The organism is Salinivirga sp., assembly GCF_055145285.1.
On sequence record NZ_JBSRDC010000056.1, the window covers coordinates 1 to 41,957 of the forward strand.

At 40.6% G+C, this 41,957-nt stretch carries 35 protein-coding genes; 14 read left to right on the forward strand and 21 right to left on the reverse strand.

Going from position 1 to position 41,957, the window contains the following annotated elements:
- Positions 1–286: 286 nt before the first annotated feature.
- The 5 genes from dinB to ACTB0Y_RS10860 all read left to right on the forward strand — a co-directional run bounded on the left by dinB (position 287) and on the right by ACTB0Y_RS10860 (position 8,349).
- A complete protein-coding gene (dinB, locus tag ACTB0Y_RS10840; protein WP_463206874.1) occupies positions 287–1,354 on the forward strand; it encodes a DNA polymerase IV in 1,068 nt (355 codons plus the stop codon).
- Between the two features lie 114 nt (positions 1,355–1,468).
- Entirely contained in the window at positions 1,469–1,981 is a 513-nt protein-coding gene (locus ACTB0Y_RS10845; protein ID WP_463206840.1) for a hypothetical protein, read from the forward strand.
- 128 nt (positions 1,982–2,109) lie between these two features.
- A complete protein-coding gene (locus ACTB0Y_RS10850; protein ID WP_463206841.1) occupies positions 2,110–3,891 on the forward strand; it encodes a serine hydrolase in 1,782 nt (593 codons plus the stop codon).
- 201 nt (positions 3,892–4,092) lie between these two features.
- Positions 4,093–5,040 (forward strand): fibrobacter succinogenes major paralogous domain-containing protein, encoded by a 948-nt coding sequence (locus tag ACTB0Y_RS10855; RefSeq protein ID WP_463206842.1) that lies wholly within the window; start codon positions 4,093–4,095, stop codon positions 5,038–5,040.
- A gap of 411 nt (positions 5,041–5,451) precedes the next feature.
- On the forward strand, positions 5,452–8,349 hold the full coding sequence (locus ACTB0Y_RS10860) for a CHAT domain-containing protein (protein ID WP_463206843.1): 2,898 nt from the start codon (positions 5,452–5,454) through the stop codon (positions 8,347–8,349).
- A 293-nt stretch (positions 8,350–8,642) separates the two neighbouring features.
- Here ACTB0Y_RS10860 and ACTB0Y_RS10865 read toward each other — a convergent pair whose 3' ends face one another.
- From ACTB0Y_RS10865 to ACTB0Y_RS10880, 4 genes are all read right to left on the reverse strand, one after another.
- Positions 8,643–10,559 (reverse strand): hypothetical protein, encoded by a 1,917-nt coding sequence (locus ACTB0Y_RS10865; protein WP_463206844.1) that lies wholly within the window; start codon positions 10,557–10,559, stop codon positions 8,643–8,645.
- A 236-nt stretch (positions 10,560–10,795) separates the two neighbouring features.
- Positions 10,796–11,539 (reverse strand): PKD domain-containing protein, encoded by a 744-nt coding sequence (locus ACTB0Y_RS10870; RefSeq protein WP_463206845.1) that lies wholly within the window; start codon positions 11,537–11,539, stop codon positions 10,796–10,798.
- A 188-nt stretch (positions 11,540–11,727) separates the two neighbouring features.
- The gene (locus ACTB0Y_RS10875; protein ID WP_463206846.1) at positions 11,728–12,543 is read right to left on the reverse strand and encodes a hypothetical protein; all 816 of its coding nucleotides are present in this window, start codon (positions 12,541–12,543) and stop codon (positions 11,728–11,730) included.
- 33 nt (positions 12,544–12,576) lie between these two features.
- Positions 12,577–13,308, reverse strand: coding sequence for a hypothetical protein (locus ACTB0Y_RS10880; RefSeq protein WP_463206847.1), 732 nt, complete (start codon positions 13,306–13,308; stop codon positions 12,577–12,579).
- A 358-nt stretch (positions 13,309–13,666) separates the two neighbouring features.
- On the opposite strand from ACTB0Y_RS10880, the gene ACTB0Y_RS10885 reads away from it, so the two are divergent.
- The 4 genes from ACTB0Y_RS10885 to ACTB0Y_RS10900 are packed head-to-tail and all read left to right on the forward strand — an operon-like array spanning position 13,667 to position 15,694.
- Positions 13,667–13,948: a DUF2089 family protein gene (locus ACTB0Y_RS10885; protein ID WP_463206848.1), complete on the forward strand. Its 282-nt coding sequence runs from the start codon at positions 13,667–13,669 to the stop codon at positions 13,946–13,948.
- On the forward strand, positions 13,945–14,541 hold the full coding sequence (locus ACTB0Y_RS10890) for a YIP1 family protein (protein WP_463206849.1): 597 nt from the start codon (positions 13,945–13,947) through the stop codon (positions 14,539–14,541). The genes ACTB0Y_RS10885 and ACTB0Y_RS10890 overlap by 4 nt, the downstream gene beginning before the upstream one ends.
- Before the next feature lie 2 nt (positions 14,542–14,543).
- Positions 14,544–15,497, forward strand: coding sequence for an alpha/beta hydrolase (locus ACTB0Y_RS10895; RefSeq protein ID WP_463206850.1), 954 nt, complete (start codon positions 14,544–14,546; stop codon positions 15,495–15,497).
- The gene (locus ACTB0Y_RS10900; protein WP_463206851.1) at positions 15,494–15,694 is read left to right on the forward strand and encodes a hypothetical protein; all 201 of its coding nucleotides are present in this window, start codon (positions 15,494–15,496) and stop codon (positions 15,692–15,694) included. Before ACTB0Y_RS10895 ends, ACTB0Y_RS10900 begins: the two co-directional genes overlap by 4 nt.
- A 93-nt stretch (positions 15,695–15,787) precedes the next feature.
- On the opposite strand, the gene ACTB0Y_RS10905 is transcribed toward ACTB0Y_RS10900, so the two are convergent.
- The 7 genes from ACTB0Y_RS10905 to ACTB0Y_RS10935 all read right to left on the reverse strand — a co-directional run bounded on the left by ACTB0Y_RS10905 (position 15,788) and on the right by ACTB0Y_RS10935 (position 22,568).
- On the reverse strand, positions 15,788–16,369 hold the full coding sequence (locus tag ACTB0Y_RS10905) for an AAA family ATPase (protein WP_463206852.1): 582 nt from the start codon (positions 16,367–16,369) through the stop codon (positions 15,788–15,790).
- On the reverse strand, positions 16,359–17,000 hold the full coding sequence (pnuC, locus tag ACTB0Y_RS10910; protein WP_463206853.1) for a nicotinamide riboside transporter PnuC: 642 nt from the start codon (positions 16,998–17,000) through the stop codon (positions 16,359–16,361). Before pnuC ends, ACTB0Y_RS10905 begins: the two co-directional genes overlap by 11 nt.
- A 42-nt stretch (positions 17,001–17,042) precedes the next feature.
- Positions 17,043–18,644, reverse strand: a complete 1,602-nt coding sequence (locus tag ACTB0Y_RS10915) for a S41 family peptidase (RefSeq protein ID WP_463206854.1) — start codon at positions 18,642–18,644, stop codon at positions 17,043–17,045.
- A gap of 413 nt (positions 18,645–19,057) precedes the next feature.
- Positions 19,058–20,077, reverse strand: a complete 1,020-nt coding sequence (locus tag ACTB0Y_RS10920; protein WP_463206855.1) for an ABC transporter ATP-binding protein — start codon at positions 20,075–20,077, stop codon at positions 19,058–19,060.
- Complete coding sequence (locus ACTB0Y_RS10925) at positions 20,077–21,099, reverse strand: iron chelate uptake ABC transporter family permease subunit (RefSeq protein ID WP_463206856.1); 1,023 nt, start codon at positions 21,097–21,099, stop codon at positions 20,077–20,079. The genes ACTB0Y_RS10920 and ACTB0Y_RS10925 overlap by 1 nt, the downstream gene beginning before the upstream one ends.
- Positions 21,100–21,101: 2 nt before the next feature.
- Positions 21,102–22,223: an ABC transporter substrate-binding protein gene (locus ACTB0Y_RS10930; protein ID WP_463206857.1), complete on the reverse strand. Its 1,122-nt coding sequence runs from the start codon at positions 22,221–22,223 to the stop codon at positions 21,102–21,104.
- A 102-nt stretch (positions 22,224–22,325) separates the two neighbouring features.
- Positions 22,326–22,568, reverse strand: a complete 243-nt coding sequence (locus ACTB0Y_RS10935; protein ID WP_463206858.1) for a hypothetical protein — start codon at positions 22,566–22,568, stop codon at positions 22,326–22,328.
- Positions 22,569–22,877: 309 nt separating this feature from the next.
- Here ACTB0Y_RS10935 and ACTB0Y_RS10940 point away from each other — a divergent pair, with 309 nt between their 5' ends.
- The gene (locus tag ACTB0Y_RS10940) at positions 22,878–23,342 is read left to right on the forward strand and encodes a DUF4168 domain-containing protein (RefSeq protein ID WP_463206859.1); all 465 of its coding nucleotides are present in this window, start codon (positions 22,878–22,880) and stop codon (positions 23,340–23,342) included.
- A gap of 264 nt (positions 23,343–23,606) precedes the next feature.
- The gene (locus tag ACTB0Y_RS10945; protein WP_463206860.1) at positions 23,607–26,819 is read left to right on the forward strand and encodes a S41 family peptidase; all 3,213 of its coding nucleotides are present in this window, start codon (positions 23,607–23,609) and stop codon (positions 26,817–26,819) included.
- Positions 26,820–26,931: 112 nt separating this feature from the next.
- On the opposite strand, the gene ACTB0Y_RS10950 is transcribed toward ACTB0Y_RS10945, so the two are convergent.
- Complete coding sequence (locus tag ACTB0Y_RS10950; RefSeq protein WP_463206861.1) at positions 26,932–27,651, reverse strand: LytR/AlgR family response regulator transcription factor; 720 nt, start codon at positions 27,649–27,651, stop codon at positions 26,932–26,934.
- Positions 27,644–28,711: a sensor histidine kinase gene (locus ACTB0Y_RS10955; RefSeq protein WP_463206862.1), complete on the reverse strand. Its 1,068-nt coding sequence runs from the start codon at positions 28,709–28,711 to the stop codon at positions 27,644–27,646. Before ACTB0Y_RS10955 ends, ACTB0Y_RS10950 begins: the two co-directional genes overlap by 8 nt.
- Before the next feature lie 211 nt (positions 28,712–28,922).
- Between ACTB0Y_RS10955 and ACTB0Y_RS10960 the strand changes: the two genes are divergently transcribed.
- A complete protein-coding gene (locus tag ACTB0Y_RS10960; protein WP_463206863.1) occupies positions 28,923–29,309 on the forward strand; it encodes a hypothetical protein in 387 nt (128 codons plus the stop codon).
- A 692-nt stretch (positions 29,310–30,001) separates the two neighbouring features.
- Here ACTB0Y_RS10960 and mazG read toward each other — a convergent pair.
- From mazG to ACTB0Y_RS10975, 3 genes are read right to left on the reverse strand one after another with little or no spacing between them, the layout of a single operon-like run.
- Positions 30,002–30,805 carry a nucleoside triphosphate pyrophosphohydrolase gene (gene mazG / locus ACTB0Y_RS10965; RefSeq protein ID WP_463206864.1) on the reverse strand — a complete coding sequence of 268 codons (804 nt, stop codon included), beginning with the start codon at positions 30,803–30,805 and terminating at the stop codon, positions 30,002–30,004.
- A complete protein-coding gene (locus ACTB0Y_RS10970; RefSeq protein ID WP_463206865.1) occupies positions 30,805–31,131 on the reverse strand; it encodes a putative quinol monooxygenase in 327 nt (108 codons plus the stop codon). The genes mazG and ACTB0Y_RS10970 overlap by 1 nt, the downstream gene beginning before the upstream one ends.
- Complete coding sequence (locus tag ACTB0Y_RS10975) at positions 31,128–31,901, reverse strand: SAM hydrolase/SAM-dependent halogenase family protein (RefSeq protein ID WP_463206866.1); 774 nt, start codon at positions 31,899–31,901, stop codon at positions 31,128–31,130. Before ACTB0Y_RS10975 ends, ACTB0Y_RS10970 begins: the two co-directional genes overlap by 4 nt.
- Before the next feature lie 121 nt (positions 31,902–32,022).
- Between ACTB0Y_RS10975 and ACTB0Y_RS10980 the strand changes: the two genes are divergently transcribed.
- A complete protein-coding gene (locus tag ACTB0Y_RS10980) occupies positions 32,023–33,042 on the forward strand; it encodes a PhoH family protein (RefSeq protein ID WP_463206867.1) in 1,020 nt (339 codons plus the stop codon).
- A 247-nt stretch (positions 33,043–33,289) separates the two neighbouring features.
- Positions 33,290–34,234: a phosphoribosylaminoimidazolesuccinocarboxamide synthase gene (locus ACTB0Y_RS10985; RefSeq protein ID WP_463206868.1), complete on the forward strand. Its 945-nt coding sequence runs from the start codon at positions 33,290–33,292 to the stop codon at positions 34,232–34,234.
- Between the two features lie 513 nt (positions 34,235–34,747).
- On the opposite strand, the gene ACTB0Y_RS10990 is transcribed toward ACTB0Y_RS10985, so the two are convergent.
- From ACTB0Y_RS10990 to ACTB0Y_RS11010, 5 genes are all read right to left on the reverse strand, one after another.
- Entirely contained in the window at positions 34,748–36,385 is a 1,638-nt protein-coding gene (locus tag ACTB0Y_RS10990) for a dipeptidase (protein ID WP_463206869.1), read from the reverse strand.
- Positions 36,386–36,540: 155 nt separating this feature from the next.
- On the reverse strand, positions 36,541–37,935 hold the full coding sequence (locus ACTB0Y_RS10995; protein ID WP_463206870.1) for an aminopeptidase P family protein: 1,395 nt from the start codon (positions 37,933–37,935) through the stop codon (positions 36,541–36,543).
- A gap of 51 nt (positions 37,936–37,986) precedes the next feature.
- Complete coding sequence (gene hypD / locus ACTB0Y_RS11000) at positions 37,987–40,338, reverse strand: trans-4-hydroxy-L-proline dehydratase (RefSeq protein ID WP_463206871.1); 2,352 nt, start codon at positions 40,336–40,338, stop codon at positions 37,987–37,989.
- Between the two features lie 105 nt (positions 40,339–40,443).
- A complete protein-coding gene (locus ACTB0Y_RS11005) occupies positions 40,444–41,238 on the reverse strand; it encodes a glycyl-radical enzyme activating protein (RefSeq protein WP_463206872.1) in 795 nt (264 codons plus the stop codon).
- Between the two features lie 530 nt (positions 41,239–41,768).
- Positions 41,769–41,957 (reverse strand): hypothetical protein (locus ACTB0Y_RS11010; protein ID WP_463206873.1); only part of this gene is annotated, 189 nt, incomplete at its 5' end.

Sequence of the window (41,957 nt, forward strand, 5' to 3'; positions counted from 1 at the left end):
TATTCAGCTGATTAAGAATATGGTCGAAAAATGTGCTCTTTATAATTGCTTGGTTATGTGTGTTTAAGAAATCCAATATTTTTTCTACTTTCCTGATTTTTAGACCAAAATTTTCAAGTTGGGTTAATAGAATATGTCCTGGCTTTGGAATATCTCTCTGAAGAAACCTGTTCTTCGCTATCACGAATTTGCAATGCGTAACTTGTTGTTTATAATACAGTTTATTTACATCTTTTTGTAATTTGGCATCTGTTTCTTGATAATAAAACCTTATCCCTAACTTTGCATAGCAATGCGAAAGATTATTCACGTGGATATGGATTCCTTCTTTGCTTCGATAGAGCAAAGAGATTTTCCAAAGTACCGGGGCAAGCCGCTGGTGGTGGGCGGGAATTCTCCGCGTGCCGTGGTGGCTGCTGCCAGCTACGAAGCGCGCAAATATGGTATACATTCGGCCATGCCCATGGCTCGTGCTAAGCAACAGTGTCCGCATTTAATCATTACACCTCACCGTTTTAACGTGTATCAGGAGGTTTCGACCCGCATTCAGCATATTTTTCATGAATATACCGACCTGGTGGAACCTTTATCGCTCGATGAGGCTTATTTAGATGTTACAGAACCTAAAAAAGGATCACCTTCGGCATCTTTGATTGCCAAAGAGATTAAAAAGGAGATATGGAAGCGTGAAAACCTGATTGCCTCGGCCGGGGTGTCGTACAATAAATTTCTGGCCAAGATTGCATCCGATATGGATAAGCCGGATGGTTTTTACCTGATCAAACCCGAGGATGCTGAGCAGTTTTTGGAAGAACTGGATATTGGGTTGTTTTTTGGTGTAGGCAAAAAAACAGAAGAGAAAATGCACCGCCTGAGTATTTACAAAGGAAAAGACCTGAAACGATTTTCTCAACAAGCGTTGATCGGTCATTTTGGTAAGGTTGGGCGGTACTATTACGATGTGGTCAGGGGCATTGATGAGCGGCCGGTAGTTACATCGCGCGACCGGAAATCCATAGGAGCAGAGCGCACCTATCAGACCGATATTTATAACATACACGAAGTAAAAGAAAAGCTTTCAGACGTAATTGAAATTATGTGGGAGCGGAGCGAGGCCAAAGATAAGCTCGGCAAAACCGTTACATTGAAAGTGCGTTATTCCGATTTTATTACCATTACCAAAAGTCATACCCAGGGTCAACCTTATACCAAAACAGAAGCCGCAAAAACATTGATGGAATTGCTGCCCACTGAAGAAATTCAGACAAAAGGTGTGCGCTTACTGGGCGCCACTATGACCAATTTCTACTTAGAAGACGACAAATTGCCAAAACAGCTGAAAATAGATTTTTAAAGGTCAATTTTTTTAATTTTGATACTTAATTTTTAAAATGTTCGTTTGGCATATTTTGACAACCGTTCTATTTAATGAATTTACTTATACCCAATTATCCATAACCTGAAAACAATGAAAAAGTTACTGCTATCCCTGCTTTTGTTGGCGATTCTGCAATCCGGTTATTCGCAAGTAGTTTATCAACGAAAAGCAGAATCCGGGTTTCTGTTTTATCAATATGAAACCATACAGGTTGACCCGGGCCCGGACTGGAAGGGATATCCACTAAATAATGAAGAAAACGGAGTTGATGTAAACCTGGTGTATGGAATAAGTATTAAAAACCAATTTGTACCCGCCCTGGGTGTGGGTTATTCAAATTTTGAAGGAATAAATGGCGTTTCAATATTTGCCGATTTCGATTATTTGCCCTTCCAAACAAGACTAACACCATTGATTAATTTAAAACTCGGATATAATCATATCTGGAATCAATATGAGAATGGGAACGGCAGTGCTCTTGGAGAGTTGAACGCCGGGGTTTGCTGGCGCATTGATAACCAAACGGGTATCAGCCTACGCGCCGGATTATTGTTAATGCAACAAGCCCTGTTTATACCGGTTCGGGTTAGATTTAGGTTTTAAGTTTTTTTAAATAATTACAATTTAGGACATTCGTCAAATGTAGCTGTTGGTTTTAAGTAATAGTTTGTATATCATTGATCAAGGTAGAGAAATAAGATTTAAAATTTATGCCATAAAAACTGAACAATATGACCTTTAAGAAATCTATATTTGCGATATTCGTATGGTTTATCATGTTTTTCTGCATAGAACCAAAAGCGGCTAGTAGCCAACAGAATCAATCATCAGAAAATGCAATGATTCAAAATATTAAAGCTCTCGTAAAAAAAGAGATGGCCAAAAACAAAGCCGTCGGGCTTTCTGTGGCAATTGTTGACTCGAAAGGTGCTATGCTTTCCGAAGGATTTGGAAAAGCAGATAAAGCAAATGCTATCCCCGCAGATAGCACTACACTATTCCCCATTGCATCTATCACCAAGACTTTTACAGGGGTTGCCGTTATGCAATTGGTAGAGCAAGGCTTGGTCGACCTTGATAAACCTGTTTCATACTATATCCCGGCACTTTCACTACCCAATGGAGCGGAAGATACTATTACCGTGAGAATGCTGTTAACGCATCACTCCGGTCTTCATGGGGATGTGCTCTACAACTGGTATTTGCCTGAAGTATCCAGTGATCCGCTGATTTATGAGCAGATTGTGGATCTGATTAACCAGGTGGGTACCGTCTTTACGCCCGGTAAAATGCATTCCTATTGCAATGCAGGATATTCCTTACTGGGTGTTCTAATTCATGAGGTAAGCGGTATGGGTTATGTTGAATACATTCGTACTCAAATTTTCGAACCTCTTGGCATGAATCAAAGCATTGTGTTTGCCGGCGAACAAACAAACCAGTTAATTGCCAAAGGCTATGACGGTAAGAGGGTCACTAACATGCCAATGAAGATGGGCATTCCTGCAGGAGGCATTGCCCTGTCGGCTGTCGATGCTGCAAAATACCTCTCTGGGCTAATCGAATCATACCACCAGGGCAATGACTTGCTCAGGTCCCAAACCATGAAGCACATGATGAGACAGCAAAATGGTCACAATCCTTTGGATAAAGGTTTTGCTATGGGATTGACCTGGTTTTTACAACACCCGATTAACCGTGTAACAAAATATGCTGCCCACCGCGGTGAATTGCCCCCTTATCATGCTATGATGGTTGTGTTACCCGAGCAAAAGCTGGGTGTTTTGATCGGTGTGAACACCAACAAAGCCGCAACCCTGCCCGATGAGTTGGCACACAAAATAATCATTAATTTGTATGAACATTACACAGGACAGCAGATGCCTGCAATTAAGCAGAAAAAGCAAGTTTCACTTAGTAAGGCACATCTGAAGCAATACGAAGGTGTTTATCCGAATGTATATTTTGGTCCGATGCAGGTTAAGCTCAAAGGAAACAGACTTAAAGTTATATCTCCTGCAATGCCCACCCCGTTGGTTTTAATTCCGCATGCCGATACCACATTTTCGGTAAAAGCGAGTTTGTTAGGAATCAAATTTTCAGTGAAGCAGCTTGATGCATTAAAGGTCGATTTCAGGGCTCATGAGGGGGAGCAATATATGTGCTTCAATATTCAGAATCGTATGCTGAATCCCAACCTAAAGATCGAACATTTTGAAATACCCAGGGTATATGCAGAGTATGATGGTAAGTATAAGGTTGTCAATATGGATAATTCAGGCAGAGTAGTAAACAAGGTTGAAATCAATATTAAAGGCAACGGAAAATTTAGCACTTTTAAGTACACATTCTTAGGCAGGCACAAGTTTAATATGGTTATTGAACCCATTGACAAGCGAAACGCCCGATTCGCTGGTGTGGGTTATTTCATGGGAGATAAAATCCGATGGGATCAGCAAGGAGCGAAAGTTTTTATGTATTGGTCAGGGCTGAAGCTGGAAAAAATTAATTAGTCTGCCTGTTTCTTTTTATCAAGGTCTTAAAAGGTGAATCACGAGCCGACTACTTGTCTTTATACGTGTTTTGCTTTCTTCTTTCAGAAAATAATTATAAAAGTTTTTCAAAAAGTTATGTCTGCGCAACTAACCATTAAAGCAAGGCCGGAAAGCCGGCCTGGAAAATTTAATTTTTTAATTGGAAAAAACAGATTAACTATGAAAAATGTAATGAAATTTATGGCTGCTTTGGCAGTACTTTCGATGGTTTTTGTGAGTTGCGATGATGATGAAGATGAAATGGCAGCACCAGAATTGGGCGATGCACAGGCTAAGTATGTGCGTGAAGCCTCCGTTTTTATGGAAGCTGAACTGGTAAGTGAAGGTGACGAATATGTTTCCGAAAAAGGTGTTGTATGGGGAACCGCCTCTGAGCCAACAATTGATGACAATGTGGTAGAAACAGAAGATTCTGAAGATCTTTACACTGTAGAAATCGAGGGGCTTACAGCGGGGACAACCTATTATGCCCGTGCTTATGCATTGAGCGATATCGGTACATCATACGGAACAGAAGTTAGTTTTACTACTACTTCACCGGTTACAGATATTGATGAAAATATGTATGCTACCATTAAAATCGGTGATCAGGTTTGGATGGGAGAAAACCTTCGTACTACTACTTACAGCGATGGTACTGCAATTCCAAATGTAACAGACCCTGATGTTTGGTCAGACCTTACAACGCCTGCATATGCATGGAGGGAAAATGATGCTTCTTACATAGAAAAAGGAGCTTATTACAACTATTATACCGTAGAAACAGGTAACCTTTGCCCTGATGGATGGCATGTACCTAATGAAGCAGAGTGGCAAACAATGCTTGATTTTGTTGGTGAGGAGCCCGGACGTAAACTTAAATCTTATGGAGAACAGATGTATACCGATTACAACGAAACCGGATTTTCTGCAAATATGGAAGGTTACAGAGCCAGCGGTAATGGTGTGTTTGCCCGTTTTGGTGAATGGACGTGGTTTTGGATTGGCGAACAGGCTTCCTCAGAAATTTATGTAAACGCCAAAAAATTCGAGGATGATAGCCATTTTGTTCAGGATGACGATAATAGTGTTCAAATGGGATTCTCTGTGCGTTGTATGCAAGATTAACACTTAACTTTTATATAAAAAAGAGGCGAAACAATGGTACCAGATTGTTTCGCCTTTTTTTCTTCAAATTTCGGAAAGTACTGGTTTTTTAATAAAACCTTTAAAGTTTTATGCGTATTTTTACCTGTTTTCAGATAAAATATACACAAGCTGATAATTGTTTAAGCATAGATTAATTCTTTATTAATTGGTAGAATTTTTGTGTGTAAGTTGAAGTTATTGAGATTAATAGACTGTGTTTTTACCTGTTTTTTGTTAAGTTATAAGTGCTGGCTTATGACTTTTTTCTTTTGTCATAAGATGTTTTTAGATCCATAATTATGATTATTTTCAACTCCCAAATTCATGGATGTTTTTGAACATACCACTAATGATTTTTGAAATAAACCAAACTGAAAGAAAGATTTTATTATGTTGAACCGTTTTCCTGGAAAAGCTTTGCTTAGAGGCCTGTCGTTTTTCGTTTTTTTCTTGTCTTTTACATCAATTTATGCACAATACAGACCTTTTTATATGGAAGAAAGAAGGTTGGAAAAATACCCTGCCTATGAAAAATTCAGGCAGGCTATACGGCTTTATAATAACGAGAGCGATTTTGAAAAAGTGATTAAAATGCTTGATAGTGCTGCCAATGCAAGTTTGCAGGCGGGGCAAAACGAACAATATCTGTTTTTTAGGAATGAGATGGCCAATTTACATAAACACCAGAGTCATTTTTTAAAAGCCTACGAAGTTTTAGAAAAGAGTATGGATACTTTTCGGTCGAATACTGATACTGTGCACATAGAATATTTTGTATCGCAGCGATTGTTGGGTACCACATTGAATAGTATCAGGGATTTGCCGGGAAAATCAGATTTTAAAGGCCGTGCTCAACTTGAGTTGTTTCAGTCGATGTTTAATTTACTCGAAGCTCTGAATGAGGGAGGTGAGCCCATGCGCAATACGCTGGTCGATTATGGATTGCAACTTTTCAGGCAGGGGAAGCAACAAAAAGCCATTGAAACGCTTTACAAAGCCAGAACTCTGGCACTGGAAGCCAATGACCTTTCCAGCCTTGCTGTGGCCGATTATAGCGTTATATCCAAAATGCAGTCTTCTTTTGATTTATTGAACACGCAAAACGAGGTACTAAAGAACGATATTGAATTATTCGAAGCCAAACAGGCCTCTATTCCCGTACTCCTGTACAATACATATTTTTTAAATAAAGTGAGTCAAAATTATTATGAGCATTTTAATAATTTGGACCAGGCTGTTGAGTACGCGCGGCGCGCAGCCAAATTGTTAGATACCCTGAAATATCCTGCTCATAATATTAAGGCGGCTACCCACGGCAACCTGGCAAAGTATTATTCCGAAATGGGTGATACCATGAAGATGTGGTCTCACGTAAAAAAGGCCCGCCAACTTGTTGCTACACAACCTATGTCGGCCTATAACCGTGCTTTTGGGTATGTGCTTATTAGCGAAGCTGTGCAACCCTATGCGCTGGATACGGCCATGGCTTACCTGCAAACGCTGGACACTTTGCCCGGCAAACAGTTTTTTGAGCATAAAATTACGGAAATAAAAGCTTATGCGCATTTGGAACAAGGACAAATGGCCGATGCCAGAGAATTGATACTATCTGTTTTCGAGGAATTTGAAGATGTTAACGGTCATAAGGTTCCGCGCATCTCTGAATCGAAGGAGCTTGTTGACCAGTATTATTTCATGAATATTTTGCAGGATGTTTATATGGCAACGGAAAAACAGGAACAGGCAAAATACAATGATGTTATTGTGAATCTGATTGATCAGCAAAATACCATCTTTAAGAAAATTATGACTGAAGATATTTACGGTTTTGAGGTTACCGAATTGGCTTCATTATACAATAATTTTCTGAAAGAAGCACTGCCTTACATGTTCCAATTAAAGGATAAAAAATATTTAACCGGGACCATGAATCTGGCGCTTACTTCCAAAGCTATACACATGAATGCTTTGATGGCAAAGAATAAGTATCAGGCTATGCTTGAAAACGATACTACCTTATTTTCGCGTATTTTGAACAGTTCCAGACAGGTGCAGGATTCACGTAACAAGATCGCATCAGCCAATACCAAAGATGAAAACAAACTTCATGAGCTGCAGATGGAGCTGAATAGTAACCTGATAGATAATCTGATGCTACGATACGAAATCGATGAAGATTATAGAAATCAGGAAATGGAGGCTTTTCAGCAAAAAATTGAAGTTGTATCTATCACCGATGTGCAAAGCCAGTTGCTTGAAGACGAAGCACTGATTGAATATTACATTTTGGATGATTTCTGGGCACAACTGCTCGTTTTGCCCGATACTGTGATGCGTTTCTACCACAAAGGAGAAGCACTTTATGATAAAATTGAAGCCGAGCGTTATGCTGTGCTTACCGGACGCAAAACAACCGGCATCGGTGAAACCTTGTTTAAAGATTTGATGCCACACCTCGACAAAATTAAGAAGTTGGTGATTGTGCCCGACGCTAACTTAAATTATATCCCTTTTGAGTCGTTTGAAGTCAATGGCAGAATGGTGATAGAAGATTATGCTGTGTCTTATTCATATTCAACTGCCTTGTGGCACAACTTGCGTAAGGAAAATAAATTTTCCCAACCCAAAAGTTTGCTGGCTATAGCACCACTTTTTGATGAGTACAATAACAAAAATGATAACCTGATGGTATCCAGTTATCGTGGCGAAGGTGGAGTAGAAGCCTTACCACACACACTCGAGGAAGTCAGAGGCATCAAGGGAAAGGTGACTGGTGGCCTTATTAATGCGAAACAACTCATCGGCAAAAAAGCAACTTCTGACATTGTGAAAGAAACCTTACCTGATTACGATATTCTGCATTTTGCTACACACGGCATCGTTAATGCCAACTATCCTGAGCGTTCAGGTTTATTTTTGTATCGTGATAGCACATCGGAAACAAACAATAGCAACATAGAGCTTTTAACCTTGGGTGAATTGTTTAATATGCAGTTAAATGCCGATTTGATGGTACTCAGCGCCTGTAACACCGGCCGTGGCGACTACCTGGAAGGTGAGGGCGTAATGGCGCTGCCACGGGGAGGAATTCTTGCCGGAGTACCACGTGTAATAGCATCGCTTTGGAAGGTTCATGATGAACGCACCAAAGATATTATGCTTTCATTTTACAATTATTTGTTGGAAGGTCACACCTATAGAGAAGCTCTTCGCCTGGCAAAGTTAGATGCTATACAATCGGGCTTTTTGGTTAAAAACTGGGCCGGCTTTGTTTTAATTGGTGCCTGAATTATTAATTACTGGATTGTGAAATAGTACAATTGTTGAATTGTATTATTGGTGAGCAACTAAAAGTGTTTATTCCATTTATATGTGTAAACATTTTTCAACTGCGCAGGTGATTAAATACCTGAATTATCGAAGCTACAATTTGTTTTATCTAAGGTTGATGTAATTGGTTATTACCTGGAGAATGTCTTTTCCAAACCAGCTTCCTGTTTCTGTGTTTTCTGTTGCGTTACAAAAGAAAAAGGGAAGAGCACTCATGCTCCTCCCTAAAACAAACTAACTCATCATGAAAATTAGTACATGAGTTCTCTTTCAACGGCTACGCTTCCGATTTTTTTGGTAGTCCAGCAACCATTGTCATTTTTTGCTTTTACTTCTGTTTGTGATTCCACGTTAACTGTGTTGTTATCTGTATCATTAGATATAAGAGTTACATCTAATGGTTTATCCATGAATTTTTTCATAGCAGCAGACATGAACCCGCCAAATCCAAGCTCTCTGTCACGTTTTATGGTTGTTATTTCTTTGTCTATGCTCTCCAGTTCTGAATAATCTTTAAATACTGCCTTGGTTTCCGTATTTTCAGCCATCAAAGCTTCATCTTTATTAACCTCAACAAGGCCAATATTCAGATAAACCCATTTGTCCTGAATCGCCGAGTTCATAATTTTAACATTACCATTGTAATCATACATGATTGAGGTAGAGGCTTTGGAGCGTGCTTTGGGTTTGGCTTTCATTTTACCAAGGTTGATTGATTGTGGTAATCCAATGAATGATTTTTTACCTGTACGAAGTATGAAATCATATTTTGTAGGAGGAAGCATTATTCCGCTCAAATTTTGTTTTGCAGTGAGCGATTCGTCAGGTGTAACTACTGTTACTTTAAATGATTTTGACCTTTGAATGAATGCAAACGGATTCTTTTTGATTTCGTAATTGGCAACAACTTCACCATTTTGTTTGATGGTACCTTTTATATTACTTGGTTTTTCTTCAAAACCATAGGTTACAATTTCTGCAGGTGCTTCAAGGTTCAGTGCGTTCGATAAATGAATGTTTACAGCTGCTTCACGTACTGCGCGTGCCAGTTTCATCATGTTTTTAGGCTCGGTTACCATTTTTACAAACTTCTGATCAAAAGCTTTAAGCCCATTATAGTAGGCATTCATGTCAGCCTTGAGGTTATGAAAAATATCTTGCGTAACATGCACAATACCGGATCTTTTACGACCAATGACCTCGCCTTTACCATTCTTTACAGGTTTCCAGTCAATTGCGGTAGCATCCATACCTTTCTCCGCATAATTATTTGCTTTGCTCACATTGCCTAATAAATAGTTGGCTGCAGCAAGATTGTAATACAGTGCGAATACACTATTATCGTTTACAACGGCGTCTTTTCCGGGTTGGTATTTTTTGAGTAAATCTTCCCAAATGGCTATACATTCATTTACACCTTTCTCGAATTCTGCTTCACCTTGTTTAGTTCTGAATTTTTTAGCCAGCTCAATAAATTTCTCCTGTGCCTCGCTTTGTTTATCATCATCAGCGCCCTTCAGCTTCCTGATAGTATAAACCTGAATAGGTACAAATTTATGTTCTAACGCATATTTACGTTCTATTTTATCTGTGGCCCAGCCCTGAGCGATTCTTAAACGGTCTTTATAAAGGTCTTCTCTGGACTGAAGTGGCCCTGCTGTAGAACTTCCTTCTCCGGCTACCCAGAAAGGTCCTTTTTCTTCGATTAATTTTTTACCGGGCATGCTGTAAAGTTTGTATTCAACTTTTACTTCGCTTTCGGCTCCGTCGTAAAATTTAATTGGCTCAGCAGGTGTTTTGAGCATTTTTTTATCATAAAAAAATACTTCGAGTAATAAATCTCCACTTGCAGGGAAAATATTGGGTATTAATTCATACGTGCGTTCAGGTGATTCTTTATCAGCAACCATTCCTGTGTTATCTTCGAGCGAAACGCCAAATTTGGCTGCTGCTGCTGATGCTTTTTTTGCTACGTCTGCTACTTTTTCTCCTGCTCGCGCTTTCTGAGTGGTTTTAACGGTTAATGTTCTGAATTGGTTTTCAGCCGTAGGAAGTTGTACAAAACGAATACCGACATCTTCCGATTTAAATGGTGCTCTTAATTGTGCGGTAGCCGGAATTGTGAAGGCTACTGCTAAAAGTAATAGTAAATAGTTTTTAATTTTCATAATATAAAATTTTAAAGTTGAATTTGTTTGTAGTCTATTGGTTGCCGGCTGTCTTTAGTTTTGAAATAAAAATTTTGCTTTTTTGACAAAGTATTGGAATTGGAGCGGGTAGATGTGTGGCTAAATTATTGGGGGGCTTGTGTTAAAGAAAACACTCCGATACTTATTAAAGTCAATCGGAGCGTTTTTATTTTGCGTTCTGTTTTTTCAGAACTGATCTTTTAGACTTAAATGGTTTATTCCAACCAGTCAATATCGAGGTAATACGGAGCTTCACTATTTTCTCCAGGGTAGTATTCCATGTAAGGGCCTGCACTGTTTGCAGGAATTACATCGCTTGTGTGCACGGTTACACTGTAAATTACGCGATCTGAGTCAGGGTTTACGGTGTTGCTGCCATCCCATTCCATCAATTCAAAGGTAATTGAACCTGAGGTAAGCGGGAGTTCGTAATCTCCAACAGTAACAGAGATACTGGCATCATCGCTGGTAATTTCGTCCCATGATTGATATTCGCTCTGTCCGGTATAATCGAAGATGTTGCCCTGGCTGTCTCTTACGTTGAGATAGGCCGACATGGGTAATGTTTCTCCTGACCAGGCTTCGTCATACAAACGGAATTCGCCGGCTGCCCATTTGGTGATGTTGCCGTAAAGTTCTACAAACCGGCTTGATGTGTATGTATTGCCATCGCCGTCAGTAACTTCAAGCTCTACTGTGTAGAATCCTGATTCAGTGTAGGTGTGTACGGGATTTTCTTCTGAAGAAGTTTCTCCATCGTCAAAGTCCCATGAAAAGGATTCTAATGAACTGCCATTGGCATCACTGGTGTTGTAAAACGATACATCAACCGGTACTTTAAAATGGTTGTTTTCGACTTCAAAATCTACTTCGGGTTCATTGTTTTCATCTTTTGAACATGAGCTTAATGCTATGCCCATACCGATTAAAATTGATGTAAACAGATAAAATTTCTTCATGCTTCTCAATGTTTAGGTTTAAAAGTTTGTGCTTTTAGCCTTATGAGTTGCATTATTGTCTGTTTTTTGAAAAGCTTAGGTGTGAATTTTTTTATGGAATCTTAATGTTTAGTGCATGCCGGGGAGAATTAATATTTTGGTTGCAGTATTCTGCAGCATGAGCCAAAAGGGCACTTAAAAGGGCGGAGCTATTTTACTATTATTTTTCCGACAAATAACAGGTCGAAATCTTCACCAATGAGCTTCCAGTAATATAAGCCTGGATTAAGTTTGGGGAGTTCGTAATGGTTTTCTGTGGTTATTTTTCGTCTCACTTCCTCGCCCTCATTATTAAAGAGTTCTACGTAGAGTGTTTTGCGTTCCGGGTTTTTCCATTTCAGCACAGTGCCTTTCTGGTATTGTAGTTCGGGTTGAGTGATGATTGTAATTGCCTCGCCCCGATATCCGCCTTGCATGTTTTTATACATTCTTTCGAGTTTGGGGTTGGGTTCATAGTAGGCAAGAAGTTTGTTGTCAGGTGCTTTTTTTACCTTTTTCTTTGTTGTAGGTGTTTCTGTGTTTGCTATAGCCTTGTCCTCATTTTCTTCCACCTTTTGAGCCTCTTTTGTCCCGGACGTGCTGTCTGTTAATACTTGTTCATTGGATTTTGCCAGCTTCTGGTTTTTGTTTATTTGCTGTATCTCATTACTGTCATTCCAGGGAATGTTCAATACCAGTGCAAAAGCTATGACTGCTGCAGCGGCGGCTATTCCAAAAATAACTTTTGTGTCGGTGCCTCTCAATGTTTTGGGCACTTGCGGTGTATCCTGATTTCTAAATGGAATACTGATATCTTCTGAGTCTGAAGATATCTCTGCTACATTGATTACTTCTTCGGCGCATTGATCACATTCGCGCAAGTGGTTACGCCAATCTTCCGGAAGCTGCACGTAAGAGCTGCTGTTAATAGCCTCTGCGCATCTTGCAATTTGTTCCGGAGTTAAATGTTGTGTTTTGTATTGCATGATCAATGTAATCTTTTAAGGTTAAATAAGATGTTACGCTGAGCCATATTGCATTTCAAGCATCAATCCAATTGTCTCTTTATTGTGAAAACTCTTGTTTCTGCCATTCAATCTACAAAGTAATATGTCTATTTGTTTGTTCATCCACATTCTTACAGCATCACCACCCACTTCTTTTCCTTCTACCAGTAATACCAACTGTGCCAGCTTGTCGTTAACCTCTGCCTTGGACAATTTGCTGCGTTGTTCAATTAGCTTTTTTGCTTTTGCCGTTTTTTTGCCGGCATAATTACTAATTTCATCGTCTCCCAACGGAATGTCATAATAATATTTTAAAAATAATAAAACTTTTGCACTTGTCCCATTAAATAACATTAGCGTGGCTCTGAAGCGTTTGAGCTCCTCTTTTACCAGTGTGTGCCTTGCTGCATCGAAACTTACAGTAGCATCTTCTTGTAATCTTTCGTCTTCATTTTCGTTAATTGAATACCAATGCTTTTGCTCCTGTCGAATTACTTCTGCACACATTCGATTTATTACAGCTATGTAATAAGTCGTGATTTTTGCTTTACCCTGAAATGCGCTATCTATTTTGTCTTGTTTTATGAGGAATTTTTCCATTATTGATGTTTCCACATCAGATTGTTCTCTTCTTGGAATTACCCCTCTCGCAATATAGCGCGCAACTACTTTTGTAACTAACACATTCAACGTGTTAAAAAACTCGTCCGTTACTGTTGTATTTAATTGGTTGCTGTATTGCATCTGTTTTGAAAAATTTATTCACAAAAATAATAAAATGTTGCAGCCGTAAAGTCTCCGAACGTTGTTAATCGTAAGGTTTATCATAATTATTTTAGAACAAAAATGATGCGAATATATGTATATGTGAATTTCATTTTTATGCAAATATCAACTTTTTGTTCATGCTGGCTAATGAATTGTATTTTAGTCTAATTATTCGCTCATTGAGTTGTTTGATTATATGCTCCAATTTCCCTGGTGAATAATAAAGCTTTAATGTTATTTTTTAAATAAAATTAAACTATTGTTTAATAAAGTTAAAAATTATATTTGTTTTATTAAATATTATTTATAATATTGTATTTATAAATGAGAGGTTATGGGTAAAAAACTCCCGGTATTATGCCCGAGTTGCGAATCGGAATTAAAAGTACAAAGTCTGCACTGCGATGCTTGTGAGACAAACATTAATGGATTGTATAATTTGCCTTTACTTCTTAAATTAGAGCAAAAGCAGCAGGAGTTTATAATAGAATTTGTACAGAGTAGCGGCAGTTTAAAGATTATGGCTCAAAAATTAAAGTTGAGTTATCCTACTGTGCGGAATATGCTCGATGAGTTAATTGAGAAAATTGATAATTTACAAAATGAGATGTCATGATAAACAAGAGCTTCAATCCATTCAGGTACATTGCAGGTGGTAATGCTTTGCTTATTGGTATTGTTGTTATTGCGGTTACTTCAATATTAGGATTCTACAGTCACACCCACTTCCCTGATGTTATATCCGTAAAAATGAGTCCTGATTTCCCGTTCTGGTATTTTATTATTCAAAGTTTGCTAAACTGGATTGTGGTTTCGGTCATAATGTACCTAATTTCCATAATTTTTTCGAGCTCCAGGGTTAGACTGGTCGATGTATTTGGTACTCAGGCACTGGCCAGGTTCCCGTATTTGTTGTCGGCATTGGTGGGATTCTCAGATTCTGTAAACCGTTTCGGCGAGTTTATTTTATATCAGCTAACCAACCAGGGGAACCCGGTAGATATAAGTTCAACATCCATGATAGTAGCTATTACGCTAATTATATTTGTATTGTTGCTAACAGTTTGGCTTATTGTGTTAATGTACAACGCCTTTAAAGTTTCAGCCAATTTGAAGGAACCCAAATCCATATTCCTCTTTATCGGTGGTCTGATAGCTGCAATTATAATATCTGCATATTTGAATATTCAATTAATTAAATTGATATAAAAATGAGAAAAGCCATAATTATAACCTTAGTCGTGTTGATTTCTTCTTTTGTAATGGCTCAAAAGCCACTATTTAAAGTTGATACGCTCTCCATTGAACTTTCAGACCTGTCTTTACATGCAGTATTGACAAAACCCTCCAATATTGATAATCCGCCAGTTGCATTGATTATAGCTGGTTCAGGGCCAACAGACCTCAACGGGAACCAGCCAATGATGCAAAATAACAGTTTGAAATACCTGTCCGATGCTCTTGTTGAAAACCAAATAGCCACTTTGAGATTTGATAAAAGAGGGATTGGTAAGAGTGTTTATCCCGCATTCAGCGAAGCTGACTTAACTATTGATCGGTATGCCAAAGATGTTAGGTCAATTATTGAATACCTAAAGGAAAAGCAATTTGCTAACATTTATGTGATTGGACACAGTGAGGGTTCATTAATTGGACTTATAGCACTGCAAGACATTAGTGTTGAGGGTTTTGTTTCAGTTGCCGGTGCAGGTAATTCTGCCGATGTTATTTTAAAAAAGCAATTAAAACCAAAATTATCAGCTGAATATTTTGAGTCTGTAGAAATTATTCTTGATAGTTTAAAAAACGGACATGTGGTAAAGAATGTTCCTCCCCAACTCAACGCGCTTTTTAGGGCTTCTGTACAACCATATTTAATCAGTTGGTTTAAGTATAACCCGGCAGAATTAATAAAAAAAATTAATGCACCTGTTTTGGTGGTGCAGGGAACCAAAGATATTCAGGTTGATGATGAGGAAGCTCAATTACTGGCCGGGGCTTGTAATAACTGCAGCCTTGCTGAAATTGAAAACATGAACCATATCTTAAAAACTATTGAGGGTGGCATGCAGGAAAATATTCAGTCTTACTCAAAGCCTTCTCTTGAAATAAATAAGGTGCTTGTTGATACAATAACCGCTTTTATTAAAAACTATTCCAAATGAAAAACAAGATAGACCGTGAAATAAACAACCCGGATAATTACAAATTTGGTATTTTTTATTACAACCCTAAAGATAAAAGAGTTGTTGTGCAGAAGCTGGATCGCTACCGGGGCTGGACACTAAATTTCGGGAATATTTACACTTATTTCTTGATTATTGCTATTGTGGGAGTTTTTGTGTTAGTGAGTCTGTTGTGAGGTTAAATGTTTGAATCCCCATGATTCAACAAAAAAAAACTAACTCCCAATTTAAATGGTGTAAAAAAACTTACTGACCAATTCAGACGCTGGTTATTTAAACAACTCATTCAGTCTTTGATCTGTTTTTACAGTATTTATGGCATCGGGTAAATCTGTAAGGGTTGTCACGGCTTTTACGGCGTTTACCAGCCGTTCGGAGCCTGTTCCCTTGATAACCTGATAGGGTTTATGAAGTTTTTCTATTTCATCCTGGTACCGGAGGTAAAGCACTTCGCGCATTTTGCCGCCATTTTCACGAACAGGGTCTGGAATCCAGGGCAAATCGGGGTAGCAAAGCAAGAAAGCATCAAAATCCATTTGCTGCAGCCACTTATTCATGTTTTCAGGGACCTTACCGAATGCTACCTCGAACCAAATTTTAGTAATAACCATTTCTGTGTCGAAAAATACAGGGTAAGAGGCATCTTTCCGTGTCGCATAGGCTTCTACGAGCCATTGGGCAATGTGCTCAACGTCGGTGTAGTTGTATGGCCGGTCAAGTTTTTCAATGTATTGGCGGGCATATTCCGGAATCCATTCACCATGGTAATATTCGGCCAGTTTTTTGGCCAAAATGGTTTTTCCGGTTGATTCCGGACCTACTATTGCTATGCGTGTGCCTTTATGCTTCATGCTTCAGATGATGTCTTTGTAGTTTAAACCCGGTTAAAATTTGCTTCACGGGTCGTTTTTTATAATCACGCCGCCATTCTATGTAGCCTACAACGGCCATTGTTGTATAAACAAAAAACAGTGCTGAAGTGGCATAAAGCGATTTTTCAATATATAAAATCAGCGATACCAAATCTATGATAACCCAGAATATCCAGTGTTCTTTAATTTTTCGGGCAAGCATCCATGTGGCCACCAAACTGCCGGCAGTAGTAAACCCATCGCCAATAGGTACATCCGAGTCTGTCTGATACATCAGAAATGCACTCATCCCGATCCATAATAAAATCCATGCACCCAGTAACCAACTCATGAGCATTCTTCCGCTGCTTGAGACAGGTAGTTCTTTTGTTATTTTACCACCTTTTTTCCAGTGTAACCATCCATAAATACTAATCACTACATAATAAACCTGCAGCGACATGTCGGCATAGAATTTACTGTTCAGAAATACATAAATGTACAATGCACTGGTCACTAAACCGAACATCCATAGCCATATGTTTTGCCGTATCGATAGTACAAGGTAAATAACACCAAGGACTGCTGCGGTTAATTCTACCCAATTTTTGGAAAGCCATTCCAGAATCATCTCTTGCTCTTTTTTTACACCTTAGCGGGTGTATTTCGTTCGCTACTGGTTTTTCTTGAGTATTTTATTGTATTTCTCATCATTGGAGATAATCTCCACGGCTTTTATATAAATTGGGTCTAATGGATTAATTAATTCAAAATATTCATGATATCCATACAATGTGCGGGCCACCAGCGCTCTTAATTGTTGTCTTATGGCTGGTTCTGAGCGTTCCATTTCTTCCCCGGTAGGTTCTGTGTTTTTTTCTTTGCCGTAAGCTATAAGGCCGTCGAATAGTTCTTCTGGCATTTTGTATTTGGCTTTGAATGCCTCAAAGTCCGGGTATTTTTTCAGTAACTTTTTACGGTCGCGGTTAATTTCTGTCAGTACATATTGATTAAAAATACCTTTTCGCATAAGATCGCGATAATAATCGCTGTAATGTGATGTATCAATAGATACGAATATATCGGGCATGATACCACCACCTCCAAATACCGTACGTTGTTTTCTGAGGGTTTTGTATTGAAGTGAATCCGGGAAATCAATACTGTCTTTGTGCATAAATTCGCCACCTTCGTACCGTTTTAATAAGTCACGGTGATAATCTTTTACACCATTGTCGTAGGGTTTTTGTATTACCCGTCCGGTGGGCGTATGGTACCGGGCTATGGTGAGCCTCATGGCAGATCCGTCGGGCAGCCCGAAGGGTTTTTGTACGAGCCCTTTTCCAAATGAGCGGCGGCCTACAATAATACCGCGATCCCAGTCTTGTACAGCACCACTTACAATTTCACTGGCTGAAGCTGATCCTTCATCGATCATAATGACCACTTTGCCTTCTTTAAATTCTCCACTGCTGGTTGCGCTGTAGTCTTCTCGGTCCACGTTAAGCCCTTCAGTGTATACAATCAGATCATCATCCTTAAGGAACTCATCTGCCAGGTCAATGGCTGTTTTTAGGTAACCTCCACCATTCCTCGTTAAATCAAGTACGATGTTTTTTATTTTATTTTTCCCCAGCTCGTTTAAGTATTCCCGATACTCATCCATGGTGGTGGCTGAGAAACGGTTGAGTTTTATATAAACAGTTTCGTCATCAATCTTATAGGCTGCATCCAATGAGTTGATCGGTATTTTACCACGGGTAATGGTAAAGTCGAGCGGGTTTTTAACGCCCCTGCGTTTGATCGTTACCTCTACTTTTGTGCCACGTTTGCCGCGCAAAAGATCGAAAACATCAGAGTTTGATAGGCCTGTTCCTGCAATGGTTTCTCCATCAACTTCGATGATCTGATCGCCGGCCATGAGCCCTACCTTTTCTGAAGGGCCTCCCGTTATGGTGGCTACTACCAGTAACGTGTCGCGTAATATATTAAACTGGATGCCGATACCATCGAAACTGCCTTCAAGTGGTTCGTTCATCTTTTTCAGATCCTCTTTTGAAATATAAATCGAGTGTGGGTCAAGATCTTCTAACATTTTTATGATGGCAGTTTCGGCCAGGTTGCTTCGGTTTACCGAGTCCACGTAGTATTTATCAATGATGTTGAATGAACGGGCAAATTTGTATATTTCATCGTCAAAAAGCTGTGCTTTTACAGGGTTTAACGACGATAGTAAAAATACTAATGCTATTATTACAGAAATTTTTATTCTCATAGCGAGCTTTTTTTTGTTATAAAGTGGGGCATGTCTAATGCGTCACAACAAAATTAATATTATCTGTTGAAACCTGGCAGGAAAGCAGACACAAATTGTGCCGAGGTTGATGAATTTTGGTTACAAGTTTTAGGTCAGCGGTTTCAGGTTCCTAATTTCGATTGTGCTTTTTTGGAACAGATTGATTTAGGCTAAAACCTGGGCAATGACATTTCGACGAGCTTACTTCGACAAACTCAGCACAGGCAATCCAGCGCATATTCGATAAGACTGAAACCCTCACGAACTGAGCATTGGCAGGACTCCTTCAGAACCTGTTCCGGGCACCAGGAAGCGCAAGTGAGGTGCAAGATGGCAAGCGAACCATTTTTTTAAAGCTTTGGTCCGGTTGAACCTTAAAAATTAATTCGCTCTTATTGGGCCAGACCCAAACTATACAAAAACCTGATAAGCTCTTCTAAGGCCTGGAAACGTTGTGTTTTCTGTTCATAAGCAACAATCCAGTTTATTTCTCCATTGTGCTCTTCAATGGTTACCTCAGGAAGGTCTTTTTGATGTGCTACTTTAATGTGCAATCTATCCAAAGCACGTTGGGTCCATTTATACAGGGCACCCTCACCCTGGAGGTTGACTGCAAAATTGTGTTGGCGTTGTATCCTGAATTCATTTTCGTCAGGATCGAAAAATACCTCGCTGTGTCGGAACAGCTCGTTGATGGTGTTTTTGAGTACCAGCTCTTCGGGTAATCCCTGTATGATTTTTTTATGATCGATAAACCACAGCAAATCTGCTGTGCCCAGCACTATTTGTAGGTCGTGTGAGGAAAACATAATGATTTTTTGCCTTTCGTGTGCCAGCCTGCCCAGCAAATGCAGCACCTCGAATTTATTGCGCACATCGAGAAATGCCGTAGGTTCATCAAGCAGAATAATGTCCGTATCCTGCGCGAGACTTCGGGCAATGAGCACACGTTGCTTTTCACCGTCGGATATTTCACCCACAAAAGCATCACGTAGGTGAAATATGCCGGTATCGTGCATGGCTTTGCGTATTTGTTCACGGTCATATTCATGCAACCGCCCTACAATGTTGGTGTATGGATAGCGGCCATAGCTTACAACCTGATGTACGCGCATCATGGCGTGCATATCGTAATGCGTTCCAACAAAACTGAGTTTGCGTGCCAGCTCAGGACGGCTATATTGCAGCAAAGGTTTGCCCTGAATTTCAATATCACCCTGCAGCGGTGGTTGCAAACCTGCAAGGGTTTTCAATAAAGTACTTTTTCCGGTTCCATTGGCTCCCACAAGCGCAATAAGGCTTCCGCGCGGAGCTTCGAGCCCGATGTTGGGAATTATTGTGCGCTGATGGCGTCCGGTATTGTAGCCCACCGACAAGTTGTTGAGTTTGATATGTATTTCGCTTCCTACCATCAGAATACCTGGCTTAAATGTCGGTTACGGAATATAATCCAGACTACTATTGGTATGCCCAAAAGCGCCGTAATGCTATTGATGGGTAATATGCGGTCGGAACCGGGTAGGTGCGCTACTATGTCGCTCATGAGCATTATGGCTGCTCCGGCCAGCAAAGTGCCGGGAATGAGGATAAAATGGTTGGTGGTTTTAAATACCAGCCTCACTACATGAGGTACGGCAATACCTATAAAACCAATTGGGCCGCAAAATGCTGTAACTGCTCCTGCCAGCAAACTTGTGGCAAGGAATATGAATAAACGGAAGATAAAAATATTAACGCCCGTGGTTTGCGCATAGTGTTCTCCGAGCAGCATGATGTTAAGTCCTTTGCCATTGAGTAAGGCTATAAGCACTCCGGCAGCGGTGGCGAGCCATAAAATCTGTAACTGATTGCCTGTTACACTCCCCAGGTTCCCCATGGTCCAAATCACGTATGATTTGAGCGCTCCTTCAGGGGAGAAGTACTGGAGTATGCTTACCAATGCTGAAACTGAACTGCTAAAAAGTATGCCCAGGATCAGAATGGTCATGATGTCTTTTACACGGGTAGAAACCAATAGCAGTAGTAATAAAAGTAGTCCACTACCAAATAAGGCGGCTGATACCACTGTCCAGTTCGATAAAACAGCGAAGCGGCTAAACCAGCCGAAAGTCTGAAATCCGATAATGACCAGCGCCACACCCAGACTTGCACCACTGCTAATACCCAGTACGAAAGGACCGGCCAGTGGATTGCGGAATACCGTTTGCATGATTAATCCGCTTACAGACAGGGCCATTCCGGCTGCTACGGCCGTCAATGCTCTCGGGAACCGGAAACTATAAAGAATGGTGTGTAAAAACTCATTCTGATTATTATCTTTTAAGAGATCTATAAAATCGCTTATTGGAATAATGACCGAGCCCAATAGCAGGTCTGCTATAAAAAGGGAGAGGGCAATAACCAATAAGATGGCGATTTTATGGAGTTGACGCATAATTAATTGAGTTTGCGATAATAATAAAACGGTTCAGCGGTCGCCTTGTTCGGGTGGAATATTTGAATCAGATCTTTAAGAATCAAATGCGGGTTAACCACACCTGACTCCATATAATCCGATCCTCCGGCTGGCAGGCTGCGGCGGTTATTATTATAGATTTTTCCTTTTTCAAAAGCCTTAAAAAGTGTTAGCCGTTCATCTTTACCCTCAATGTCATCCAGTGAGCGAGCCGAACCCGGGTGTATCCAGTAATCTGCCTGTCCTGCCCGTTCATAAACAATTTCACTGTCGTACTGGTAGTTGATAGAACCCGTATCATTGAAAAATATGTATTTTCCGCCGGCATCATTAATAAGCTTAGCTGTATACGTTTTTCCGCCGGGAGTATGCCAGGTATCGCTCCATGGTAAACCGGTGAATACCGTTGGTTGTTTTTTAAGTGTGTCGGTCAATTTGGTTAGTTGCTCGTAGGCGCTTGAAATCGAGTCAAAATAGTTGTTGGCCCTTTCCGTTTTATTGAAGATGGCACCAAATACTCTGATCCACTCTGCTTTGCCCAACGGGTGTTGTTCCATGTATTCGCCTATAATTACGGGAACAATTCCTGCACGAAGCAGCCTTTTGCGCAAAGGCTCTATCTCATTACTGATTCCGTAAAGTAATACAATTTCTACCTTAAGTTGTAATAACTTTTCAATATTAAGGTTGGTGTCAAAGCCAACCTCTTTAATGCCTTTGGCGCTGTCAATACGATGAAATTCAGAACTGTAAACATATTGCTTATCCGATACCGCCGCAATGCTTTCCAACTCGTCAATTACCTCAAGGAATGCAATATGCGTGGTAGAAATGGCTGCTACTCTTTGTGGGGCTTTCAGTATTACCTGTACATTTTTATCCAATTTGAGGTCGCTATTTTCAGTAATGGCATATCTGTATTGTATATTCTGCGCATCTATCCAGGGATTATTAATCTGTAAAAGTGTGTAGCCATCTTTTTGTGTCAGTGAAAAATGCCTGGCATACTCATTAGTATTTGGTGTAACCGGTGTTTCTTGTGCCTGTCTCCCGCACGATGCGAATAAAAAAAATAGATTAATGATTATCAGAATAATGCGCATGGTCAATTTGTTTGTCAATATTTATGGTGTTTTCAGCACACTTTACAAATGTTGAGATGTGATTATTAATCGGGGAGAAGGACAGCTTTTATTGCCTGTAATTCACCGAATTATTTTTTTATTATCTGGTTCAGTTGTTGTTGACTTGCTTATTGCTAATTCTTGTTTCAGCAGGTTATTTTGTTTTTCCAGTTTTTGGGCATAAACCATGGCAAAAATACCTGGTATAACCAATCCGGCAATAAAAATATATGATCCTGCCGTGTATTCCATAATTTTTAAAGTTGCTCCGCCTAAAACCATCAAGGACCCAAACATATAAATGTAGTTTAACGTCTTTCTCATAGTGGCAAATTGAGTTTAATGTGTTGTTTTTTCGATGATTGTTTTAAAAATACAAAACTAAGAATTTTTAAATAGTGCATCGGGGTTTGACCTCATTTTTTAGCGTGGAAGCGACACTAATAAAATAATTTGCCTATCGTTTGGTCTTCTATATTTTTAATTGTTTTTTTCGAACTTAAAAATAAATCTAACTTTTGTGCGTATCTCACTCAACAAGTTGGTTTTATTCATAAAATGGAGTTACAAAATATGATGTAACTTTTCGAGGTAGCGTTTTCAATTATAAAAATTAAAAATAGAGAGGTATTTATGACGATTTTAAAGAAATTGACAATTTTATTGGTACTGGCGATGGCTACTATAGGTTTAACAGCCCAGAATGCAGCGGACGCTAAAAAACCAAACGATGAAGAACTGAAAACTTTTGTAATTATTGTACAACAACTACAGTCTATCGATCAGCAAGCACAACAGGATATGGTAAAAGCCATACAGTCGGAAGAGCTTGATGTGAAGCGTTTTGTAGCTATTCAGCGTGCTGAAGCCGATGCAAAGCAAGATGCCCAGGCTGGCGAAAAAGAAATGCAAAAATACAATGCGGCCAATAAGAAGGTTGCTAAAATCAGGACTGATGCTCAAAATAAAATCCAAAAACATATCGAGTCATCAGATTTAACCTTTGAACGTTACCAAAGTATTTCAAAACAAGTGCAAAACGACCCAAATTTGACTCAAAAGGTGAAGCAAATGATGCAAGCATCAATGGGACAATAAGCATTGCTTTTGTTACTAATATTTTCATACAGGGAGACTGGTTTTGAGTATAACCAGTCTCCTTTTTTTATGGTCGGCTGTCATATGTATTGTTTTATCCAATGCTAAGAAACCATGTATCACCGCGATGATTTGTGCAGTAGAAGTTTGGTCATTTGTAAAAAAAAAGACTAACATTGTAACGTTGACGCATTTTGAGCGTCCTATACTTATACTGTTAACAAAAATAACCTAATCATGCTCAAAAAATCCTTTTTATTTTGTGTGATACTGTCAGGACTATTCCTGCAAATGGTATCAGGGCAAATCAATGCCCGGATGTTTCGTTTTCCGGATGTTTCTCAGAACCAAATTGTATTTACCTACGGCGGCGATTTGTGGGTAGTCGATAAAGATGGTGGCACAGCCAATCGACTAAGTTCGCCTGCTGGTACCGAGAATATGGCCCGGTTTTCTCCCGATGGTAAGCAAATAGCTTTTACGGGTAATTATGGTGGAAACCGCGACGTGTATGTTATTCCTGCTGCCGGAGGTATCCCTGAACGGGTTACATGGCATGGCGGAAGTGAACTTATGTTGGATTGGCACCCGTCAGGAAATAAACTGCTTTTTTCATCAGGCCGTAAAAGCGGGCGTCAACGCTATCGTCAGCTTTATACCGTAGCTTTGGACGGCGGACTGCCCGAAAAAGTGGCTATCAGCTATGGTGATCTGGCTTCCTTTTCACCGGATGGAAAAAAAATTGCTTTTAATTTTAACAGCCGGATTTATCGTACCTGGAAGCGTTACCGCGGTGGCATGGCTCCTGACATTCATGTTTTTGATACTGAGGCACAAGAGTCATGGAACATAACCAACAGCGATGCCAACGAAGAGTTTCCCATGTGGGTGGACGAAAGTATTTATTACTTATCTGACCGGGGAGAAGCCAGGCGTTTTAATATCTGGGTTTACAATACTTCAGACAAGCAGCACCGGCAATTGACAAAGTTTAAAAATTTTGATGTGCATTTTCCTTCAGCCGGACCATCTGATATTGTATTTGAGGCTGGTGGCAAGCTGTATTTGATGAATTTATCAACCCAGCAATATGAAGAAGTTGAAGTGAATGTGGTCACCGACCAAACTACACTTTTACCCAAACAGGAAAATCCCAAAAAACAAATTCAGTGGGCCCATGTATCTCCTGCAGGAAAACGTATTGTTGCCGAGGCCAGGGGAGAAATATTCAGTATCCCGGCTGAGAAAGGAGTAACACGCAATTTGACACAAACCAGCGGAGTGGCAGAGCGCTATCCTGTATGGTCGCCCGATGGCAAAAATGTTGCATGGTGGAGCGACAAGTCAGATGAATATCAGCTCTGTATGCATAATCTTGAAACAGGTAAAACAAATTCATTAACCGATTTTAAAAAAGGTTATCGTTACCCCGTTTATTGGTCGCCCGACAGTAAAAAATTGGCCTATGTCAATCAATTGATGGAACTTTTTATATATGATGTAGATGAAAATGAAACAAAAAAGATTGATACCGGTAATGGAACCAACCATCATGGTTTGTTGAATTTTAGTTTCGATTGGTCAGCAGATAGTAAATGGCTTACCTGGTCGCGTGCTGTTAATCAAAACAACAGCGTGATTTTTATTTATGATGTAAAAGGCGACGAAAAACATCAGGTTACAAGTGATTTTTACACCAATTACCATCCGGCATTCGATCCGGAAGGAAAATATTTGTATTGCCTAACCAACCGCGAGATGAGCCCTGTATACAGCGACTTCGACGGTACTTTTGTCTATCCCAATTCAACTAAGGTAGCTGCTATTCCATTGACATGGAAAATTGAATCGCCACTCAAGGCCAAAAACGATGAGGTGTCTATCGAAGAAGAGGAAGATGGGGAGGAAGCCAATGACAAAAAGAAGAAAAAGGATAAGGCGGATACAAAATCAGTGGAGATTGATTTTGAAGGCTTTGAGCGTAGAATGGTACTGCTGCCTGTCGATGCCGGGCGTTATAGTGATTTGGCCGCAGTGAAAGGGAAAATTGTGTTTATGCACTATCCCAACGCCGGATCAGATGACAAAAAGAGTGCTGTGCAGTTTTATGACGTCGAAGAGCGGGAAGTTAAAACCATTGTGGAAGGTGTGCAGTCGTTTGATCTAACGGCCAATCAGAAGAAAATGATGGTGATGGCTGGCCAAAAGATTGCTGTGTTGGATATTGCTCCGGAACAGAAGATGGATGAACCGGCTGATTTGAGTAATATGAAAATGACGGTTGATCCCCGGGCAGAATGGCGCCAAATGTTCTGGGATGCCTGGCGGCTCGAACGCGACTTCTTTTACGATACCAATATGCATGGCGTTGATTGGAAGGCCATTGGCAATCGCTATGCAAAGCTTATTGATCAAGCTGTGACACGCTCAGATGTAAATTACGTTTTGGGCGAGTTGATTGGAGAAATGAATGCCTCCCATGCTTATGTGGGTGGAGGCGACAGAGAGCATAGCGAGCATAAACGCATAGGATATCTTGGTGTTGACTGGACACTGGATAACGGCGCTTATAAAATTGAGCGTATAATCCGGGGAGCACCCTGGGATGCTGAAGTTCGTTCACCTTTGGATGAACCCGGTATAGATGTAAAAGAAGGTGAATTTATTTTGGCCGTTAACGGAGTAGCTCTTGATACAGATAAGCAACCTTATGCTGCATTTGAAGATTTGGCGGGTGAAACAGTAGAACTTACCGTGAATGATAAGCCTACAACTGAAGGGGCACGCAAGGTGGTTGTTAAAACACTTAAATCAGAGTCACGTTTGCGTCATCTGGCCTGGATAGAGCAAAACCGCAAACAAGTGGATGAAGCAACAAATGGACGTGCGGGCTATATCTATGTTCGCTCAACCGGAATTGATGGCCAAAACGAGTTGGTACGCCAGTTCGCAGCACAATACCATAAAGATGCACTTGTGATTGATGAGCGTTTTAACAGTGGAGGCCAAATTCCCGACCGCTTTATTGAATTACTCGATCGCGAACCATTGGCCTATTGGGCTGTTCGTGGAAAGAAAGACTGGCAGTGGCCACGAGTTGCGAATTTTGGTCCTAAAGTAATGCTCATAAATGGCTGGAGTGGCTCCGGTGGCGATGCATTCCCGGATTATTTCCGAAAAGCCGGTTTGGGTAAACTTGTGGGAACACGTACCTGGGGTGGCCTTATTGGCATTTCCGGCGCTCCCGGCCTTATTGATGGCGGCGTGGTTACAGTACCAACTTTCCGCATGTACAACCCTGATGGTACATGGTTTAAAGAAGGCCATGGTGTAGACCCGGATGTGAAAGTTCCTGAAAACCCTGCTGAACTGGCCAAAGGCAAAGATGCTCAACTCGAAAAAGCCATTGATGTTATTTTGGAGGAGCTTAAGCAATACGAACCTGTAAAAGGACACGAACCCTACGAAACCAGATAGGCCGACCTGGAGAAAATAACAATTGCATGCCGGTTTGCTAATGTAAACCGGCATGTTATTTTACTATCAAAATGTTATATTACGATTGCCTGCCTGTAAAAAAAATACAGTGCTATGGGTTCTCCTTCAATACACTTATTGCCTTTTCACGGAAATTTCTGCCAATATTTAACTGATGCTCACCAATTTCCACATATGCTGTTGTAAAGGCCTTTACTTTTTTGATGTTTATGATGTAGCTCCGGTGTATTCGCAGAAAGGTTGTTTCCGGTAAAACGTTTTCAAAATCGCTGAGTTTTTCGTAGCAAACATAAGAATGGTCTTGTGTTTGGATTTTTACGTAGTTGTCAAGGCTTTCGATAAATAAAATTTCATCATATGCCAGTTTGTAGTTCTTTTTATTCGACTTTATAATGATATGTGTTTGCTCATCTGTTTTATGGTCAGTAGTTTTGGTTGCGCTGCTTTGAAGACTCAGGAATTTATTAATGGCCTTCATAAAACGGTCAAAAGCAATGGGTTTGAGCAAGTAGTCGATGGCATCGAGGTCAAAAGCATCTATAGCAAATTCGCGGTAAGCCGTTGTGAATATAACTGCCGGCGGATGGTGTAGCGATTTGAGAAAATTAATCCCGGAAATTCCCGGCATATTGATATCCAAAAACAATAAATCTATTTCTTTCGCATTTAATACTTCTATAGCTCCGGTGGCTTTTGTGAACTTTCCGCATATCTCAAATTGATCGAATACCTCCAAATGCTCTTCAATAATGTCAATGGCTATGGGTTCATCGTCAATGATCAGACATTGATATTTAGGTCGGTTATTCATTGGTTAAAGTGATTTTCAGGTCTACAATAAAAGTTTCACCGTTGTCCTGGATTTGCAAGTTGTGTTTTTCGGGAAAAAGAACGGCAAGTCGCTCGCTGGTGTTTTTCAATCCAATTCCATTACTTTCTGAGTTCAGGTATTTGTCTGTTTTGGTTTGGTGATAATTGTTTTTGGTCCTAAACATAAGTTCGTCGCCTTCCAGATCAAGGCCCAGGGTAACGCCGGAGCTGCTGTGCTTGAATGCGTTTTCTACCAGTGGAAATAAAAGCAATGGCGGTATTTTGTATCCTTCGAGATTTTTTGGGTAATCAAATTGCACAGTAAAAGATTCATCATGTCTGAGTTTTTCCAGGGCAATATAGTTTTCTATGAAGGTTATCTCACTTTTTAAATCTACAGACTCGTGTTCTCCCTTGTAAAGCATGTAATCCAACAAGTCAGATAGTTTAAGAATTGAAGTTCGTGCCTCTTTTGTATCCCTTTTTATGAGTCCATAAAGATTATTGAGCATGTTGAACAAAAAATGTGGATGAATTTGTCCCTGTAGTAACTTCATTTGGGCATCTTTAAGCTTTGATTCTGCGAGTAACCGCTGTTTTTCAATTTCGTTTTTTTCGTTCATTCGGCGATACGATTCGCGTATAAAGTGAATTACCACGGCTGTAAAAACAATAATGTAATTACCGGCGAGTAGTATCAGAATATCCTGACCGGTAGGAATCAAAAGTTCCGGAAGCGTATAAGCACTGTAGATCAGTATGCCAAAAGATGCGAAAAAATTGATCCACATGGTAAATATGAATCCTCCAAATACGAGATAAATAAAAGTCCAGATTTTGTTTTTGAACAGAAACCGGGGAATCAGAATGTAATTAATAAGCCAGGTGAGAAAATAGCTCACCACTATCATCGATGCCACCAATACAAGTCGTATTTGAAGATCGAATTTTGGGTTAATGAACACAAAAAGCAGAATGAGCGCTGCCAGTATCCAATATAGAATATGCCAGAGCCATCTGCGTTTTCCTGTAAATGTTTTGTGAAAGGTATCTATCTTCATATAATCAAAGATAGGTTTTTTGTAAAGCTTGATCGGTTAAAATGAGATATTTTATGCAAACGACAAGTAATCAGTTCTGAATGGCTGTTTTGTATTTTGGAATGGAATAATTGTTTCTGAAAGCGTAAAATCGTACCTTGACATAAAAAGTTTTCAGATCCATTACCAATGATGTAAAATTGATCCTGTAAACCCATTAAAACTATTTATTATGTTCAAACATTGGATCGAAGGTGGACCATTTTTTATGTCGCTTGTTTACATTATGTGGATCATTGTAATTGTATTCGTTGTAAAATCAGTTATTAACTATTTTTCGCCAAAAGCAACAGAGAAGTTTTTGCTCCGGCAAAGTTCGTGGATTTTATTTTTCGGAAGTCTGGCTTTTTTGACCGGTATTTTTGCTCAAATGGTTGGTTTTTATGAAGCTATGCATGTTTTACAGGAAGCAGGTGATGTGTCACCAAAACTAATTGCCGGAGGTTTTAAGGTTTCATTACTGGCACCTTTGTATGGCTTCTTATTGCTGCTGCTTTCAGCCCTGTATTGGTTCCTGTATCGAAAAATTGTACAGAAGAAATTTACTAAAATGCATTAACACTCTTGCACCGTGAATTGAATAGGCAGGAACATCTTTACAGACGTTTCTGCTTTTTTTATATTTTTCCTGTTTTGTGCACCACATCGACGCCCTAAAAATGCACCACTGATTATCAGTCTATTGTGAGTTTTGCATTAATATTTTGGGTGTCCCGTCCTATTTTGCTCAATAGAATTAAACTATGTTGCATAGACCCGGGCATCCGTGATGAATAATTTCTTTTATCCTTTTCCTTGATGAAAAGGATCAAAAATCAAGACCAAATTACGCTTCATCCCGCTCTGTTCAATGGATTAAATGGCATATAAAAGCTGGGCAAGCCTCTTTTATACCATTTATATCCATTGAACATTCACCCCTGCACTGGCCCGCCAATTTGGTCTGGCCAACCCGCCTTGGGTCTTGTCGTTGATCAGCAGTAAAAAGTTTGCCAGCTAGCCGCATGATAAAAAATGCGTTAAAAAAACTTGTTATTATGGCGTCACGCGGTTTTGCCTTTTTTGACCTGTAGCAAAAAAAGTAGGGTTATGTCAAAATTGGGTGCCCCATTGCGCAAAACAGGAGGAACATCTTTACAGACGTTTCTGCTTTTTTTATATTTTTTGGCAAAAAATTAACCGTAAAGGCTTAATGTCATGTCAAACATAATCTGACGGCCAAGTATTGCTCTTTTCGAGCATGACATGACATTAGTGGTTATTCTTATCGAATTGTTTGGCCTCCTCCCATATCACATCCATCTCTTCCAACGACATTTTATGTAAATCTTTTCCTTTTTGGAGGGTTTGTGATTCAAGATAATTAAACCGCTTGATGAATTTTTTATTGGTGCGTTCCAATGCCGTTTCAGGATCAATATCGTACAAGCGGGCAGCATTTATCAGGCTAAAGAACAAATCGCCAAATTCAGCTTCTATATCTTTCTGTGAATTGTTTTGGGCTATCTCTTCTTTTACTTCACTCAACTCTTCATTAACCTTGTCCCACACTTGTTCGCGTTCGGTCCAGTCGAAACCTACACCACGCACTTTTTGTTGTATGCGGTTGGCTTTGACCAGGGCGGGTAACGATCTGGGTACGCCTTCCAATACAGTTTTTTTGCGGCCTTTTTCTTTGAGTTTTAAGGCTTCCCAGTTTTCTTCAACTTCCTGTGCCGACTGGGCTTTGGTGTCTCCAAAAATATGTGGATGCCGGTAAATCAGTTTCTCGTTCAAAGCTTCTATCACTTCTTTGATGGTAAACCAGTCATTCTCTGCGCCAATTTTGGAATAAAAAACAATGTGAAGCAGTATATCGCCCAGCTCTTTTTTAATTTCTTTTCCATTGCGCTCAATGATTGCATCGGCCAGCTCGTAGGTTTCTTCAATAGTGAGATTGCGCAGGCTTTCCAGCGTTTGTTTTTTATCCCACGGGCATTGCACACGCAGGTCGTTCATAATGTCGAGTAGCTTTTTGAAAGTGTCTAGTGTAGGTTGGTTTCCTTCTTGTTGCATTAGTCAAAGAGTGATTTTTGGTTTTTTAATTCATCAGGGTCGAATACGGTTTCAACTGTCCAGCTTGTGGGGTTTTCTCCTGAGAATATTTCTATTTTATCGATAAGTAATTTATTGAGGTCTGAAACACGAAAATCTTCGAGTTTTTCATCTTCATCCCAAATCATATACATCTGGAAGCTTAAATCATCGGTTTTGTCCTGCAGCACATCAAAGTGTTGGCAACCATCTACAGAGATTAGTTCATCTCTGAATTGCTTCATAAACTCTGAGAAATTCACGCGATGGTCTTCCTGTAGCTGAAATTTGGTAATACGTGTAATCATTTGAATGTGATTTTAATTCGATCGCCTGTACGCAACCCTAACGATTTGTTTGCCGGATAGTTCATATGAGCAATCTCCAGCAAATCACCGCTGTTGAATACCGCGATCAGTTCATTTACTGATTCATTATACCCGTCATTTATTTTTTCTATGCCATGTGGCTTTCCTTTGAGCAAGATAGAGAATTTTCTGTTTCTTCCGGCCTCTTCGAATATTTTTCGTGTAATATTCGTGATAATATTTCCAAAACCATCAATATGGGTGATGATACCAATAATTTGATTTTGTTCGATTTGAGGTCGTATGTACCGGGTTTCTTTTAATGTATATGGTTTGCCAAGCCCACTGATGCTCTTTTTTTGGTAGATGTGGCAAATGCCTCTGCTGATGTAGCTGAGTTCGGGAAATGTGGGTGCATATCGGTCACCAGGCTCCATTAGTATCACTTCATGAGCTTTGTCTCTCACTAATAGATTAATTACGCCCGAATCGGGAGAAATGAAGAAATGATCATCGAAACTTGCCGCAATGTAGGGTACTGGGTTTTCATTACGGTTATTTACAGTATTAATATGAATTGTACCTTTCGGAAAATGATGATAACTGTTACGTAATACAAAAGCAGCCTCCTGGTATTGATAGTGTTCAATTTGGTGTGTAATATCAATAAATCCCGGCACAGGCTCACAATGGCTAATAATGCTCCCTTTGAGTGCGCCAAGGTAGTAATCGCTTTTATCCCAGTCGGTAATGAAGGTTATGCTTTGCATAGTTTTTTGAAACAGTGAACCACAAAAATATTACTGCTTACCGTTAAAATTTAATTATTTTTGTCACTAATTAGTCAAATATTAATGCTTCAAAATTAGTAATAATTACGGACGAACGTATATGATAGAAAAATCAATTAAAATTACAGATTTAGAATTGATAGACCTTTATGGTATCAATGATGCGAAATTGGATGTGATGCGGGAACTTTTCCCAAAACTCCGAATAGTAGCGCGAGGCGATGTGATAAAAGTGATGGGAGAGGAAGATGAAATACTCTTCTTTGAAGAAAAATTGAATGAGTTTATAGAACACTTTCATGAGTACGGAAAACTTACGCCAGACGACATTTCGCGTATTGTAAATGAATATAAACCAGCCAATAAAGAGGACTTAAAGAAAACGGATGTATTGGTGTTCGGGCGTAATGGTAAACCCATCAACGCAAGAACAAAAAACCAGCGAAAACTGGTACAAAGCGTTCATTCAAATGATTTGGTTTTTGCTATTGGTCCGGCAGGTTCGGGGAAAACTTATACGGCCATTGCCATGGCTGTGCGTGCCCTGAAAAATAAAGAAGTTAAACGCATTATTTTAAGTCGCCCTGCTGTAGAAGCCGGTGAGAATCTTGGTTTTTTGCCAGGGGATTTGAAAGAGAAAATCGATCCGTATCTGCAACCACTTTATGATGCATTGAATGATATGCTTCCCAGTCGCAAGCTTGAGTCTTACCTTGAAGATGGAACTGTGCATATCGCCCCGTTGGCCTTCATGAGAGGTCGCACGCTTGATAACGCCTTTGTGATTTTGGATGAGGCACAAAATACTACTATTAATCAATTGAAAATGTTCCTCACACGTATGGGTGAACATTCAAAAATGCTTATTACGGGTGATGTGACCCAAATTGATTTACCCGGCCGCATGGAGAGTGGTTTGTTGCACGGAATTAAACTATTAAAGAACATCGAAGGCGTTAGCACTGTTTACCTGGACGAAACAGATATCGTAAGGCACCGGTTGGTTAAGCAAATTGTACTTGCATATCAGTCAGACAGAGATAAAAAGGCTATGGATGCCAGAAAGGATGCCACTAAAAAAACGAAAAATTCCAATAGTCAAAAATCAAACGAAGAATAATAACAACGCGCAGTCCAATTAAGCTTATAGTTCATGAGAAAGAATGCTCATTAATAATTTGTAATCTTAAAAAAGGGTGTACTTGAAAAGCTTCGAAAGAATTTAACGAAATCTTAAAGTTACTTATCACATTAAAAAGTTGAGTAGTCGTATTTTTGGATTTTTTAATTTTGAAAATTAGTGAGTGGTGCTTTGAAAATTATCATTTGATTATAGAATTTATTAATTGGTATTTAAATAAAACATTATGGACGCTTTAACGAAAAGTAATTTCAATTTTCCCGGGCAAAAAGACGTGTACCACGGTAAAGTACGGGATGTGTATAATATTGGTGATGAGTACCTGGCAATGGTTGTAAGTGATCGGATTTCGGCCTTTGATGTGGTTTTACCACAGGGTATTCCATACAAAGGGCAGGTGCTGAACCAGATTGCTGCGGAATTTTTGGATGCTACCAAAGATATTGTTCCCAACTGGAAAGTTTCCACGCCGGATCCCAATGTAACCATCGGTCATTATTGCGAGCCATTCAAGGTAGAGATGGTTGTGCGCGGATATCTGACCGGACACGCATGGCGTGAATATAAAGCCGGCAAGCGCGAGCTGTGTGGCAATACCCTGCCTGAAGGTATGAAGGAGCATCAAAAGTTTGAGCAACCCATAATCACACCAACCACTAAAGAGGACGTGGGACACGATGAGGATATTTCGAAAGAGGAGATACTTAAACAGGGTCTTGTTTCAAAAGATGACTATGAATTGCTTGAGGAATATACGTTAAAGCTTTTTGAACGCGGTACACAAATGGCTGCCGATAAAGGACTGATTTTGGTTGATACCAAATATGAGTTTGGTAAAAAAGATGGTAAAATTTACCTGATTGACGAAATTCACACACCCGACAGTAGTCGTTATTTTTATGCAGATGGGTACCAGGAACGATTTGATAAAGGCGAAAAACAGCGCCAGCTTTCAAAAGAGTTCGTGCGCGAATGGCTTATAGAGCAGGGATTTCAGGGGCAGGAAGGTCAACAAGTGCCGCATATGGATGCTGAGCGCATTAAGCAGGTTTCTGAACGTTATATTGAATTATATGAGAAAATTACCGGCCGCAGCTTCGAAAAAGCTGACATTAGTAATATCGAAAATCGTATTCAGGAGAATACAGAGAAAGCATTGAAAGAACTATAGCGCAAATTTTAACATAAATATAAAAAGACTCCCTGGGAAGTCAATTTTCTTCGCCATGACGTTTTTAATTTTCGGTTATGTGCAGGAAAATTAGCACCATCATCGCTCAATCAGCGACGCGAAGGTGAAAGCCTGAACCGAACTGTTTTGGACAAATGGGAGGCCGGCTCCAAGCCGGCCTCCCATTTTGCGTTTTGAGCCTTGCCTTCGCATCGCTCTTCGAACCAACTTCACTATAAACGGTCGGAAAGACTCGGCGTGTCTTGGAAATACACCGAGTCTGGGCAACAGCAACACAGTCCAATCGAAGACGTCATCGCGCGGAGCGCCAGCGACAAAGCGATCTGTTAGAATACCCGCAGCGGAAGCTTGAAACATCTCTTCTCCCGATAAATCGGGATCGTGATGACGTTGTTAATTTTGGGTCTGGTGTTGATATCCAGCCCAATCGAAGCCGCATCCCGCTTAGCCGCTCCACGCAGCTAAGCGGTTGAAAAGACGACAACTTAAAAACTACTCGTGATTATTTGTATAATCCGTGATCAATTGGTTACGTAACTCGATGTACATTTCCGTGGCTTCCTGCATGAGCGTATTGGAGTATTTGGTTAAAAACTCCTGGGCGCTTTCCGGTTTTTTCTTATGTAGCTCCATGGCCTTTTTCTCAATTTCAGCCTGTTTGTCGAATATTTTATTTTCGAACGGTGTACGTGCTTTAATTACATCCTTTGACATAGGTTGGAACCTCAATCTGCAAAGGTTGCCTACAAAATCGTATGCCCAACGCGCCGACTTTTCGCTGTATGCCTCAGGGTCATAGGTTTTGTAGGTATCGTCCACAGAGAGGTTGCCGGTGTATATTGGGATGTAGGGGCAGAAATAGGGATTGTCCAGGTAAACCCAATACACACCACCAATTTCATCGGGCAGCCAGTCACGTATTTGCAGCACCATGCCATAATGCCCACGGTGCCGGGCCACAGGGCGACGGTATGTGATTTCCATTGCTTTGCGCATTTCGCTGTCTGGGAATGGTGTGGCCATTGGGCTTTGAACCATGCCACCCTCATTGTCAGGAACCATCCATTGCGGGTAAAGGGTCATGTCGTAAATGGTACCCTCGAACGTAGAGCGCTGGAATGCGATGACATCCCGTACCGACATTTTTTGTTCAGGTTTAATTGAGAATGGATAATAGGAAACGGGCTCCACAGTTTGGAAATAGGGCTGCATGCCCTTGAAATAGTTGTCTTTTACAAACCGGTCGGGCCAATTTTTAAGGTTGGGTGCAAAGGTTTGGTGAAACAACCAGAAGCGTCCCGTGGCGTATTCAGCGGGTAGGGGAGCATAAGCTTCCTGCCAAATGAAAGGTTTGCCCGAAGCCGGATCGTACCAGCCGCGATCAATGGCTTCCTGTTTGTAATTGTCTGAAACCATGAAATTGTCTGTATCGTCTTCATCGATTTGTTTGATGATAGACCAGTTGGGAATCATTGTTGCCTCATCGGCTGGCAGTCTTTTGGCTGCCCAAATGGCCCCTGGTTTGCCGCTGTCGCGTGTCCAACCTGCACCAACGCCGAAAATCTCCAATACCCAGATTTCATCTTTGTCGGCTATTACCAAAGTTTCTGACCCTGGGCCGCTACTGGGTAGGAATCCGTATTTGGTCATTAATTTACCAATGAATTTTACAGCTTCACGTGCGGTTTTATGGCGTTGCAAGGCAAATATTTGTGCCTGGTCAATGGTCATGATCTGTTCGCCGTTTTCCCGGGTGCAAATTAGTGCATCGCGCTGGGCTGTAGTACTCTCGGCTATTCCAAGTTGGTACTCATTTACCTGCGAATAGGCAGAGTGGAAGTATTTGTAGGTTTGACGTACCTGTGGAATATAACCCAGTACTTCGCCATCATTGTCGAGTGGGAGTGTGGCATCCTGAATGCCCCAATACACAGCGGCTTTGGCTCCGGCCTCAAAAGTCATGGCCGGCATTACAAAAATACGGGAATCAGGTCCGGCATCGGAGTGTGAAATAATGTTGGAACCATCTTTAGAGGCTTTCTTGCCCACGGCAATAATTGTACATGAGTTACTTTGTATAGTAAGGAATACAAAGAGTGTGGTTAAGAAAAGGAATAATATGTTTTTCATAAGTATTGAGATTTAATGTGTTGATATTTTTGTATTTGAATTGCTAATATAGTTTATTTTTAACGTCATTGCGAGGAGGTACGACGAAGCAATCTCTTTCAATAGAGTTTAAGAGATTGCTTCACTACGTTCGCAATGACGTCTCCGATTGATTTCTACTCAAACGCTTTCGCCCGCTCAGCTTCCACATCTTCGATGTTTTTGGCCAGTGGCTTGCCCAAAATGCGGTATCCTTCAGGTGTTACCAAAATATCTTCTTCGTTCCTGATGCCCCCAAAGTTTTTATAAGTCTCCACTTTTTCGTAATTGATAAATTCGCTGAAACGGTTTTCTGATTTCCATAGATCAATCAATTCTGGAATGAAGTAGATACCGGGTTCAATGGTAAAAACGAATCCCGGCTGCAGTGGCCTGGCCAGTCGCAGCGATTTTAAACCAAATAGCGTGCTTTTAGGCTCACCGGCGTATCCCACAATTTCTTCTCCGAAATTTTCCATATCGTGCACGTCGAGACCCATTAGGTGCCCTGTGCCACAAGGGAAGAATAGCGCATGTGCTCCCGCATGAACGGCTTCTTCTGTATCCCCTTTTACAAATCCAAGTGCCTTTAGTCCATCGAAAATGTGGCGGGCAGCTGCAAAATGTACTTCTTTGTAAGCTGTGCCGGGTTTGCAGGCTTCGATGGCTGCATTGTGGGCATCGAGGGTGATTTGGTATATCTCTTTTTGCTTTTCTGTAAACTTGGCAGATATCGGGAAAGTACTGGACATATCCCCGGCATAATGCAATGGCGTTTCGGCACCGGCATCAAGCAAGAAAAGGTCACCTTCGTTGATGGTATTTCCGTGGTAATGGTTGTGCAAAGTTTGTCCGTTAGTGGTGGCAATAATGGGGAACGAAATATTTCCGCCATGCGCCAATGCTACCTCGTGCACTTTAGCGGCCACCTCAGCCTCTTTCATTCCCGGTCTGGCAAACCGCATGGCTGCCTGATGCATTGCTGTGGTGATACTGACCGCCTTTTCTATTTCTGTAATTTCTTTTGCTGACTTTATGTTGCGTTGATCTGAAACAACTTTGATTAATGCTTTAGAAGCAAAATCATTGGTTTGATTTACGGGAATACCAAGCCAGTTGTACAATTTAATTTGATGCTCAGGTCTGTATGTTGGCAAGAAATGAAGTGTTTGCTTGCGTTTTTGTGCCTCTGCAAGCAGGTTTAACAGGTCTTTTTGACTTCCTGTGTGCTCAATTCCTGCTTTTTGGCTATTTTCTGCAATTGTTGGTTGTGCCCCCATCCACACGATGTGGTCAATGGTGAGGTCATCACCAAAAATCCAATCTTTGTCGTTGTCAAGGTCAATGATACCGGTTAAACCCGGAGAATCCAGTCCGAAGTAGTACAAAAATGAGCTGTCCTGCCTGAAGTGATAAGTGTTGTCGGCATAGTTCATAGCGCTTTCTTCGTTGCCCGGAAAAAATAGCAATCCGGTTTTAAATTGTTTTCTGAGTTGATTGCGTCTGTTGATATAGGTTGATTTTGGGAACATGATGAATATTTTTTTTGTTTCGGTTATTTTACTTTTAGATAGAAAAATAGCTTATGCCTCTTCGTGGGCAGTCCTGCGAATAATTTCATTTTGTAGGGCTTCGCCAAGGTCATTGAAATAGTCGCTGTAGCCGGCCACCCTCACAATTAAATCTGTGTGCTTTTCAGGGTGTTTTTGTGCATCGCGCAGTGTGTCGGCACTGACCACGTTGAACTGTATGTGGTGTCCGTCCATCCGGAAATAACTTCGTATGAGGTAGCCCAATTTGGCAATAGCCGTTTCATCTTTGAAAAATGAAGGTGCAAACTTCTGGTTGAGCAGGGTGCCACCCGTTTTAAGATGGTCAATTTTGGCTGCCGATTTGAGCACGGCTGTGGGGCCTTTTTTATCGGCTCCCTGCACGGGACTGATGCCCTCTGAAAGCGGCTCCCCGGCTCTTCTGCCATCGGGCATTGCGCCAATAACGCTGCCAAAGTACACATGGCTTGTGGTAGGCAACATGTTTATGCGGAAAATGCCACCGCGATATGTGGGGCGTCCGTTGATAGCATCGTGAAATATTTCGAAAACCTGTGCGGTAAACTGATCGGCCTGGTCATCATCATTGCCGTATTTGGGCGTTTCATAAATGAAACGGTAGCGTAGCTCCTCGAAATTTTCAAAATCATTGTCAATGGCCTTTACCAGGGCTTGCATTGTAATGTTTTTGTCATTGAAAACATTATGGTTGATGCTGGCCAGGTTGTCGGTAATGCTACCCAGTCCCACACCCTGGATGTAGGAGGTGTTGTAGCGAGCACCGCCGGCGTTATAATCGGTGCCATTAGCTATGCAATCTTCAATAACGAGCGAAAGGAACGGAACGGGAAGCTCTTCGGCATAAGCTTTTTCAATAATGAGGTTGCCATTGAGTTTAATATCTGCAAAAAAGTTCAATTGTTTTTTGAAGGCTTCCATCAAATCCTCCATACGGGTAAATTGTGCCGGATCGCCTGATTCAATGCCAATTTTTTTGCCTGTACGCGGGTCAGTACCATTATGCAAAGTAACCTCAAGTATTTTGTTGAGGTTGAAATAGCCTGTCAGGATGTAACTTTCCGTACCAAAAGCGCCGGTTTCAACACATCCGCTGGCGCCACCATTGCGCGCATCAACAATGTCTTTGCCCTGGTTAAGCAATTCTTTGATGATGGCATCGGTATTGAAAATGGATGGTTGGCCGAAACCGGTCTTTGATATTTGCAATGCCCTGTGGATAAATTTATCGGGGTTTTTCTTGCTGATTTGCACCATTGAGCTGGGTTGTAGTATGCGCATCTCTTCAATTACATTTAGAATCAGGTAAGAAAGTTCATTCACAGCATCTGTGCCATCGGGTTTAACCCCACCCAGGTTAATCAGGGCAAAGTCGGTGTATGTATTGCTTTCTTCGGCAGTAACGCCCATTTTTGGGGGCGAAGGGTGGTTGTTGAATTTTACCCAAAATGCTTCAAGCAATTCTTTGGCTTCTCTGTCGGTTAAGGTTTGTTTGCTTATTTCTTGCTGGTAAAGCGGATAAAGGTGTTGGTCTAATTTTCCGGGGTTGAATGAGTCCCAGGGATTTACTTCAGTGATCACGCCGAGGTGGATGAACCAATAGTGTTGAAGCATTTCGTGAAAAGTTTCAGGTGCATGCTCCGGTACTTTTCGACAAATATCGGCCATGCGCCTGAGTTCCCTCTTTCTGTTTTCGTCCTGGGTGGTGGTTATTATTTCTTCAATTTTGGTGGCATGCCGGTGTGCATACATGATCATGGCATCGGCAGCAATATTCATGGCTTCGAGTTCGTGCTTTTTGGCCACATCATTATCATTTAACTGCTTTATGGTTTCTGATATCTCGTTTTTTAGGTCAGCAAGTCCTTTTTGGAAAATTTTTTTTCCGGCTACAGTATGCCCCGGGGCTCGTTGTTCCTGGAATTCTGTAAAAACACCTGCTTCATAGGCCTTGTGCCAGTTTTCAGGAAGCCTGTCGAAAATTTTATCGCGCATTGAACGCCCTTTCCAATATGGGATAATCTCCTTTTCGTATAATTCTCGTGTTTCGGCATCCACGGTAAAGCCTACTTTAGGGCGATTGTGAAGGATATCGAGGTCCTGCAGTGAATGCAGACTAACTTCCGGATAGGTGGGAGTGGCTTTTGGTGCCGGTCCCCGTTCTCCTACAATAAGTTCGTGCTCGTTGATGCAGATGGCTTTATGGGTAAGCAGATATTTAAAGGCCCGTGCTCTTTTTATAGGGGCTGGGAGGTCTATACCTTCCATTTCTTTATAAAACCTGGTTATAAGTTGGGCGCGTTCTCCCGAAAGCCGGTTTTCAGCTTCGAGACTTTGTTTGCGTAGTTCTGATATTCTGGGTGTCATGTTTTGTTGGTTTTGAGTTTTGATTGTTTTTGGTGGCATTAGTTTGTGTGAGCGAGCACCCTTAGCTCATGACCGAAGGGAATAATCGCTCAATTTGAGTTTTAACTATCCACCAATGGTAACTGTAAATCCGGTTTGTTCAAATTTCATTTTGAGTGGCGCCAGTTCTTTTTCGTCCATGGCTTTTGTGTCCCCCATACGGTTCATTTTCCGAAATCTTTCGTATTTGTTGTTTGAAATATTGTGATAAGGTAGCAAGTCAATATGTTTGATGGACTTAAAAGTGTTCAACATTTCACTCATAGCATTGATATTATTTGTGGTGTCGGTAATTCCGGGAATAACCGGAAAGCGTAACCTTGTGTTGATGTTGTTTTGATCAAGCCATTTCAGGTTGTTGAGTACATTAGCTACAGGTACGCCCGTATACTTCAAATGCTCCTCATTGTCTATCAATTTTAAATCATACAGGAATAAGTCCACATTGGGGGCTATGGTCCTGAAATTTGTTTTGTTGGTATAACCCGTTGTGTCAAGTGCTGTATGGATTTTATGCTTTTTGCATTTTGTGAGTACCTCTTTCAGGAAAGTAGCTTGCATTAATGGTTCGCCACCAGAGAATGTTACTCCGCCATCAGACTCTTCAAAGAATACACGGTCTCCAAGAATGGTTTCCATGAGTCCATCAGTGTCGACTTTATAACCTATTTGTTGTTCTCTCGTGTACCGCTGATCAGCAAGTTTGTTGGTTTTGATGCATTTTTCAGGAGCTGGATTTTGGCTCTCTGGATTATGACACCACCAACAACTCATGGGGCATCCTTTGAAGAAAATGGTTTGCCGTATGCCCGGACCATCGTGCACAGCAAAGTGCTTAATGTCGAAAATAATTCCTTCCATTGGTTTAAAAATGGATTTGTAATAAATGTAATAATGTAAATTAAACCTGTATAAAAGAGGGAGAAGGGTTGCTCGATATCAGCAAATCCAGCATTCGAACAGGCATTTGCCTATTGCATGAGAGAGTTTATTGTAAATAAAGAGAGACATAAGTCAAATATAATACTTTTTTTGATTCAAAAAAATGACTTCTGTTGGCTATTGTAAACATTAAGAGCCGGTTGGGGATTCAACCGGCTCTATGGGGTAAAATATAAAACGAAGTGAAGGGGTCTTTTCGACTTGATAATCAGTAGATGGCTTCGTTTCCGATTTCATCGGAACAGGCTGCTCCTTGTCGCCATGAAGGTTCCAATTTTGGATTTGAACACAGTTCATTACAAGGGTACAGCCCGAAGTAATCTGTACCAATCAATCAGAGCGTAAATTAGAAACAGATGGCTTCGTTCCTCGACATGACGATTCCAATTTAAGGTTTGTACAGCTCAAAAGAAGAAGCAACCGAAGCACGAGATGCGAGCTCGACTAAATCAATCTGTTGCAATTAACTGCAACGTAAGCTTTGTAACAGATGACTTTGTCATACTTCCTGCCAATGACGTATTTAAGAAAGTTTCACGCAACGCTCGCAACGAATGCGCAGCGACCGCAACGTTAGACACGTAGCGTTCGTAGCGTATTTTTCGTGGCGCTCGTGGCGTGAAATAATTTAAAAAACT

Bases quoted from the DNA above. Each gene is read 5' to 3' on its own strand.
- ACTB0Y_RS10985 (WP_463206868.1), top strand. From the start codon at position 33,290: ATGGACGCTTTAACGAAAAGTAATTTCAATTTTCCCGGGCAAAAAGAC.
- ACTB0Y_RS10870 (WP_463206845.1), bottom strand. From the start codon at position 11,539: ATGAAGAAATTTTATCTGTTTACATCAATTTTAATCGGTATGGGCATA.
- ACTB0Y_RS10935 (WP_463206858.1), bottom strand. From the start codon at position 22,568: ATGAGAAAGACGTTAAACTACATTTATATGTTTGGGTCCTTGATGGTT.
- ACTB0Y_RS10880 (WP_463206847.1), bottom strand. From the start codon at position 13,308: ATGCAATACAGCAACCAATTAAATACAACAGTAACGGACGAGTTTTTT.
- ACTB0Y_RS10860 (WP_463206843.1), top strand. From the start codon at position 5,452: ATGTTGAACCGTTTTCCTGGAAAAGCTTTGCTTAGAGGCCTGTCGTTT.
- mazG (WP_463206864.1), bottom strand. From the start codon at position 30,805: ATGCAACAAGAAGGAAACCAACCTACACTAGACACTTTCAAAAAGCTA.
- ACTB0Y_RS10960 (WP_463206863.1), top strand. From the start codon at position 28,923: ATGTTCAAACATTGGATCGAAGGTGGACCATTTTTTATGTCGCTTGTT.
- ACTB0Y_RS10875 (WP_463206846.1), bottom strand. From the start codon at position 12,543: ATGCAATACAAAACACAACATTTAACTCCGGAACAAATTGCAAGATGC.
- ACTB0Y_RS10970 (WP_463206865.1), bottom strand. From the start codon at position 31,131: ATGATTACACGTATTACCAAATTTCAGCTACAGGAAGACCATCGCGTG.
- ACTB0Y_RS10885 (WP_463206848.1), top strand. From the start codon at position 13,667: ATGGGTAAAAAACTCCCGGTATTATGCCCGAGTTGCGAATCGGAATTA.
- ACTB0Y_RS10925 (WP_463206856.1), bottom strand. From the start codon at position 21,099: ATGCGTCAACTCCATAAAATCGCCATCTTATTGGTTATTGCCCTCTCC.
- ACTB0Y_RS10850 (WP_463206841.1), top strand. From the start codon at position 2,110: ATGACCTTTAAGAAATCTATATTTGCGATATTCGTATGGTTTATCATG.
- ACTB0Y_RS10890 (WP_463206849.1), top strand. From the start codon at position 13,945: ATGATAAACAAGAGCTTCAATCCATTCAGGTACATTGCAGGTGGTAAT.
- ACTB0Y_RS10930 (WP_463206857.1), bottom strand. From the start codon at position 22,223: ATGCGCATTATTCTGATAATCATTAATCTATTTTTTTTATTCGCATCG.
- ACTB0Y_RS10940 (WP_463206859.1), top strand. From the start codon at position 22,878: ATGACGATTTTAAAGAAATTGACAATTTTATTGGTACTGGCGATGGCT.
- ACTB0Y_RS10900 (WP_463206851.1), top strand. From the start codon at position 15,494: ATGAAAAACAAGATAGACCGTGAAATAAACAACCCGGATAATTACAAA.
- ACTB0Y_RS10975 (WP_463206866.1), bottom strand. From the start codon at position 31,901: ATGCAAAGCATAACCTTCATTACCGACTGGGATAAAAGCGATTACTAC.
- ACTB0Y_RS10915 (WP_463206854.1), bottom strand. From the start codon at position 18,644: ATGAGAATAAAAATTTCTGTAATAATAGCATTAGTATTTTTACTATCG.
- ACTB0Y_RS10920 (WP_463206855.1), bottom strand. From the start codon at position 20,077: ATGGTAGGAAGCGAAATACATATCAAACTCAACAACTTGTCGGTGGGC.
- ACTB0Y_RS10905 (WP_463206852.1), bottom strand. From the start codon at position 16,369: ATGAAGCATAAAGGCACACGCATAGCAATAGTAGGTCCGGAATCAACC.
- ACTB0Y_RS10895 (WP_463206850.1), top strand. From the start codon at position 14,544: ATGAGAAAAGCCATAATTATAACCTTAGTCGTGTTGATTTCTTCTTTT.
- ACTB0Y_RS10855 (WP_463206842.1), top strand. From the start codon at position 4,093: ATGAAAAATGTAATGAAATTTATGGCTGCTTTGGCAGTACTTTCGATG.
- ACTB0Y_RS10955 (WP_463206862.1), bottom strand. From the start codon at position 28,711: ATGAAGATAGATACCTTTCACAAAACATTTACAGGAAAACGCAGATGG.
- ACTB0Y_RS11005 (WP_463206872.1), bottom strand. From the start codon at position 41,238: ATGGAAGGAATTATTTTCGACATTAAGCACTTTGCTGTGCACGATGGT.
- ACTB0Y_RS10980 (WP_463206867.1), top strand. From the start codon at position 32,023: ATGATAGAAAAATCAATTAAAATTACAGATTTAGAATTGATAGACCTT.
- hypD (WP_463206871.1), bottom strand. From the start codon at position 40,338: ATGACACCCAGAATATCAGAACTACGCAAACAAAGTCTCGAAGCTGAA.
- ACTB0Y_RS10990 (WP_463206869.1), bottom strand. From the start codon at position 36,385: ATGAAAAACATATTATTCCTTTTCTTAACCACACTCTTTGTATTCCTT.
- ACTB0Y_RS10845 (WP_463206840.1), top strand. From the start codon at position 1,469: ATGAAAAAGTTACTGCTATCCCTGCTTTTGTTGGCGATTCTGCAATCC.
- ACTB0Y_RS10995 (WP_463206870.1), bottom strand. From the start codon at position 37,935: ATGTTCCCAAAATCAACCTATATCAACAGACGCAATCAACTCAGAAAA.
- ACTB0Y_RS10865 (WP_463206844.1), bottom strand. From the start codon at position 10,559: ATGAAAATTAAAAACTATTTACTATTACTTTTAGCAGTAGCCTTCACA.
- pnuC (WP_463206853.1), bottom strand. From the start codon at position 17,000: ATGATTCTGGAATGGCTTTCCAAAAATTGGGTAGAATTAACCGCAGCA.
- ACTB0Y_RS10950 (WP_463206861.1), bottom strand. From the start codon at position 27,651: ATGAATAACCGACCTAAATATCAATGTCTGATCATTGACGATGAACCC.